At 72.7% G+C, this 56585-nt stretch carries 55 protein-coding genes (1 of these 55 running past the window's edge); 31 read left to right on the forward strand and 24 right to left on the reverse strand.

The genetic code is table 11. The features are described 5' to 3' along the window. From ABZ406_RS21395 to ABZ406_RS21415, 5 genes are all read right to left on the reverse strand, one after another. On the reverse strand, nt 1-1126 hold a 1126-nt coding region (locus tag ABZ406_RS21395; protein WP_357764635.1), incomplete at its 3' end, for a bifunctional diguanylate cyclase/phosphodiesterase. 79 nt (nt 1127-1205) lie between these two features. Next, a complete protein-coding gene (locus tag ABZ406_RS21400) occupies nt 1206-2015 on the reverse strand; it encodes an SAM-dependent methyltransferase (protein ID WP_357764253.1) in 810 nt (269 codons plus the stop codon). A 189-nt stretch (nt 2016-2204) separates the two neighbouring features. Further along, nucleotides 2205-2873 (reverse strand): response regulator transcription factor, encoded by a 669-nt coding sequence (locus ABZ406_RS21405; protein ID WP_030337723.1) that lies wholly within the window; start codon nt 2871-2873, stop codon nt 2205-2207. 7 nt (nt 2874-2880) lie between these two features. Further along, nucleotides 2881-4572 carry a GAF domain-containing sensor histidine kinase gene (locus ABZ406_RS21410; protein WP_357764256.1) on the reverse strand — a complete coding sequence of 564 codons (1692 nt, stop codon included), beginning with the start codon at nt 4570-4572 and terminating at the stop codon, nt 2881-2883. A gap of 14 nt (nt 4573-4586) precedes the next feature. Continuing rightward, the gene (locus tag ABZ406_RS21415) at nt 4587-6401 is read right to left on the reverse strand and encodes an AMP-dependent synthetase/ligase (RefSeq protein WP_357764259.1); all 1815 of its coding nucleotides are present in this window, start codon (nt 6399-6401) and stop codon (nt 4587-4589) included. Nucleotides 6402-6519: 118 nt separating this feature from the next. On the opposite strand from ABZ406_RS21415, the gene ABZ406_RS21420 reads away from it, so the two are divergent. The 6 genes from ABZ406_RS21420 (at nt 6520) to ABZ406_RS21445 (ending at nt 11808) form a co-directional block, all read left to right on the forward strand. Next, on the forward strand, nt 6520-6975 hold the full coding sequence (locus tag ABZ406_RS21420) for an SRPBCC family protein (RefSeq protein WP_357764262.1): 456 nt from the start codon (nt 6520-6522) through the stop codon (nt 6973-6975). 31 nt (nt 6976-7006) lie between these two features. Beyond that, nucleotides 7007-7711 (forward strand): hypothetical protein, encoded by a 705-nt coding sequence (locus tag ABZ406_RS21425; protein ID WP_357764265.1) that lies wholly within the window; start codon nt 7007-7009, stop codon nt 7709-7711. A 77-nt stretch (nt 7712-7788) separates the two neighbouring features. Further along, entirely contained in the window at nt 7789-8736 is a 948-nt protein-coding gene (locus tag ABZ406_RS21430; RefSeq protein ID WP_357764268.1) for an ROK family glucokinase, read from the forward strand. Next, nucleotides 8733-9440, forward strand: coding sequence for an endonuclease/exonuclease/phosphatase family protein (locus ABZ406_RS21435; protein WP_357764638.1), 708 nt, complete (start codon nt 8733-8735; stop codon nt 9438-9440). Before ABZ406_RS21430 ends, ABZ406_RS21435 begins: the two co-directional genes overlap by 4 nt. A gap of 117 nt (nt 9441-9557) precedes the next feature. Further along, the gene (locus ABZ406_RS21440; RefSeq protein WP_357764271.1) at nt 9558-10964 is read left to right on the forward strand and encodes an NAD(P)-binding domain-containing protein; all 1407 of its coding nucleotides are present in this window, start codon (nt 9558-9560) and stop codon (nt 10962-10964) included. 49 nt (nt 10965-11013) lie between these two features. Further along, nucleotides 11014-11808 carry an alpha/beta fold hydrolase gene (locus tag ABZ406_RS21445; RefSeq protein WP_357764641.1) on the forward strand — a complete coding sequence of 265 codons (795 nt, stop codon included), beginning with the start codon at nt 11014-11016 and terminating at the stop codon, nt 11806-11808. Between the two features lie 18 nt (nt 11809-11826). Here the strand turns inward: ABZ406_RS21445 and ABZ406_RS21450 are convergent, their stop codons facing one another. Together ABZ406_RS21450 and ABZ406_RS21455 are read right to left on the reverse strand one after the other, a co-directional pair. After that, the gene (locus ABZ406_RS21450; RefSeq protein ID WP_357764273.1) at nt 11827-13326 is read right to left on the reverse strand and encodes a trehalose-6-phosphate synthase; all 1500 of its coding nucleotides are present in this window, start codon (nt 13324-13326) and stop codon (nt 11827-11829) included. A 157-nt stretch (nt 13327-13483) separates the two neighbouring features. Next, nucleotides 13484-14335 carry a DUF308 domain-containing protein gene (locus ABZ406_RS21455; RefSeq protein ID WP_357764275.1) on the reverse strand — a complete coding sequence of 284 codons (852 nt, stop codon included), beginning with the start codon at nt 14333-14335 and terminating at the stop codon, nt 13484-13486. A gap of 308 nt (nt 14336-14643) precedes the next feature. Between ABZ406_RS21455 and ABZ406_RS21460 the strand changes: the two genes are divergently transcribed. Further along, the gene (locus ABZ406_RS21460) at nt 14644-15336 is read left to right on the forward strand and encodes a lysophospholipid acyltransferase family protein (protein ID WP_357764277.1); all 693 of its coding nucleotides are present in this window, start codon (nt 14644-14646) and stop codon (nt 15334-15336) included. Between the two features lie 27 nt (nt 15337-15363). Here the strand turns inward: ABZ406_RS21460 and ABZ406_RS21465 are convergent, their stop codons facing one another. Beyond that, complete coding sequence (locus ABZ406_RS21465) at nt 15364-18861, reverse strand: adenylate/guanylate cyclase domain-containing protein (protein WP_357764644.1); 3498 nt, start codon at nt 18859-18861, stop codon at nt 15364-15366. A gap of 131 nt (nt 18862-18992) precedes the next feature. Between ABZ406_RS21465 and ABZ406_RS21470 the strand changes: the two genes are divergently transcribed. Then, a complete protein-coding gene (locus ABZ406_RS21470; protein ID WP_357764280.1) occupies nt 18993-19250 on the forward strand; it encodes a hypothetical protein in 258 nt (85 codons plus the stop codon). Between the two features lie 55 nt (nt 19251-19305). On the opposite strand, the gene ABZ406_RS21475 is transcribed toward ABZ406_RS21470, so the two are convergent. Continuing rightward, nucleotides 19306-20217 (reverse strand): MFS transporter, encoded by a 912-nt coding sequence (locus ABZ406_RS21475; RefSeq protein WP_357764283.1) that lies wholly within the window; start codon nt 20215-20217, stop codon nt 19306-19308. Between the two features lie 29 nt (nt 20218-20246). Here ABZ406_RS21475 and ABZ406_RS21480 point away from each other — a divergent pair, with 29 nt between their 5' ends. Then, entirely contained in the window at nt 20247-20411 is a 165-nt protein-coding gene (locus tag ABZ406_RS21480) for a hypothetical protein (protein ID WP_357764287.1), read from the forward strand. A gap of 136 nt (nt 20412-20547) precedes the next feature. Here the strand turns inward: ABZ406_RS21480 and ABZ406_RS21485 are convergent, their stop codons facing one another. After that, entirely contained in the window at nt 20548-21240 is a 693-nt protein-coding gene (locus tag ABZ406_RS21485; RefSeq protein ID WP_091407574.1) for a Crp/Fnr family transcriptional regulator, read from the reverse strand. A gap of 269 nt (nt 21241-21509) precedes the next feature. Between ABZ406_RS21485 and ABZ406_RS21490 the strand changes: the two genes are divergently transcribed. From ABZ406_RS21490 to ABZ406_RS21510, 5 genes are all read left to right on the forward strand, one after another. Next, complete coding sequence (locus ABZ406_RS21490; protein ID WP_357764647.1) at nt 21510-22007, forward strand: polyadenylate-specific 3'-exoribonuclease AS; 498 nt, start codon at nt 21510-21512, stop codon at nt 22005-22007. A gap of 78 nt (nt 22008-22085) precedes the next feature. Continuing rightward, nucleotides 22086-22589, forward strand: a complete 504-nt coding sequence (locus ABZ406_RS21495; protein WP_357764291.1) for a pyridoxamine 5'-phosphate oxidase family protein — start codon at nt 22086-22088, stop codon at nt 22587-22589. 162 nt (nt 22590-22751) lie between these two features. Next, complete coding sequence (locus tag ABZ406_RS21500; protein WP_088949424.1) at nt 22752-23780, forward strand: 6-phosphofructokinase; 1029 nt, start codon at nt 22752-22754, stop codon at nt 23778-23780. A 73-nt stretch (nt 23781-23853) separates the two neighbouring features. After that, nucleotides 23854-24672: a pyrroline-5-carboxylate reductase gene (proC, locus tag ABZ406_RS21505; RefSeq protein WP_357764294.1), complete on the forward strand. Its 819-nt coding sequence runs from the start codon at nt 23854-23856 to the stop codon at nt 24670-24672. 46 nt (nt 24673-24718) lie between these two features. After that, nucleotides 24719-25069, forward strand: coding sequence for a DUF2203 domain-containing protein (locus ABZ406_RS21510; RefSeq protein WP_357764297.1), 351 nt, complete (start codon nt 24719-24721; stop codon nt 25067-25069). Between the two features lie 113 nt (nt 25070-25182). Here the strand turns inward: ABZ406_RS21510 and ABZ406_RS21515 are convergent, their stop codons facing one another. The 5 genes from ABZ406_RS21515 to ABZ406_RS21535 all read right to left on the reverse strand — a co-directional run bounded on the left by ABZ406_RS21515 (nt 25183) and on the right by ABZ406_RS21535 (nt 28872). Next, a complete protein-coding gene (locus tag ABZ406_RS21515; protein WP_357764300.1) occupies nt 25183-25863 on the reverse strand; it encodes a class F sortase in 681 nt (226 codons plus the stop codon). Continuing rightward, nucleotides 25860-26729 carry a DUF4397 domain-containing protein gene (locus ABZ406_RS21520; RefSeq protein ID WP_357764303.1) on the reverse strand — a complete coding sequence of 290 codons (870 nt, stop codon included), beginning with the start codon at nt 26727-26729 and terminating at the stop codon, nt 25860-25862. The genes ABZ406_RS21515 and ABZ406_RS21520 overlap by 4 nt, the downstream gene beginning before the upstream one ends. 106 nt (nt 26730-26835) lie before the next feature. After that, a complete protein-coding gene (locus tag ABZ406_RS21525) occupies nt 26836-27135 on the reverse strand; it encodes a hypothetical protein (RefSeq protein ID WP_357764306.1) in 300 nt (99 codons plus the stop codon). A 103-nt stretch (nt 27136-27238) separates the two neighbouring features. After that, nucleotides 27239-27913, reverse strand: a complete 675-nt coding sequence (locus tag ABZ406_RS21530; RefSeq protein WP_357764309.1) for an NADPH-dependent F420 reductase — start codon at nt 27911-27913, stop codon at nt 27239-27241. A 467-nt stretch (nt 27914-28380) separates the two neighbouring features. Beyond that, entirely contained in the window at nt 28381-28872 is a 492-nt protein-coding gene (locus ABZ406_RS21535; protein WP_357764312.1) for a glutathione peroxidase, read from the reverse strand. 167 nt (nt 28873-29039) lie between these two features. Between ABZ406_RS21535 and ABZ406_RS21540 the strand changes: the two genes are divergently transcribed. The 4 genes from ABZ406_RS21540 (at nt 29040) to ABZ406_RS21555 (ending at nt 33927) form a co-directional block, all read left to right on the forward strand. Further along, nucleotides 29040-30680: a glycosyl hydrolase family 18 protein gene (locus ABZ406_RS21540; RefSeq protein ID WP_357764315.1), complete on the forward strand. Its 1641-nt coding sequence runs from the start codon at nt 29040-29042 to the stop codon at nt 30678-30680. 181 nt (nt 30681-30861) lie between these two features. Continuing rightward, nucleotides 30862-31362, forward strand: a complete 501-nt coding sequence (locus tag ABZ406_RS21545) for a nuclear transport factor 2 family protein (RefSeq protein WP_357764318.1) — start codon at nt 30862-30864, stop codon at nt 31360-31362. Nucleotides 31363-31450: 88 nt separating this feature from the next. Further along, a complete protein-coding gene (locus ABZ406_RS21550) occupies nt 31451-32857 on the forward strand; it encodes a class II 3-deoxy-7-phosphoheptulonate synthase (RefSeq protein ID WP_357764321.1) in 1407 nt (468 codons plus the stop codon). 38 nt (nt 32858-32895) lie between these two features. After that, nucleotides 32896-33927: a GntG family PLP-dependent aldolase gene (locus ABZ406_RS21555; RefSeq protein ID WP_357764324.1), complete on the forward strand. Its 1032-nt coding sequence runs from the start codon at nt 32896-32898 to the stop codon at nt 33925-33927. Nucleotides 33928-34046: 119 nt separating this feature from the next. Here the strand turns inward: ABZ406_RS21555 and ABZ406_RS21560 are convergent, their stop codons facing one another. Further along, nucleotides 34047-34913, reverse strand: coding sequence for a deoxyribonuclease IV (locus tag ABZ406_RS21560; protein ID WP_357764327.1), 867 nt, complete (start codon nt 34911-34913; stop codon nt 34047-34049). Beyond that, the gene (pknB, locus tag ABZ406_RS21565; protein ID WP_357764329.1) at nt 34913-36901 is read right to left on the reverse strand and encodes a Stk1 family PASTA domain-containing Ser/Thr kinase; all 1989 of its coding nucleotides are present in this window, start codon (nt 36899-36901) and stop codon (nt 34913-34915) included. The genes ABZ406_RS21560 and pknB overlap by 1 nt, the downstream gene beginning before the upstream one ends. 33 nt (nt 36902-36934) lie before the next feature. On the opposite strand from pknB, the gene ABZ406_RS21570 reads away from it, so the two are divergent. Beyond that, nucleotides 36935-37093 carry a hypothetical protein gene (locus ABZ406_RS21570; protein WP_357764332.1) on the forward strand — a complete coding sequence of 53 codons (159 nt, stop codon included), beginning with the start codon at nt 36935-36937 and terminating at the stop codon, nt 37091-37093. Next, the gene (locus tag ABZ406_RS21575) at nt 37090-37479 is read left to right on the forward strand and encodes an Rv2175c family DNA-binding protein (RefSeq protein ID WP_357764333.1); all 390 of its coding nucleotides are present in this window, start codon (nt 37090-37092) and stop codon (nt 37477-37479) included. The genes ABZ406_RS21570 and ABZ406_RS21575 overlap by 4 nt, the downstream gene beginning before the upstream one ends. Nucleotides 37480-37607: 128 nt before the next feature. Here the strand turns inward: ABZ406_RS21575 and ABZ406_RS21580 are convergent, their stop codons facing one another. Together ABZ406_RS21580 and ABZ406_RS21585 are read right to left on the reverse strand one after the other, a co-directional pair. Further along, nucleotides 37608-38690, reverse strand: coding sequence for a polyprenyl synthetase family protein (locus ABZ406_RS21580; RefSeq protein WP_357764336.1), 1083 nt, complete (start codon nt 38688-38690; stop codon nt 37608-37610). Nucleotides 38691-38699: 9 nt separating this feature from the next. Next, nucleotides 38700-39089: a helix-turn-helix domain-containing protein gene (locus tag ABZ406_RS21585; protein ID WP_357764339.1), complete on the reverse strand. Its 390-nt coding sequence runs from the start codon at nt 39087-39089 to the stop codon at nt 38700-38702. A gap of 259 nt (nt 39090-39348) precedes the next feature. Between ABZ406_RS21585 and metF the strand changes: the two genes are divergently transcribed. After that, nucleotides 39349-40266, forward strand: a complete 918-nt coding sequence (gene metF, locus ABZ406_RS21590; protein ID WP_357764342.1) for a methylenetetrahydrofolate reductase [NAD(P)H] — start codon at nt 39349-39351, stop codon at nt 40264-40266. 44 nt (nt 40267-40310) lie between these two features. Further along, complete coding sequence (locus ABZ406_RS21595) at nt 40311-41000, forward strand: CDP-alcohol phosphatidyltransferase family protein (protein WP_357764345.1); 690 nt, start codon at nt 40311-40313, stop codon at nt 40998-41000. A gap of 16 nt (nt 41001-41016) precedes the next feature. Here ABZ406_RS21595 and crtI read toward each other — a convergent pair whose 3' ends face one another. Genes crtI through ABZ406_RS21620 form a run of 5 tightly spaced genes read right to left on the reverse strand, consistent with a single transcriptional unit; the run spans nt 41017 to nt 45818 of the window. Continuing rightward, nucleotides 41017-42504 (reverse strand): phytoene desaturase family protein, encoded by a 1488-nt coding sequence (crtI, locus tag ABZ406_RS21600; RefSeq protein WP_357764347.1) that lies wholly within the window; start codon nt 42502-42504, stop codon nt 41017-41019. Between the two features lie 11 nt (nt 42505-42515). Next, a complete protein-coding gene (locus tag ABZ406_RS21605) occupies nt 42516-43643 on the reverse strand; it encodes a glycosyltransferase family A protein (protein WP_357764350.1) in 1128 nt (375 codons plus the stop codon). Then, nucleotides 43640-44512, reverse strand: coding sequence for a carotenoid biosynthesis protein (locus ABZ406_RS21610; RefSeq protein ID WP_357764353.1), 873 nt, complete (start codon nt 44510-44512; stop codon nt 43640-43642). The genes ABZ406_RS21605 and ABZ406_RS21610 overlap by 4 nt, the downstream gene beginning before the upstream one ends. Then, nucleotides 44509-45060, reverse strand: a complete 552-nt coding sequence (locus tag ABZ406_RS21615; protein ID WP_357764355.1) for a GNAT family N-acetyltransferase — start codon at nt 45058-45060, stop codon at nt 44509-44511. Before ABZ406_RS21615 ends, ABZ406_RS21610 begins: the two co-directional genes overlap by 4 nt. Next, the gene (locus tag ABZ406_RS21620) at nt 45057-45818 is read right to left on the reverse strand and encodes a monooxygenase (protein ID WP_357764358.1); all 762 of its coding nucleotides are present in this window, start codon (nt 45816-45818) and stop codon (nt 45057-45059) included. Before ABZ406_RS21620 ends, ABZ406_RS21615 begins: the two co-directional genes overlap by 4 nt. Nucleotides 45819-46327: 509 nt before the next feature. On the opposite strand from ABZ406_RS21620, the gene ABZ406_RS21625 reads away from it, so the two are divergent. The 9 genes from ABZ406_RS21625 to ABZ406_RS21665 form a co-directional block, all read left to right on the forward strand. Next, the gene (locus ABZ406_RS21625; RefSeq protein WP_357764361.1) at nt 46328-46777 is read left to right on the forward strand and encodes an SAV_6107 family HEPN domain-containing protein; all 450 of its coding nucleotides are present in this window, start codon (nt 46328-46330) and stop codon (nt 46775-46777) included. A 100-nt stretch (nt 46778-46877) separates the two neighbouring features. Next, a complete protein-coding gene (locus ABZ406_RS21630) occupies nt 46878-47603 on the forward strand; it encodes a hypothetical protein (RefSeq protein ID WP_357764363.1) in 726 nt (241 codons plus the stop codon). Beyond that, nucleotides 47600-49162, forward strand: a complete 1563-nt coding sequence (locus ABZ406_RS21635; RefSeq protein ID WP_357764366.1) for a DNA polymerase Y family protein — start codon at nt 47600-47602, stop codon at nt 49160-49162. The genes ABZ406_RS21630 and ABZ406_RS21635 overlap by 4 nt, the downstream gene beginning before the upstream one ends. A 240-nt stretch (nt 49163-49402) precedes the next feature. Next, nucleotides 49403-52771, forward strand: coding sequence for an error-prone DNA polymerase (locus tag ABZ406_RS21640; protein WP_357764651.1), 3369 nt, complete (start codon nt 49403-49405; stop codon nt 52769-52771). Between the two features lie 93 nt (nt 52772-52864). Continuing rightward, nucleotides 52865-53041, forward strand: a complete 177-nt coding sequence (locus ABZ406_RS21645) for a hypothetical protein (protein WP_357764369.1) — start codon at nt 52865-52867, stop codon at nt 53039-53041. 74 nt (nt 53042-53115) lie between these two features. After that, nucleotides 53116-53883, forward strand: a complete 768-nt coding sequence (locus ABZ406_RS21650) for a methyltransferase domain-containing protein (RefSeq protein WP_357764372.1) — start codon at nt 53116-53118, stop codon at nt 53881-53883. Then, a complete protein-coding gene (locus tag ABZ406_RS21655) occupies nt 53880-55052 on the forward strand; it encodes a nucleotide pyrophosphatase/phosphodiesterase family protein (protein ID WP_357764375.1) in 1173 nt (390 codons plus the stop codon). The genes ABZ406_RS21650 and ABZ406_RS21655 overlap by 4 nt, the downstream gene beginning before the upstream one ends. An 81-nt stretch (nt 55053-55133) precedes the next feature. Next, nucleotides 55134-56393, forward strand: coding sequence for a DNA polymerase IV (locus ABZ406_RS21660; RefSeq protein ID WP_357764377.1), 1260 nt, complete (start codon nt 55134-55136; stop codon nt 56391-56393). A gap of 116 nt (nt 56394-56509) precedes the next feature. Next, nucleotides 56510-56585, forward strand: the 5' portion of a protein-coding gene (locus ABZ406_RS21665) for a DUF3040 domain-containing protein (RefSeq protein ID WP_030334542.1). It continues 323 nt past the right edge of the window; the window shows 76 of its 399 coding nt (coding positions 1-76); it begins with the start codon at nt 56510-56512; the stop codon falls past the right edge of the window.

The raw sequence follows: 56585 nt of genomic DNA on the forward strand, positions 1-56585 counted from the left end.
CCTCGCGGCACGCCTCGGCCAGCACCCACCCACCCAACTGGACGATGAGGCCGGTCTCCTCGGCCAACCCGATGAAGCTGTCCGGCCGCAGCACCCCCAGCTCCGGGTGCCGCCAGCGGACCAGGGCCTCCACGCCGACCAGACTGCCGTCGCGCAGCGACGTCAGGGGCTGGTAGTCGAGGTAGAACTCACCCCGCTCCAGCGCGGCCGGAATGGCCGCGGAGAGCGCGTAGCGGGCCAGCTCCTGCTGGTTGCGTTCGGCGTCGTAGAGCGTCCAGCGCGCGCCACCGGCGGCCTTCGCCCAGTGCAGGGTGCTGTCGGCGGCCCGCATCAGGTCGGTGGGGTTGGCTCCAGCCACCTGGCGCTCGACGATGCCGAGGCTCGCCGAGATCTGCAACTCGTGCCCGTCGACAAGCGCCGGGGTGCGGATCGCGGCGAGCGCGGTCTCGGCCACCGCGACCATGTCGTCGGTGCCGGCCGTGCGTTCCACCAGGATGACGAACTCGTCGCCGCCGAGCCGGGCCACCAGGTGCTCACCCATGGCCTTACGCAGCCGTTCCGCCACGGTGGCCAGCAGCAGGTCACCGATCTGGTGACCCAGGGTGTCGTTGACCACCTTGAAGCGGTCCAGGTCGAGGAAGCACACCCCGACCCGCTGCGAGCCCCGACCCGGCTCGTTGAGCGCGGCGGCGAGCCGTTCGGTGAACAGCGTCCGGTTGGGCAGGCCGGTGAGCGGGTCGTGGGTGGCCTGGTGCCGGAACCGGGCCTCGCTGGCCCGCAGCGCCCGCTCGGCCTGGGTGCGGGCCCGCATCGCGGCGCGACGGATCGACTCCTGTTCGTCGAGGGTCCGGTCGCGCAGCGCGCGGGCGTAGCCGGTCGCCACGGCCGCCAGCAGGCGGGCCATCCGGTCCTCGACGTCCTCGGCCACCAACCCCAGGTCGCGCACCAGGCGCAACTGGATGACCTCGACGGTACGACCCAGCCCTTCGGCGGAGGCGATGTGCGCGGCGACCAACTCGGCACCGACCCGGTGCCCGGCCCGCAGGTCGAACGGCTCGGTGAGCAACGCGCCGGCCAGTTGCCCGGTGAGCCGGTCCAGCAGGGACTCCAACTGGGCCTGGGTCATCGGCAGGTAGCTGGTGCCGGAAACCGCCTTCGCCCACGCCCGGGCGAACGTCCCCGGGTAGGGGGCCGCCCCGGGCGACTCAGTCACCGAGGCGCCCGACGCCGCCCATGAAGACCGCACGCTCGGCGTCCTCCGCGCTCTCCGGAGTGTCCGGTCGCCACTCGGGCACCCACACCACGCCGGGGTCGAGCAGCTCGAACCCGTCGAACAGGGCGGTCAGTTCGGCGCGGCTGCGCACCGACAGCGGGCTGTCGGTGCGCTGGTAGACCCGCTCGGCCTCGGCGCGTTCGTCCTCGCTGCGCCCGTCGTCGCTGGCCTGTGACAGCACCAGGTAGCTGCCGGGCGCCAACGCGTCCCGCAGCGTCCGCAGCAGCTCCGCCGGGCGGTCGTCGTCGGAGACGAAGTGCAGGACGGCCACGACCATCACTGCCACCGGTTGGCTCAGATCGAGCAGCTTGCGGACGTCCGGATGGGCCAGGATGGCCTCCGGGTTGCGCAGGTCCTCCTGCACCACGGCGGCCTGTTCGTTGCCGGCGAGGATCTCGCGGCTGTGCGCCACCGCCACCGGGTCGACGTCCACATAGACCACTCGCGACTGCGGATCGAGCTGCTGGGCGATCTCGTGCACGTTGCCGACGGTCGGGATGCCCGACCCGATGTCGAGGAACTGCCTGATCCCGGCGTCGGCGAGGTGGTGCACGGCCCGGCGCAGGAACGCCCGGTTGGCCTGGGCCATCAACGGTGCCTCGGGCACCGCGGCGACCATCGCCTGCGCCGCCGCCCGGTCGGCGGCGAAGTTGTGTGAGCCGCCGAGATAGTAGTCGTACATCCGCGCGACGCTCGGGCGCTCGATGTCGATGGTGTCGGGTGCCCAGTCCGGCCGCTGCATGCGTTTCACCCCTCGAATCCGCGACGCGGGCAACATCGCCCGCGCGGGTATTGTGCACCCGCCACGCACGCCAGACCATAGCGCGCCGAAGGTTGCCCGCCGACGTCGGTCGATACGCGACGGCCCGCACCGGCCGAAGCTGGCGCGGACCGTCGGTCGCGACGTCCCGCTCGACGAGCGGGAGGCAGATCAGAACTTCGGCGCGTCCGGTGCCTCGAGCAGGCCGAGCCGGAGTGCGGTCATCAGGGCCTGAGCCCGGTTGGCCGCGCCGAGCTTCTCGTAGAGCTTGGAGATGTGCGTCTTCGCCGTCGACTCGCTGACGAACAACTGCTTGGCGATGCCCGCCACGCTCATGCCGTCGGCGAGCAGCCGCAGCACCTGCCCCTCCCGCGGCGACAACTGCGGGCCGGACGGGGCGAGCCGGCGCTTCATCGCCTCGGCCAGGTCGGCCGCGGTGAACGCGCTGGGGGAGGAGGCGGCGTGCCGTGCTGCGGCAACCACCTCGTCGGCCGGGGCGGTCTTCGGCACGAAGGCGCTCGCGCCGGCCTCCAGGGCACCGAAGAGCTGGTCGTCGCCGGCGTACATGGTCAGCACCACGATGCCCATCGACGCGCTGGACTTGCGCAACGCGCGGGTTGCCTCCAGGCCGCTGCCGTCGGGCAGGCGCAGATCCATGATCACTACGTCCGGCTGCAAGGCGCCGGCCTGGCGTACCCCCTCCGCCGCCGTGGCCGCCTCACCGACGACCTCGAACTGACGGTCGCGCTCGAAGGCGTGCCGCAAACCCTTGCGAATCAGGTCATGATCGTCGACAAGGAGGACCTTGGTACGGGTGGCCGGTATCGGACTTGTGGTCATCCTCGGGTTACTCCCCTTCTGGTGCTGCGCTGCCGCGCACGTTATCGCGCCGGGCCGAGGTGCCGAGAACCACCGCCACGGTCGTGCCGCTGGGTTGCCGCGGCCTGATCTCCAACCGGCCCCGGATACGTTCCGCCCTCTCGGCCATGATCGCAAGACCGTACCGCCCGTCCGGGCGCTGGTCAGCCATCCCCTGACCGTCATCCGACACTTCTATTTGCGCGTACGGCGGGTCGACCTCACACGTGACCCACAGATTCGACGCTCCGGCGTGCTTGCGCGCGTTGGTCACCGCCTCCTGCGCGATGCGCAGCAACTCGGCCTCGGTGGCGGCCGGCAGCCGGGCGGTGGACTCGTCCAGCGAGAGGTGTACGCGCAGCCCGCCGGACGCGCCGACGGTGCGCGCGTACTCGGCGATGGCAGCGGCCAACCCGCCCTGCCGGTCCACCTCGCTGCGCAGCTCGAAGAGGCTGAGTCGCAGCTCCTGGATCACCCGGGTCACCTCGCCGCGCAGCGTACGCAGGGCCTCGGCGGTCTCGTCGGCATCGTCGAAGACGGTGGCCAGGGCGTTGTCGATGCCGTAGCCGACCATCACCAACTCCTGCGCCACCCCGTCGTGAATCTCCCGGGCCAGCCGCTGCCGCTCCTCGTTCGTGGCGAGCGAGCGCACCTCGTCGAAGAGCAGCGCCGCCTCCAGCCGCAGCGCGGCCGGGCGGGTCAGCGCTGTCACCCGGGACACCACCGGTGGCGGGTACGCGTGCGCGGCGTCGGCCTCCAGCACCACCAGCCCCACCGTGCGTACCCCGGCGACCAGCGGAATGATCAGTGCGGACACGTCGCCGCCGCGGTGCGAGCGGGACTGTGACCGGGCGGCAGTGGTGGCCTGCTGGGTGGCCCACGCGTCGGCGATCGCGGAGTCCGCGTCGAGCGTCGTCTCCCAGTCCACCCGGTCGACGCCGGCCTGGGCGAGCACCACGAGCCGACCGCCGCCGCTGGCCGAGAGCACCGCGCCCCGGTCGGCGCGGGCCACGGTGCGCAGTTCCTCCAGCAGGTGCTCGGAGATGCCGCCCGGGTCCAGGGTCGCCCCGGGAAGCTGCCGGGCGACCGTCCGCAGTTGGGTCAGCAGCCGGGTGGCCTCGGCGTACGGCTGGGGTTTGCCCTCACCGCGGACCGCCATCACCCGGTGCAGCGTGCCGGCGGCGTAGAGCCCCAGCGCCGCCAGGATCAGCCACTGCGCGCAGACCGCGAGGTAACCCGGCTGGCCGAGCTGGAGCCCACCGTCGACCTGGGTCAGCGCGCCGCTGAGCAGCAGGGTGGCGGCGGTGACCACGAGCAGCGCGGCGCCCTCCGGGAAGCGGCGGCGCAGCGCGGTGACCGTCACCGGGACCGCCAGGTAGGGCAGCACCGCCGACGCGCCCAGCCCGTCGACGGTGCCGCCGATGGACGCCACCGCGGCGACGTGGCTCGCGGCCAGCCCCAGCACCACCACCTCGGCCACCCGGCTCAGCGGGCCGACCAGCCGGTGTTGCGGTGCCAGCAGCGACGGGAGCCCAGCCACCGCCAGCAACGCGATCCACCACAGTTGGGTGACGTCGCGGGTGGCGAACAGGGTCAGGACGGCGACCAGCGCCAGCATCACCAGGCGGGCGGCCGCGGCGAGGGGATGCGGGTGCGGAGCGGTTGCTGTGGATGCGGGCACGTGACGGATGGTAGTCAGCCTCGGTAGATATCGGCGATCTCCGCCGCGTACGTCTTGTGGACAACCTGGCGCTTGACCTTGAGCGACGGGGTCAGCTCGCCGGTCGCCTCGGTGAAGTCGTGGGGCAGGACCCGGAACACCTTTATCGCTTCGGCCTTCGACACGGCCTGGTTCGCGGTGTCGATCGCGGCCTGGATCTCCTTGCGGAGGCCCTCGTGCTCGCGCAACTGCTCGATGGAGCTGTCGGGGGGCAGTCCGGCGCTCTCCAGCCAGGTGGGCAGCGCCTCCTCGTCGACTGTGACGAGCGCCGCGATGAACGGCTGCCGGTCACCGACCACGACGCACTGGCTGATCAACGGGTGGGCCCGGACCAGGTCCTCCAGCACCGCCGGGGCGACGTTCTTGCCGCCGGCGGTGACGATCAGCTCCTTCTTGCGGCCGGTGATGCTCAGGTAGCCGTCGGAGTCGAGCTGGCCCAGGTCGCCGGTGCGGAACCAGCCGTCGGCGCTGATCGTCTCGGCGGTGGCGGTCTCGTTGCCCCAGTACCCCTGGAAGACCAGCTCACCGGAGATCAGGATTTCGCCGTCGTCCTCGATCCGCACCGTCACGCCGGGCAGCGGGCGGCCGACGCTGCCCATCCGGGTGCCGGTGGGCAGGTTCGCCGCGGCGGCGGGCGAGGTCTCGGTGAGGCCGTAGCCCTCCAGGACCGTCACGCCGATGCCCCGGTAGAAGTGGCCGAGCCGGGCGCCGAGTGGCGCGCCGCCGGAGATCGCGTCCCGGCAGCGTCCGCCGAGCGCGGCGCGCAGCTTGCGGTAGACCAGCCGGTCGAAGACCACATGCTGGGCGCGTAACCCCAGGCCCGGACCGCCCGGGGCCTCCAGCGCCTCGCTGTACGCGATGGCGACCTGCTCGGCGCGGGCGAAGATGCCGCCCTTGCCGTCCGCCTCGGCCTTCTGCTTGGCGGCGTTGTAGACCTTCTCGAACACCCGGGGTACGGAGAGCACGAACGTCGGCCGGAACGCCTGCAACTCGGCGACCAGGTTCTTGGTGTCGGCGCAGTGCGCCATGGTGGCCCGCGCCTGGACGACACCGATCTGGATGAGTCGGGCGAAGGCGTGCGCCAGCGGGAGGAAGAGCAGGGTGCTCGCGCCGGCGTTGAACAGGTTCGGCAGCACCGGCACCGCGTTGGCGATGTCGGCGTACATGTTGCGGTGGGTGAGCACGCAGCCCTTGGGCCGGCCGGTGGTGCCGCTGGTGTAGATGATGGTGGCCAGATCGTCGGCGCGCACGGCCTTGCGCCGGCGCTCGACCTCGGCCAGCTCGACGGTGGCGCCGGCACCGACCAGCTCGTCGACCCCACCCCTGTCGATCTGCCAGACCTGGCCCAGCTCGGGCAACCGGTGCCGGGCGCCGGCGATCAGGGCGGCGTGCGCCTCGGTCTCGACCACCACGGCCACCGCGTTGGAGTCCTCGAGGATCCAGGTGGCCTGCTCGGCGCTCGACGTCTCGTAGATCGGCACTGTCACCGCGCCGACGGTCCAGATGGCGTAGTCGAGCAGCGTCCACTCGTAGCGGGTGCGGCTCATCAACCCGACCCGGGCACCGGGCTCGATACCGGCGGCGATCAGCCCGCGGGCCACGGCGGCCACCTCGTCGCGGAACTGGAGGCAGGTGACGTCGGTCCACTCGGTGACGGCGCCGTCGAGGGTCGGGGTCGGGCGGGCGAACTGGACGGCGTCGGGCGCGACTTCGGCGTTGTCCCAGACCGGATCGGTGAGGTTGGCCGCGTCGCCAACGGTGACGATCGGTGGGACGGAGAACTCGCGCACCTGCACTCCTTCGTGCTCGCACTGGCCGGGCTGGCCGCCGCCGTGGGCGCCGGCTGTGTCGAAACCTACCCGGCGGGCGGTCCGGGTGAGACAACCAGGAGGCGGGTAGCCTCCCCCCATGGCGGACTCCTCCACCCAGTCGATCATCATCGGCGCCGCACCGGATCGGGTGACGGCGGTCATCTGCGACTTCGCGCGCTACCCGGAGTGGACCGACGCGGTGCGTCGCGCCGAGGTCGTCGAGGAGTACGAGGACGGGTACCCCAGTCAGGTGCATTTCACCATCGACGCCGGGGTGATGGCCGACGAGTACGTGCTCGCCTACGAGTACGCCGAGGACCTGTCCCGGATCGAGTGGCACCTGGTCGCCCCCTCGAAGATGCAGAAGGCCCAGCGCGGTTCGTACGACCTGGTGGGTAGCCCGGACGGCAGCACCACGGTGACCTACACGCTGGAGGTCGACCTGTCGGTCGGCATGCTCGGGATGTTTCGGCGCAAGGCCGAGAAGATGATCATGGACACCGCGTTGAAGCAGCTCAAGCGCCGGGTAGAAGCAACCGGTGCGGCGCAGTGACGTGTCCGGTGGCACGGTAGAGGAGCCGACGGTGGGCGGAACGGATCCGGGTTCGGCCCGGGAAGAAGCAGAGCGGCTGGTCGCCACCCTGCTGGCGGGAGCACGACTGGCCTCCGCCGGCTCGGCGGGCGGCGCGTTCGGCTCGTTGGGCGGGATGCTGTCCGGTGTCCTCGGTCACAGCACGGGCCCGGACACGCGCTCCGGCACCGCTGGTGCTTTCGCCACCGGTTCGGCCGAATGCTGCGTCTGCCCGGTCTGTCGGGGCATCGCCGCGTTGCGGGACCCGAGTCCGGAATTCGCCGAACGCCTCGCCACCGGCGCCGGCGACCTCGCCGCCGGGGTCGCCAGCCTGCTCCGGGCGTTCTCCCCGGTCGAACCGTCCGCGTCGGGTCCCGGCGAGCCGACCACCTCAACGACCGGTTCGTCGGCGCCGACGCCCCCGGCGAGCACCGACGACGTGCTGCCCGAACCATCACCGAGCGCCCCACCCACCACGACCGGCGACACCCACGTGTGGCGCGATGCCACCCGTACCGGGCATGATTCTCAGCCGGCGCCGGAGCGGGATGTCTGGTCGGTCGCCACCCGGACGGCGGACCCACTCGCCCCGGCCGCCGTACCACCCGTCGACGAGGCCGGGTCGGCGACCGTACCGGCACCGACCACCCGTCCCGTGGTGCCCGCCTCGCGGGTGCCCGATGACGCCGACGCGGAAGCATCGGGCGACGGCGCCTGAGCGCGGGACCTTCCGACCCGGACCGGCACTGGGCCGGAACCTGGGGCCGGACAGCACAGCAGAGGGGGGCGGTAGCGGTGACGCTGACCATCGGAGTCGACGTCGGTGGCACGAAGGTGGCCGGCGGTGTCGTGGACGACACCGGCGCGGTCCTCGTGCAGACCCGACGGGACACTCCCGCCGATGACGTCGCCAAGACCCGCGACGTCATCATCGAGCTGGTCGGCGAGCTTGCTGCCGGGCGGACCATCGAGGCCGTCGGCATCGGCGCGGCCGGTTGGATCGACGCCAGCCGTTCGAACGTGCTCTTCGCCCCCAACCTGGCCTGGCGGGACGAACCGCTGCGCGAGTACGTCAGCGAGGCCGTCGGTGTGCCGGTGATCGTGGAGAACGACGGGAACGTCGCCGCGTGGGCCGAGTTCCGCTACGGCGCGGCCCGCGACGCCGACGATTCAATGATCATGTTCACCATCGGCACCGGCGTGGGCGGCGGCATCGTCCTCGGTGGTGACCTGATGCGCGGCGCGCACGGCATCGCCGCCGAGCTGGGCCACATGCTGGCCGTGCCGGACGGGCACCAGTGCGGCTGCGGCCGGCTCGGCTGCATCGAGCAGTACGCCAGCGGCAGCGCCCTGGTGCGGTTCGCCCGGGCCGGCGCCCGGCAGGAGCCCAACCGGGCCACCGCCCTGCTGAAGCTCGCCGGCGGTGAGGCCGAGGCGATCACCGGCCCGATGGTGACCGCCGCCGCGCAGGGCGGCGACCCGGTCTCCGCCGAGGCGTTCGCCCAGATCGGCAGGTGGCTGGGCACCAGCCTCGCCGACATGGCGCAGATCCTCGACCCGCAGACCCTCGTGGTCGGCGGCGGGGTGATCGACGCCGGTGACCTGCTGCTCGGGCCGACCCGCCGCTCGTACCTCGACGCGCTCGCCCAGCGTGGTCGCCTGCCGGTGGCCCAGGTGCTCCCGGCGGAGCTGGGCAACAGCGCCGGAGTGATCGGCGCCGCCGACCTGGCCCGCCGGATCTGAGGCGGTCCGGGATGGGTGTGCCGCTGCGCGTGGTGTCGTACAACATCCACAGCCAGCGCGACGACACCGCCGCGCTGGCGGCGGTGGTCCGGGCCGCGACACCTGACGTGGTGATCGTGCAGGAGGGGCCGCGCCGGTTCCGGTGGCGGCAGAAGTCCGCCACGCTGGCCGAGTCGTTCGGCCTGGTCGTGGTAGCGGGTGGGCTGCCCGCCCTGGGCAACCTGCTCCTGACCAGCCTGCGGGTCCAGGTGCTGGCCACCCACTGTCAGCGCTTCCCGCTCACCCCCGGGCGGCACCTGCGCGGCGCCGCGTACGCCGACTGCCGCGTCGGCGGCGCACGGTTCACCCTCGCCGGCTCGCACCTGTCCACCGACCCGGCCGAGCGGCCGTCCCAGGCCGCCGAGTTCAAGCGTGGCCTGGACGCGGCGACGAGCCCGGTGCTGGCCGGGGCGGACCTCAACGAGGGCCCGGACGGGCCCGCCTGGGCCACCGTGTCGCGCGGGTTGACCGACGCCGCGGTGGCGGCCGACCGGGCCGAGCGCCTCACCTACTCCTGCGCCGACCCGCGCCGACGCATCGACGCGCTCTTCGTCGACCCGCGGATCACAGTCGTCGACTACGACGTGGTGGACACTCCGCAGACCCGCCGGGCCAGCGACCACTTCCCGGTCCTGGTCGACCTGCTGCTGCCCACCGACGGCTGACACACCGACGTCGGCCGAGCGTCGACGCGTCCGGCCCAGGACTGGACATCCGGCCCGGTTGTGGAGAGGATTTCGCGGCGACCGGCACGCCTGCCGTACCAAAAGGAGATGTCCCCGGTGTCCACCTCCACCGACCACGGCCGGCCCGACCCGGAGGCGACCTCGCCCGCGGCGAACAGCGAGGGCCGCCCGGTCTCCGACCGGGGTGACACGGTCTGCGTCATCGGGGCCGGGGCCAGCGGGCTGGCAGCCATCAAGAACCTGCGCGAACACGGGTTCGGTGTGGACTGCTACGAGCGGGAGACGGGCGTCGGCGGCGCCTGGAACTGGCGGCACGACCGCAGCCCGGTGTACGCGAGCACCCACCTGATCTCGTCGAAGCCGTTCACCCAGTTCCCCGACTTCCCGATGCCGGACTCCTGGCCGGACTACCCGCACCACGGTCAGGTGCTGTCCTACTTCGAGAAGTACGCCGACCACTTCGACCTGCGCTCGCACATCTGGTTCGGCACCGAGGTGATCCGGGTCGAGCCCGTCGAGGGGGACCGGTGGGACGTGACCACCCGTTCCACCGGCGGGTACGGCCCCGAACGCACCGCCCGGTACGCCGCCGTGGTGATCGCCAACGGCCACAACTGGTCGCCGAAGCTGCCCCGCTACGAGGGCCTCGAACAGTTCCGTGGCGAGATCATGCACGCCTCGTCCTACAAGGACCCGGCGCAGTTGCGCGGCAAGCGGGTGCTCGTGGTCGGTGCCGGCAACACCGGCTGCGACATCGCCGTCGAGGCCGCCCAACAGGCGTCGCGCTGCTGGCACTCCACCCGTCGCGGCTACTGGTACGCGCCGAAGTACGTCCTCGGTCGCCCCGCCGACCAGGTGAACGACACCCTGTTGGCGCTGCGGGTGCCGCTGCGGGTGCGGCAGTGGCTCTACCACTGGACGTTGCGCCTGACCGTCGGCGACCTGACCCGCTTCGGCCTGCCCAAGCCCGACCACCGGGTGTACGAGACGCACCCGATCGCGAACAGCCAGCTCGTCTACTACGTGGGCCACGGCGGCATCGGCCCGGTTCCGGACGTCGCCCGGTTCCACCCGTACGCGGTGGAGTTGGCCGACGGCCGCGAGATCGACCCCGAGGTGGTCGTCTTCGCCACCGGCTACCTGCCGCGCTTCGAGTTTCTCGACGCGTCGGTGTTCTCCGACAGCGCGGGCGCGGGCCGGCCCACGCTGTGGCTCAACGCGTTCACCCCGGGGCACCCGACGTTGGCGGTCGCCGGCCTGCTGCAACCGGACTCCGGGCTGTTCACCCTGTCGCACTGGCAGATGGTCCTCTTCGCCCGACTGCTCCAGGCCCGTCGGGACCGGCCGGAACGGGCCGCCGCGTTCGCGTCCCGGGTGCGCGACCGGGCCGGGGAGCGGTACTCCGGGCCGGTCAAGGAAAGCAGCCGGCACTGGTTCGAGGTCGGGCACGCCGACTATCTGCGCGCCATCCAGCGCGCCCTTGTCGAGCTGGAGGGCAAGTGATCCGCCGGCGTCGCGAACGAGAGGCAGACCAGTGAGTGAGCTGCGGATCATGCGGGGGCGGGAGTGGTCCCGCCCGGTCCGGCCGGCCCGGCGGGAGGTGCTCAGCGCGGTTCCCGAGCTGGAGGAGGGGCGTCCGCCGCTGCTCTTCGTGCCCGGGTTCGGGCACGGCGCGTGGGCGTTCGCCGAGCACTGGCTGGGTCACGCGGCGTCGCGGGGGTTCCCGGCGTACGCGGTGAGCCTGCGCGGGCACGGTGGCAGCGAGCCCGCGCCGGAGGCGACGCTGCGGGCGTACGCCCACGATGTGGTCCAGGTGGCGGCGAGCCTGCCGCGGCAGGCGGTGCTGGTGGGGCACGGTGCCGGGGCCCTGGTGGTGGCGCACGCGTTGGCCCGCTACCCGGCGCGCGGCGCGGTGCTGGTGGCCCCGGTCTTCGGCGGATGGGGAGTGCTGGGCGCGGCGTTGCGCCGTAACCCCGGCGGGACGCTGCCGGCCGTGTTCGGCGGGCCGTTGCGGCTCAACCGGGGGCAGTTGTTCAGCCGCGAGCTGCCCGACGAGGACGCCCGGCGGTACGTCGGACGCCTCGGACGGGCGGGTCGGCGGGCGCAGTGGGCGCTGCTGGGTGAGCCGGAGGCCGAACCGGCAGTGGGTGCGCCCCCGGTGCTGGTGCTGGGCAGCCCGGACGACCGGGTGGTGCCGGCGTCGACGCTGACCCGGGTGGCCCGCCGGTACGGGTCGGCGCCGCTGCTCTTCCCCGGGATGGGCCACGACCTGATGCTCGACGCGCGGTGGGCGGAGCCCATCGACGCGATCCTGGACTGGTTGGAGAAGGAGCCCGCGGCGCACTGAGCGGCCGGGTTACGGCGGTCAGCCCCCGCTCGGCTGGACGGCCGGGCTGCTGCCGGTCGGGGTGGCCGGCCGGGGCACCTGGGCGGTGCCGTCAGGGCCGGCGTCGGTGCTGGTCAGGCGACCGACCAGGGCGCCGCCCTCGTCCAGCGCGCGCAGGTAGGAGCGGGCCCAGGCCCGGATGTCGTGCTGGAGCAGGTGGGCACGCATGGCCCGCATCCGCTCGGTGGTGTCGGCCGGGTCGGCCCGCAACGCCGACCGCAGACCCTGCTTGAGCCCCTCCAGGTCGTGCGGGTTGACCAGGTACGCCTGGGACAGCTCGGCGGCGGTGCCGGCGAACTCGCTGAGCAGCAGAGCACCGGTGTCGTCGACCCGCGCGGCCACGTACTCCTTGGCGACCAGGTTCATTCCGTCGCGCAACGGCGTCACCGCCATCACGTCGGCCACCCGGTAGAGCGCGGCCAGCTCGGCGCGGTCGAAGGGCTGGGTGAGGTAGTGGATCGCCGGCTCGCCGACCCGGCCGAACTCGCCGTTGATCCGGCCGACCTCGCGTTCGATGCGCTCGCGCAGGATCTGGTACTGGCCGACACGTTCCCGGCTCGGCATGGCGACCTGCACCAACACCGTGTCGCGGACCTTGACGTCGCCGCTGGCCAGCAACTCGCTGTATGCCTTGAGGCGCTGCTCGATGCCCTTCGTGTAGTCCATCCGGTCCACGCTGAGGATGACCTGCCGGGGGTCGCCGAGGTCCTGACGGAGCCGGTGGGCCCGAGCGGCCACGTCCGGTCGGTCGGCGAGCGCGGCCATCTCGGCGGTGTCGATGGAGACGGGGAACGCGCCGATGCGGACGACCCGGTCGTCGATGCCGATCCGCCGGTCGGTGGCCGGCAGCTCCAGCACCCGGGTGACGAGTTGGGCGAAGTTGTGCGCGGCCTGCACCCGTTGGAAGCCGACCAGGTCGGCGCCGAGCATGCCGCGCAGCAGTTCGGCGCGGCGGGGCAGCTGCATGAAGAGTTCCGGCGGCGGGAACGGCACGTGCAGGAAGAACCCGATGCGCAGGTCCGGGCGGAGCTCGCGCAGCAGCCCGGGGACCAGTTGCAGGTGGTAATCCTGCACCCAGACCACCCCGCCCGGCTCGGCGACGTCCGCGGTCGCCTCGGCGAAGCGCTGGTTGACCCGCTGGTACGCCTCCCACCAGCGGCGGTGGTGCTGCGGCTGCTCCACGGAGTCGTGGTAGAGCGGCCACAGGGTCGCGTTGGCGAACCCCTCGTAGTGGTCGCGCAGGTCTTCCGCGCTGAGCGCGACGGTGTGCATCCGTACGCCGTCCACGTCCGGCAGTGCGGGGGCCGCCCCGGTGCCACCGGCCCAGCCGACCCAGGTCGCCGGGGTGTGTCGCAGGAGCGGGTGCAGGGCGCTGACCAGCCCACCTGGGCTGCGTCGCCACTCGCAGGCCCCGTCGGGGGCCTGGTTGTCGTCGATGGGGAGGCGGTTGGCCACCACCACGAGAGAACTCTGTCGCATCTCGGGCATTCCGATCAGCAGAGGACTGACCGCCGCGAGCAAGGAAAACCGGTCAGTCAGCGGGGGAAGTGACGTACAGCGGTATTCCTACTGACAGTAAGTTACACCACTGTTACGCGCCCGGCGGGGCACCGTCGTCCCGGGATGCGGGCCGACCTCAGACGACGGCGCCGTTGTCCGGGTCGTCCTCGTCCTCGTCGCCGGGACGCAGCCGCCAGATGAGCGTGACGAAGCCGGCCAGGATGCCGGTGAACCCGAAGAGCGTGACCGCCGAGCGGTCGATCGGGAGCAGCCACGGGAAGAGGAACAGCACGAACCCGACGACCACCCCGAGCACGCCGATCACCGCGTACTTGCTGACCCTGGGCAGCGGTGGCGGCGGCGGTGGGTGGTAGCCCTCGTCGTCCTCGTCGTCGGGCAGGTCGGCACCGAAGGTGTCCAGCCCGTCCAGCAGCGACGGCTCGTCCGGTCGGGTGCCGCGCCCCACGGAGATGCCGGAGATGTCCGTCGCGGACGGCAGCCGACGAACGTCGGTGGCGGTCGGACCCGGCTCGTCGGCGCCGGAGCGGGTCAGCGGCCCGGAGGGCGACTCGTCCCGCGAATCCCGTTCGTCGACGTCCTCCAGGGCGGGCCAGGGACGGTCACCGGGAGTGGCGGCGGTGTGGAAACCGGCCACGATCCGCGCCCACTCGGCGTCGATGTCCGGTTCGTCGCGAGCCGGCGGCTGCTCCGGCGAGGTCTCGTCGGAGAGCTGCGTCAGGTAGTCCCGCGCGGTGGTCAGATGCGAACGGTCGACGTAGAGCCGGTCGACCGGCCGGGCCGGAACGGTGGTGGTGCGGGTGACCGGGTTGAGGTCGGCGGAGGGCTGGAGGTAGGCGGCGATCCCGCCGGCGGCCAGCACGTCGAGCAGGTGCTCACCGACGCGCGGATCGACATCGCCGACGACGGCGTACTCGTTCGCGTCGAGCCCGTTGTCCCGCCGTCCCCGACGGGCCCCACCCGCTGACACCCGGACATCCCCCTTCAACGCGCCTTCCGGCGCGGCCACCGCTGCCCTTCGGCGCCAGTCCGCACGCCGTGCTCTGAATCGTGACACGTCAGGGCACGGTTCCGGGAGTGCGTTGTGTCGCGTCTTCCAAAGTCACTGCTGCTCCCGCAGGTCGCGGCGGGCCTCCTTTGTCCGTTCTTGCGCGACAAGTGCGATCTCGGTGACCGTTGGCAGCGGGGCGAGTCCGTTGTGGTGAGAGCGCCCGCTTCGTAGGCTCGGCGGCAACGACGGCTGGCGCTGTCGCGGGCACACCACGGGAAAGGACGCCGGTGCTCTACTGGCTGCTGAAGTACGTCATCCTCGGTCCGCTGCTCAAGCTGATCTTCCGCCCGCAGGTGGAGGGTCTGGGCAACGTGCCGGCGACCGGCCCGGTGATCCTGGCGAGCAACCACCTCTCCTTCTCCGACTCGATCTTCACACCGTTGATCACCGCTCGGAAGGTCACCTTCGTCGCCAAGGCCGAGTACTTCACCGGCAAGGGCATCAAGGGCTGGCTGACCAAGATGTTCTTCGTCGGCACCGGCACGATCCCGGTGGATCGCTCCGGCGGCCGGGCCGCGCGGGCCGCCCTGGATACCCAGTTGCAGGTGCTCCGGGCCGGGGGAGTGGCAGGCATCTACCCCGAGGGCACCCGCTCCCCGGACGGGCGGCTCTACCGGGGCAAGACCGGCGTGGCCCGGCTCGCCCTGGAGAGCGGCGCGGTGGTGGTGCCGGTCGCGATGCTCAACGCCGACGAGATCCAGCCGCCGGGCAAGATCATCCCCAGGATCGACCGGGTGAAGATCAGGTTCGGGGCACCGCTGGACTTCTCCCGCTACGCCGGCCTGGCAGGCGACCGGTTCGTCGAGCGCGCCGTCACCGACGAGATCATGTACGAGTTGATGGAACTCTCCGGTCGGGAGTACGTCGACGTCTACGCCCAGAAGCTCAAGCAGCCCGCCCCTGCGCCGCTGGCCGCCTGACCGGGGCCGGGCCGGCCCGGTGAGCGGTCAGGGCAGGCGGAGCAGGGCCGGGGCGTGGTGCCGGGTGGCGAAGTCCTGCAGACGCGCGCGGGTCGCCTCGGCGGCCGGTGGGTCGACCTCGGCCAGCGGACCGATCGCCAGCGCCAGGGTGATGACCTCGTCGGTCACGTCTGTCATCCGGGCGTAGCTCGTCGCCGCCGAGCGCAGCAGGCTCGCCGCCGTCGAGGCGTCACCGGCGTGCCGGGCCAGCGTGGCGTCGGCGACCTGACCCGCGGCCCGAGCCCACGGGGTCGTCCGCGGAGCCCGGTCGAGCAACCGCCGGACCAGCCGGGCGGCGTCCGCGCCGAGCACCCCGGCGACGTGCCCGACGGCCGGCACCCACTCCGCGAACGGGATCATCCGGGTCCGTCGCCAGTCCTCGTCCAGTTCGGTGAGCAGCGCCATCGCCTCGTCCCGGCGACCCTGCACGGCCCGACACAGCGCCGCGTGCGCCAGGGTGGAGCGCAGCACCCGGTGGAACCCGCTGCGCCGCGCCGCCAGCAGCGCCTGCTCGACCAGGTTCCCGGTCGCCCCCTCCGCCCCCGCAGCCTCGTCCGCCCCCACTGGCGAGACCAGCTCGGCCCCGGCCAGCCCGCGCATCCAACCCGAGACCGCCACGATGTGCAGATCCCACTCGGCGGTCGGCCGTCGGGTCGACTCCGCCGCCATCGCCAGCGCCGCCGTCCAGTCACCCGCGTAGTACGACCGCGCCCACTGGTCCTCGAAGCTCGTGGCCAGGCTGTGCTCGCCACCCAGGTCGAGGGTGAGCTGCTCGTCGACCAACCGGGCCGAGCCGGCCAGGTCACCCTCCTCCTGCAACGCCCAGGCCAGGTTCTGCACCGCCCGGCGCCGACTCGTCAACCGCTCCACCCGGCAGTGCTCGGTCACCTCCGCCAGCTCCGGAAAGGCCGAGGCGGAGCCGGCCAGGTAACGCGCCACGGCCAGGGTGATCCGCGCGTTGGCCTGGACCTCGCGCAGTTGCAGCCGCTCGGCGAGCAACTCCGCCGCCCGCGCCGCGCTGCACGCCGGCTCGGTCTCCGCGTTCAGCATGTGCACCCGGGCCAGTTCCAGCAGGGCGCCCGCCTTCTCCTGACTGTCCGGCAGGTCGCTGTAGATGCCGATCGCCTGGTCCAGGCAGTGCAGGGTCGTCGAGCGGTCGGCCCGACTCCACGCCGCCGTGGCGAGCAGCGTCCAGGCGCGGGCCGCCCCCGTCCGGTCACCGCTCATGGTGAGCAGCTCGGCCAGCCGGGTCAGGATGTCGGTGCCCCCCGCCACCAGGAACGCGTCCCCGTCCCGATAGAACGCCAACTCGGCGTCGAACAGCTCCAGCGCCGGATCCGGCCCGACGTCCATGGCCAGCGCCCGCCCGACGAGCGCGGCGGCGGTGTCCAGCGCGTGCAACTCGTACGCCCGACGGGCCGCCCGGTGCAGCGCGGCCCGCGCCGGCGGGGCGTACGGGGTGGTGTCCAACCCGACGGTCCGGGCGATCTCGTGTGCCGCCCAGCGATGGTTGGCCAGCACCTCGGCCAGGTCGTACTGCCGGCCGTCGGTGAGCTGGGCCATCCAGTCGGCGGTGCGTTGGTGACGGAGCACCCGCTCCGCCCGGGGCAGCCGCTGGTAGCAGACGTCGCGTACCAGGATGTGCCGGAACCGGTACTCGGACTGGCCGGGCATCGTCGACGTGCTCTGCTCGTACACCAGGTCGCGACGTTGCAGGCGGTCCAGCGCGCGCTCCACCCACTCCGCGGGCCGCCCGAGCGCCATCGCCACCGGCGCGGCCCAGAACACCACGCCGACCACGGCGGCGGCCTGGAGCACCGCCCGGTCGGCCGGGTCCAGCAGGTCGAGCCGGTTGGCGATGACCGCCTGCACGGTGCGGGGCATCTCCGCGCCGCCGTCGAGGTCCGGGCGGGCGGCCGGACCGACGGCGTCGAGCAGGCCGCCGTCCAGCAGCATCCGGGCGTACTCCTGGGCGTAGAGCGGGTTGCCGTCGGCGAACTCGATGAGCGGGGTACGCGAGCTGGAGGGCAGGGTCGACTGCCCGAGCAGCAGCGAGTAGAGCGTGTCGATGTCGGTGTCGTGCATCGGCGGCACCGAGATGGACATCGCGCCACTGATCGTGCCCGTCCAGGCTGGGTGCCGTTCCCGCAGCTCCGGTCGGGCGGTCGCGACGACCAGCAGCGGCACCCCGCGCGCCAGCGCGCCCAACTGTTCGACGAAGGCGAGCATCGCCTGGTCCGCCCAGTGCATGTCCTCGAAGACCAGCACTGTCGGGCCGGCGGTCGACAGGGTGAGCAGGAACCGCCGCCAGGAGGCCTCGGTCTCGCCCGGGGTGAGTCGCTCACCGGGCACGCCGATCAGCGGCCCGAGCGCCTCGGCCAGCCGGGTCGCGTGCGGGTCGGCGAGTTCCCCCAGCCGGGACCGCAACCGCTCGCGCAGCGCGGCCGGGTCGTCGACCTCCGGCACGCCGACCCAGGTCTTCACGATGTCCGACAGGGCGGCCCAGGTGACGTTCTCGCCGAACGGCGGGCACTGCCCGACCAGCCAGGTGATCGGCGTGCCGGGCAGGCTGCCGGCGTGCCGGGCCAGCTCGCGCAGCAGCCGGCTCTTGCCCACACCGGCCGGGCCGAACACCGTCACCAACTGGGAGGTCCGCTCGGTCACCATCCGGTGCAGCGCGTTGACCAGCAGGCCGCGTTCGTGCTCCCGGTCCACCATCGGGGTCAGTTCGGCGCCGCGCGGGTCCCGGAGTGGTCGCACCTGGACGGCCAGCCAGATCCGGCTCACCGCCGACCGGCCGCGCAGGGTGACAGGTGGTTGGTCGGCGTACTCCATCTCGTGTCGGGTGGCCGACCAGGTGCTCTCGTCGACGACGACACCGCCCGGTGGGGCGAACCCCTGCAGGCGGGAGGCCGTGTTGACCACGTCGCCGGTCACGAAGGCCTGCCCACCGTCGCGGGTGGCGGAGAGGTCGACCAGGGCCTCGCCGCTGGCGATGCCGACCCGGAAACCGAGCGGTGGCTGCGGGCCGGCGGGCTGGCGGGCCAGGCTCCGTTGCAGTTCCAGGCCGGCACGGACACACCGCAGCGCGTCGTTGTCGGTGGCCACCGGTGCGCCGAACAGGGCCATCGCCGCGTCGCCGATGTACTTCTCGACCACCCCGCCGTACTGGTGCACGATCCGGCGCACAGTGGCGAAGTAGGCCTGCTGCAGACTGCGGGCCTGCTCCGGGTCGGCCTGCTCCGCGTACCTGGTGAAGTCCACGATGTCGACGAAGAGCACGCTGACCTGACGCCTGTCCTCCTGCACCGTGACGGCGTGGTCGCGCAGCGGTTGGCCGCAGCTCGTGCAGAAGTTGACCTCGGTGCTGTTGGCGTGCCCGCAGTGCGCGCAGTTGACCCCGAGCGGCTGGCCACACCCGCCACAGAAGCGGTCGTCCGGCCCGGCCGCGCGGGCGCAGTGTCCACACTTGAGGTCGATGGTCAGCTCCGTGGGCGAAAGAGGTCAGTATCGCGGCCGGCCTGCCAGTCGGGTACCCGACGTGCGGACGGGCGACGTCGTCGATCGGTCGGGGTTAGTGTTCCGTACCAGGAAGTTTCATGTCAGGGAGAGTGCCCGTGCAGGTACGACTGTCCGCCTCGTGGACCGATCCGGGTGGCACGCAGTGGGCGCCGGGCGACACGGTCGACGTCGATGCGGTCACTCTCGCCGAACTGGAGGAGCAGGGCATGGTGGAAGAGCCTGAGGGTCAGTCGGGCGGGTCGGGGGAGACCACGACCACCTCGTCGAGCACGTCCACGGCGGGCAAGCCGACTGATCCGAAGAAGATCGGTCCGGGGCCGGGTGCGCCGCCGGCCGACGGCAAGGAGAACTGATCGCCCGGGTGCGGTGGGCGGCCGTCGGGCCGTCCACCGCACCCGTCCTGCGGTCTCAACCGTTGGCCGCTGCGAACCTGCCGGACGTTGGCAGGCGTAGCCCCAAGGCCCGGGTGAGCAGGGGAACGACAAGCCCCAGGGTGGCCAACACGCCCAACCCCGAGACGACAAGCACCCAACGCGGCCCGACCATCGCCAACAGCGGTGCGCCGACGGCGTAGGCCAGTGCCTCCGCCGCGTACGGGAACATGTAGACGGTGCCGAACACCACGCCGAGCCGTTCGGCCGGCACATTCTGCTGGATGAGCGTGTCGGCAGCGACGTTGTGCCAGCCCGCGCCGACACCAGCCATCGCCTGACCGGCCACTGCCACCGCGATCACCGGGCTGAGGCCGGTGACAAGCGTTCCGGCGCCGAGCGCGAGCAACGCTCCGTAGAGGACCAGGTCCATCCGGATGCGTACGCCGGTCTTCGCGAGACACATCGGACCGACCACCATGCCGATGCCGTAGGCGGTGCCCAGCAGGCCGACCATGACCTCGGTGGCCCCCAGTTCGGCGCGTCCGAGGGGGACGATGGCGAGGTTGTCCAGCGCGGCGAACATCACCATCACCAGGAACCCGACCGAGACCGCGCGGACGACGCTGTGCCCTCGGGCCACCCGCAACCCTTCGCGCACCACAGTGTGCAGTGGCTCGGACCGGCGGCTGACCGCGGTCGCCGAGAGCGTCCGGACTCCACCGATCAGCAGCGCGGAGAGGACGAAGGTCGCCGCGTCCACGAGGAGCGTGGCGGTCAGCCCGAGGGTCGCCAGCAGGAGGCCACCGACGGCTGGTCCGGCAGCGATCCCGATGTTGACGCCGGTCGCGAGTTGCGCGTTCGCGGCCGGCAGTTGACTACCTTCGACGAGGCGGATGATTTGTCCTATTTCGTGCCACTGGACTTCGTCATAGCGTCCTTCCCACACCGCAACGACACATCGACCAGGGGGACGACATGGCGACCACGACGACCACCACGACCACCAGCGGCTGGGCCGGGCCGGGCATCTGGGCGGGACCTGGTTTCTGGGCGGGACCGGGCTTCTGGGCCGGGCCGGGTTTCTGGGCGGGCCCCGGCTACCAGTTGGCCGCGAGCCGTTGGCCGGGCGCGACCCGCTGAGCCTCACCCGCTGAGCCGCGAAGACGGTGACGCTGGCTGCCTACTGGCAGCCGGCGCAGCCGTGCGTACTGATGAAAGGGGTGGCGGGTGTCCAGATCGGATGCCCGACCGGCGACGAACCGGGCGGGCCGGTCGGTCAGCGGTCGGCCATGCCGGCGCGGCGGCGCAGCGCGGCCACGTCGGTCACCACGATCCGGCGGCCCTCGGTACGCAACCAGCCACGGCTCGCGAACGAACCGATCGCCTGGTTGACGCTCTGCCGGGAGCCACCGGCCATCTCGGCCAGTTGGCTCTGATTGAGCTCGATCGTGATCATCGGTGCCTGGCTCTCGCCGGCCAACCGGACCAGCGTCTTCGCCACCCGACCGGGCAGGTCGAGGAAGACGTGGTCGGCGTTCTGCTCGGTGAGCCGGCGGATCAGCCCGCCCAGTGAGCGCATCACCGCGTCCAGGATGCGGGGGTTGGAGTGCACCAACTCCATGAACGCGCCCCGGGAGAGCGCGAGCGCCGCACAGTCCTCGATGGCCTCCGCCGAGGCGGAGCGGGTGGACGCGTCGAGCAGGGAGACCTCACCCAGCACGTCCGGTGGACGGATAACCGACAGCACGGCCCGCTCGCCGGTGGGCGCGGTGCGAAACACGGCCACCGCCCCTCGGCGCAGCACGATCAGCGACTCGCCGGGATCGTTCTCCACGAAGAGCAGTTGGCCCTTGCGATAGGTACGCGGGACGGCGGCAGCGATGACGCGTTGCCGCACCTCGGGCTCGAGCCCGGCGAACATCTCGACACCCGTGAGCGCGTCACCCGGCTCCGGCAGGCGAACCTCCACGGCCCAACCCCTCCCCCGGTCATGGACCACAATTCGCTCACCGGGCGAACCTGATGGGCCCCGACAAGGTGAACTGACACCGATGCGGCGTCCGGTAGCGGTACACATCAGATCATGACGGTCCGGTCGCTTGCTGTACACCCCTCGAAGCACTTCCGTGACCGTCACGAGTGGCGACGCGCCGTTCACGAGGCGTGGCGGCGGCTCGGCGGGCCGCCGGACGGGCCCCGCCGGTCAGGTCCGTACGGCGGTGGGCGAGGATGCCCGGAATGGTCTACCGCTACTTCTACGACTGCGAGTTCATCGAGGACGGCACGACAGTCGACCTCGTCTCGATCGGTGTCGTCGACGAGTACGGCCGCGAGTTCTACGCGGTCTCCACCGAGTTCGACGACTCCCGAGCCGTGCCCTGGGTCCGGCGTAACGTGCTGGACAAGCTGCCCTCCCCGGCGGACCGGGCCTGGCGTTCGCGGGAACGCATCCGCGACGACCTGTACGACTTCCTGGTCGAGCCGATCCGGGACCGGCCGGGGGAGCAGTTGGAGTTGTGGGCCTGGTTCGCCGCGTACGACCACGTGGTGCTCGCCCAGCTCTGGGGTGCGATGCCGGCGCTGCCCCGGGAGATCCCCCGCTACACCAAGGAGCTGCGCCAGCTCTGGGACGACAGGGGTCGGCCGTCGCTGCCGGACGCGGACGCGGCCCGGCACGACGCGCTTGTCGACGCCCGGCACAACCTGGCCCGCTGGCGGGCGATGACCGCCCGTTGACAGGTGGCTGTGCCGTCTGAGGTTTGACGGGTTGTGTCCCGGGCATCGGTTCGACCATCCGAGCCGAGGGAGAGTGCCATGAGCAACCAGCCGACCAGCGCCGCCGAGGCCCGCGCCCGGGTGACGGAGTTGGCCCGGACCGCGCGGATCTGCATGTTGACCACCACTGCTCTGGACGGGCGGCAGCTGAGCCGGCCGATGGCGCTCCAGGAGGCCGAGTTCGACGGCGACCTGTGGTTCTTCGCCTTCGCCGACTCGGCGAAGGTCCGCCAGCTCCGGGTGAACCCCGAGGTCAACGTCGCCTTCTCCGACCAGAAGCACAACTCGTGGGTGTCGATCTCCGGCACCGCCACCGAGGAGTTCGACCGGGTCCGGGCCGAGCAGCTCTGGAGCCCACTGCTCAAGGCGTGGTTCCCCGACGGGGTGGACACGCCCGGCCTCACGATGATCAAGGTGCACTCCAGCTCCGCCGAGTACTGGGACTCGCCGAACAGCACCGTGGTGAACCTGCTCGACTACGCGAAGGCAGCCGTCACCGGCCGGCCGCCGCAGACCGGTGAGAACCACGAGGTGACCTACTGACCGGGGCCGGGTGACCGGGGCGCGCTGTCGTCGTACCGGCGGGCCGACTACAGTTCGCAGTGACGGCCCGCCCCGGGCCGGCAACGGCGCCGATGGTCTGACCTGACACATACCCTGGGGCAAATCGGGCTTTACCTGATGCTCCAGGAGGATGAGCGGATCATGCGTATCGGCGTGCTCACCGGCGGCGGCGACTGCCCCGGTCTCAACGCGGTCATCCGGGCGGTGGTCCGCAAGGGCGTCGCCACCTACGGTCACGAGTTCGTGGGCTTCCGGGACGGCTGGAAGGGCCCGCTCGAGGGTCTGTCCCGGCCCCTGGACATCGCCGACGTTCGTGGCATCCTGCCCCGCGGCGGCACCATCCTCGGTTCGTCCCGGACCAACCCGTTCAAGATCGAGAACGGCGTCGAGCGGATCAAGGACAACCTCGCCGCCCAGGGCGTGGACGCGCTGATCGCGATCGGCGGCGAGGACACCCTCGGCGTCGCCACCAAACTCTACGAGCTGGGCGTACACGTCGTCGGCGTGCCGAAGACGATCGACAACGACCTCGGCGCCACCGACTACACCTTCGGCTTCGACACCGCTGTCAACATCGCGATGGAGGCCATCGACCGCCTGCACACCACGGCGGAGAGCCACCACCGCACCCTCGTCGTCGAGGTCATGGGCCGGCACGCCGGCTGGATCGCCCTGCACGCCGGCCTGGCCGGCGGCGCCAACGTGATCCTGCTGCCCGAGCGCCAGTTCGACGTCGAACAGGTGGCCGGCTACGTCGAGAAGCGCTTCCAGCACCAGTACGCCCCGATCGTCGTGGTCGCCGAGGGCGCCCAGCCGCTGGACGGCCAGATGGTCCTCGCCAACCAGGAGCTCGACTCGTTCGGCCACGTCCGCCTCGGCGGCATCGGCCAGTGGCTCGCCGAGCAGTTGGAGGCCAAGACCGGCAAGGAGGCCCGCACCGTGGTGCTGGGCCACATCCAGCGCGGTGGCACCCCGACCGCCTTCGACCGGGTGCTCGCCACCCGCCTGGGCCTGCAGGCCATCGACGCCGTCAACGACGGCGACTGGGGCAAGATGGTCGCGATGCAGAGCACCGACATCGTCCGGGTGCCCCTCGCCGAGGCCACCCGCGAGCTGAAGACCGTTCCGCTGGAGCGGTACGCCGAGGCCGAGGTCTTCTTCGGCAGCTGATCGACGGTCGGCGGCGCGGCGGGCCCTCACGGTCCGCCGCGCCGCGACCCAAGGCGAGGGGGTACGGGCCGACATGTCAGCCGGAGTGCACACGGTAGCGGTGATCGGCGCGGGCAAGATCGGTGAGCTGATGCTCTCCGGGCTGCTGCGCTCGGGATGGCCGGTGGACCGGCTGCTGGCCACCGCCCGCCGGCCCGCTCGCGCGGAGGAGCTGACCGCCCGCTACGGCGTACGGGTGGTCGACAACCTGACCGCCGTGGACGAGGCGGCGGTGCTCGCGGTCTCGGTGAAGCCGCAGGACGCCGCCGCGCTGCTCGACGAGATCGGCCCGAAGGTGCCTGCCGACAAGCTGGTGATCTCGCTCTGCGCCGGTCTGCCCTCCAGCTTCTTCAACCGCCGGTTGCCCGACGGCACCCCGGTGGTGCGGGTGATGACCAACACGCCGGCGCTCGTCGACCAGGCGATGACAGCGATCTCCGCGGGCGCGCACGCCACCGGGGCGCACCTGACGTTGGCCGAGGAGATGTTCAAGCCGCTCGGTCAGACGATCCGGGTGCCCGAGTCGCAGCAGGACGCTGTCACCGCGCTCTCCGGCTCCGGCCCGGCCTACTTCTACCTGCTGGTCGAGGCCATGATCGACGCGGGCATCCTGCTCGGGCTGCCCCGCCAGGTGGCACACGAGCTGATCGTGCAGACCGCGATCGGGTCGGCGGTGATGCTGCGCGACTCCGGCGAGCACCCGGTCAAGCTGCGCGAGGCGGTCACCTCGCCGGCCGGCACCACCATCTCCGCGATTCGCGAGCTGGAGAAGCACGGCGTCCGCGCGGCGCTGCTCGCGGCCCTGGAGGCCGCCCGGGATCGCGCCCGCGAGCTGGCGGCGCAGGCCGACTGACCGTTCCGGGGGCGTCGCGAGGCCGTACGTGCCGCATACTGGCCCGGTGTTCACACTTGCCCAGGCCCGGCACCTGGTGGCCACTCTGCAGCCGCGCGTCGCCGAGTTGATCCGGGTCCGGGCCGACCTCGCCGAGTTGCGCGCCGACCTGGCCGACCACGGCGTCAGCGCGTTCGGCGGGCTGGCAGAGGTGAAGGCGCTGGAGGCCCGGCTGCACGGCGTCGTCGACGAGCTGCACCAGCACGACATCCAGGTCAAGGGCATCGCCCCGGTGCTGCTCGACTTTCCGGGTGAGAGGGAAGGTCGCGCCGTGCTCTGGTGCTGGCTGGAGGGCGACTCGGACGTGCGCTGGTACCACCGGGCCGAGTGCGGCTTCGCGGGCCGCCGACCCCTCTGATCCCGGCCCGCCCGCTTTATTGATCCACCCGGGTTCCGCGAAACCGTGGCCTACCGACGCGGCGGACGCCCCGATATTCAGGACGTCGAGTGGATCACGACGCCGCGCGCGGCTCAGCCCGCCGCCGACGTCGGCAGGATCGGGTCGGGGGCGTCGGTGACCGCGAACACCACCACGTTGTCGACGTAGTGCCCCCGCCGCCTGTCGAAGTCGCCGCCGCAGGTGACCAGGCGCAGCTCCGCCCCGGGCGTCGGCCCGTAGACCACCGCCGTCGGAAACTGGTCCTTGCGGGTCCGCAACGACCCGGTCACCCGGAACGACAACCGCTGCCCGTCGCGCCACACCTCCACCACGTCGTCGGGCCGCAGCTCGCCGAGCCGGGCGAAGACCGCCGGACCCCGTCGTGAGTCCAGGTGCCCGGCGAGTACGGCCGGGCCGGTGTCGCCGGGGGCCGGGCCGCCGCCGTACCAGCCGGCGGTGTGGAAGTCGGTCGGCGGGATCAGCGCGCCGGCGCGGTCCAGGCCCAGCACGGTGAGCGGTGAGTCGACGCCGATGCGCGGTACGCGTACCCGCGTGGGTGGACCGTGGGGCGCGGGCGCGGCGGCCACCGAAGGGCAGTTGTCGCCGCAGCCGGGGTGCCAGGTCGCCGCCGGCGGTGGCGGGCCCGTGGTGGTGGCCAGCACGACCCCGGTGCCGGCGGCCAGGCAGACCGCCGCGCCGGCCGCGACGAGCGCGGCCAGCGGTACCCGACGGTCACGGTGCCGCCGGATCGACGGGTCCGGCTGGGCGCTCACCAGGTGGTACGCCTCCGCCGACGCCAGAGCAGCAGGGCCACCGCGCCGGCCGCCGCGGCCAGACCGCCGACCACCACCGGGTACGCGTCGAGCCCCGTCCCGGCGATGCCACCGGCGCCGGTGTCCACCCCTCCGGCCGGGACGACGGTGCCACCCTCGGCGTCGCGACGCAGCTCAGCGGTGAGCCCGCCCTGCTTCGCGTCGAGCACCAGCAGGGAGTAGACGGCGCCACCGGTGAGCCGCACCTCGGCGTCGGTGCTGGGGCCGCCGGCACCGGTCAGCTTCAGCCGCCAACTGCCCGGCTCGACCTGCTGGTAGTCGGTCGTGGTGGCGAACTGCACCCCGTCGGCGATCGTCGGACCGTCAGCGGCGGTTACGTCGAGGATCGGGGTCCGCACCGACGCCTGGACGACCCGCACCTTGGCGCGGCCGTCGCTGGGAGCGCTGAGATCGTCATTGAGCACTCGCAGGCCGAGATCCGCATGCCGGCCGACACCTGCCACGGTGAAGGCGTCGCCGCTGGTCACAGCGACCTCGGTGGTCAGCACCGGGGGGTCGCTGGCGGGTGCGCCGGCCTCGCGCATGGCGACCGCGTAGCGACCCGGAGCGAGTTCGAGGTAGTCGGAGACCACGCCGTAACCGACCCCGGGGAAGACCTGTGGCTTCGCCGCGCCCGGCGCGGCGAGGTAGACGTCCACCGCCGGGGTGTCCGGGGAGAGGTGCGCGAGCCGGACGTATCCGACGGTGTCCGCGCCCCTCGCGGCGTCCGCGGGAATCGGGATCGCGGCGGTGGCGAGCGCGGTGCCGAGCAGGAGCGCGCCGGAGCCGGCCAGCAGCCGGCGGGGCGCGGTACGGAGCGTGTGCATGTCGCCTCCGGAGGCACGTTCGGTGAGCGGGCGGCAACCCAGAGAACAGGGTCCCGTGAACAGGACTGTGACGCAAGTTGCCGGGCCGATTTTCTGCCGACTGCCGCTACCGATCTCGCAGGGCGACGAGGCCGAACAGGTCGGGAACTCCGCCCGGGCCCGCCTCGACGACCCGGACCAGCCGGAATCCGGCCGTGAGCGTCGCGTTGACCAGATCAGCGAGGGGAAGATGCCAGGCACCCACCCGTACCCGCACCCCGCTGGTGTTCCAACTGTCGAAGCTGCGGGACCGGTCGGCGTACCGCGCGTCGACGACGACACGTGGATGCCGTCCCCAGTCGGCGAACGCGCCCACGAAACACGGGTGCACACCGACGTGCACGAAACGCCCGCCGGGGCGCGTCACATAGCCCGACGGGCAGCCGATCGCCAGCTACGACGGGCTCGCCGCCGCCCTCCGTACGGCCACCCGGAGGGCGACCGTGCCGCGGGCGGCGGCTGGTCTCTGCTCAGCGGGTGGCGGCGGCGACGGCGGCGCGCACCTTCGCGGCGTCGCCCGGGGCCGGGTTCTGCCAGTCGGTCGGGCTCGCGGAGTAGAGCGTGCCGTACGCCGGGGTGTCCGGCTGGTAGCGCCATCCCTCGGCCAGCGGGCCGACGTCCACCGAGTCGTAGCCGATCCGGTCCAGGAAGGCGGTCACCTCAGCCTTCGCCGCGGCGTCGTCACCGGCGATGGCGAGGGCGCTCCGGTCGGCGGCGCCGGACGGCCGGGGAAGGGCGGCCAGGCCCTTGAAGTAGATGTTGTTGAAGACCTTGACCACTCGCGACTCCGGCAGGTGACGCTGGAGCAGTTCGCTGCTCGTGGTCTCGCCCGAGTCCAACTCCGGGAAGGCGCCGTCGCGCTCCGGGTAGTAGTTGTTGGTGTCGATGACGACCTTGCCGGCCAGCGGTTCGGCCGGCACCGCGCGGTACGCCTTCAGCGGCACGGTGACCACCACGAGGTCACCGACCTGCGCCGCGTCCTGCACGGTGCCGGCGCTGGCGTGCTCGCCCAGGGTCTCCACCAGGTCGGTGAGGGTCTCCGGGCCCCGCGAGTTACTCAGCACCACGTCGTAGCCGGCGTCGACGGCCAGGCGGGCCAGGGTGCCGCCGATGTTGCCGCTGCCGATCAGTCCCACAGTTGTCATGCTCGTCCCCAACTCCGTCCACCCACGACGAATTCCCGACCAGACTGGTGGGTTACCTTGATCACCCGCCGTCGGGCCGTGTGGACCGTTCGCCGTCCCGGCGGGTGCCCGACTGGCGGCGCGCGCCCGTCCCGCGCAAACGTACTGCTCATCCTGGTCGCCGACCGGCTCTCCGAGGAGCTGCCACCCTCCGGTGGCCGAGCGGCAGACTCGGCGCGGCCTGGCCGTGATCGCGCTCGATCCGAATGTGGTGGCATCTGCACGCCGGGAGGCCCCTACATCCCTGTCAACGTCGTTGCGTCAGGACTCTGCCTGGCGGGTCGACCCGTGCAGCAAGATCGCGCCGATCTTGCAGTTTCGGTCGTCGACATGAGTGTAAATGCCTGTTGTGTCGGGACAGAAAGTGCAAGATCGGCGAGTAGGGGGAGTTCGGGGCGAACAGCCGTTCCGCCAAGGCCCGGGGCGACTCAGGCTGCGGGGAGGGTCTTCTCGATGGCGACCCGCAGGTCGTCGGCGTCGGGCTCGACCGTCGGGGCGAACCGGGCGGCGACCGAGCCGTCGGGAGCCACCAGGAACTTCTCGAAGTTCCAGCGCACGTCACCGGTGTGCCCGTCGGCGTCCGGGGTGTCGACGAGCGCGGCGTAGAGCGGGTGACGGTCCGGGCCGTTGACGTCGACCTTCTCGGTCAGCGGGAAGGTGACCCCGTAGTTCACCTGGCAGAAGTCGCTGATCTCGGCGGCGCTGCCCGGCTCCTGCCCGGCGAACTGGTTGCACGGCACGCCGAGCACCACCAGGCCCCGGTCGGCGTAGGAGTCGGCGAGCGTCTGGAGGCCGGCGTACTGCGGGGTGAGGCCGCAGCGGGAGGCCACGTTGACGACGAGCAACGCCTTGCCGCGGTAGCGGGCAAGGTCGGCAGGGCCGCCGTTGAGGGCGTCGATCGGGGTGTCGAAGACGGTCATGGGCCGAGGCTACGCGCCGGCCGGGCGTCGACCCGGGGTGGGCGCAGCGTATGCACTCCGTGCACCAGGAGAAATCGAAACATGGACATCTTGACGAACAGATGACGGTGTGAGTACCGTCTCACCATCTCTTTTGGAAAGTTTCCTAACAGTTCGGGAGACGCCGCATGAAAAGATCGCTCCGCCGGGCCCTCTGGGCCGGTGCCGTGGTCGCCGTGACCGTCGCAGCGGTCCCGGTGACCACCGCGTTCGGCGCCGGCACTGTCACCACCACCTTCACCAAGGCGCAGGACTGGGGGACCGGTCACGAGGCGAGGGTGACCGTCACCAACGGCTCCAGCGCCACTGTCACCACCTGGCGCATCGAGTTCGACCTGCCGTCGGGCACCGCCATCAGCAGCGCGTGGGACGCCGACGTCACGAGCAGCGGCAACCACTACGTCGCGGTCAAGAAGAGCTGGGCCGGAGGCATCGCCCCCGGCGCCTCGTTCAGCTGGGGTTACAACGGCAGCGGCGCCTACAAGGCCCCGCTGAACTGCACCATCAACGGTGCTGCGTGCGGCGGTGGAACGACGCCGCCGACCACGACGCCGCCGACCACCACCCCACCCACGACGACGCCGCCGACCACCACCCCACCGACGACGACGCCGCCCACCACGACGCCGCCGACCACCACCCCGCCGAACACCGGCGGTAAGAAGGTCGTCGGCTACTTCGCCGAGTGGGGCGTCTACGGGCGCAACTACCACGTCAAGAACATCCAGACCAGCGGCTCGGCCGCCAAGCTGACCCACATCCTGTACGCCTTCGGCAACACCACCGGTGGGCGTTGCGCCATCGGTGACAGCTACGCCGACTACGACAAGGCGTACACCGCGGCGGAGAGCGTGGACGGCGTCGCCGACACCTGGGACCAGCCGCTGCGCGGCAGCTTCAACCAGCTGCGCAAGCTCAAGCAGCTGAACCCGCACCTCAAGGTGATCTGGTCGTTCGGCGGTTGGACCTGGTCCTCCGGCTTCACCCAGGCCGCGCAGAACCCGGCCGCGTTCGCCGAGAGCTGCTACAACCTGGTCGAGGACCCGCGCTGGGCGGACGTGTTCGACGGCATCGACGTCGACTGGGAGTACCCGAACGCCTGCGGCCTGAGCTGTGACACCAGCGGCCCGAACGCGTTCAAGAACGTGATCGGCGCGCTGCGGTCGAGGTTCGGCTCCAACGCCCTGGTCACCGCGGCGATCACCGCGGACGGCACCAACGGCGGCAAGATCGACGCCGCCGACTACGCCGGCGCCATCGGCAACCTCAACTGGCTGATGCCGATGACGTACGACTACTTCGGCGCGTTCGCCGCCCAGGGCCCCACCGCCCCGCACTCGCCGCTCACCTCGTACACCGGAATCCCGCAGCAGGGCTTCTACTCGGACGCGGCGATCCAGAAGCTCAAGAGCAAGGGCGTACCGGCCAACAAGCTGCTGCTCGGCATCGGCTTCTACGGCCGGGGCTGGACCGGGGTCACCCAGGCCGCCCCGGGCGGCAGCGCCACCGGTGCGGCAGCGGGCACCTACGAGGCGGGCAACGAGGACTACAAGGTCCTCAAGAACACCTGCCCGGCCACCGGCACGATCGCCGGCACCGCGTACGCCAAGTGCGGCAACAACTGGTGGAGCTACGACACCCCGTCGACCATCAACGGCAAGATGACGTACGCGAACAACCAGGGCCTCGGTGGCGCGTTCTTCTGGGAACTCTCCGGTGACACGAGCAACGGCGAGCTCATTGGCGCCATCAAGGGCGGTCTCGGCTGAGCCGAAGGCCGACGCACCACCCACACGGCGGGAAGGGGCCCGCACCGTCCCTTCCCGCCCGTGACACAGCGGTCCGGTCGACGCCGAGCGTCGGCCGGACCGCCGCCGTTGGGCTCGCTCAGCCGAATGTGGCAGACTCGCGGCTCGGCACGTCTCGATCTCACCGCCATCGGAGGTGATCATGCGCGCGACCTACCGCAGGCTGGCGGCGACCGCCGCCGGGTTCCTGCTGCTGCCGGTCGCCCTGGTCGGCTGCGGGGACGACGACGAGGACAAGTCCGCGGCGAAGCCGGCCCGGGCTCCCGCCGAGGAGGCCGCCACCCGCTCTCGAGAGCGCGTGCAGGCGTACCTCGACGCGATGGCGGCCAAGGACGTCGCCGCCGGCCGCAGCCAGCTCTGCGCGCTGCTGCACGACGGCTTCGATGTGGGCGCCACCGGCCCCAACGGTGACTTCGCCGACCACTTCCAGGTGCCGGAGGCGGCCATCACCGACGTCCGGTCCGGCCCGCGCGGGCAGGAAGTCCGCGTCTCGGTCTCGGTGGCGGTCGGCAAGCGCACAGTCACCCGGCCGCTCGTCTTCACCGTCACCCGGGACGGCGGCGACTGGTGCATCGCCGGTGAGGCGCCGGGTGCACCGGTCTCGCCGACGCCTACCGGCGTCGCCCCCACCCCCGCGTCCTGACCGACGACCGGCAGATTGATCTCCCATCTGCCGGAAACCGTCCCCCTCGCCGCCCGGCCACCCCGACCGTCGCCGTACGCTTTCTGTCATGCGCCATGAGTGGCATCAGCTGAGCCATCCCGCGGTGGGCAGCCCGGGCCTGCAGACCAGCCGACCGACAGTCGACTCCGCCGAGGACGCCGCGCTCGGCCTGGACCGATGGCGGGAGCTGCCCCGCGAGCAGGTCCCGCCGTGGTCCGACCCGGCTGCCGTGGCAGCGGTCTGCAAGGTCCTCGACACCGTGCCGTCGGTCGTCGCGCCCTACGAGGTGGACCAGCTCCGGCAGAAGCTCGCCCTGGTCTGCGAGGGCAAGGCGTTCCTCCTGCAGGGCGGTGACTGCGCCGAGACGTTCGTGGACAACACCGAGAGCCACCTGCTGGCCAATGCCCGCACCCTGCTCCAGATGGCGATAGTGCTCACCTACGGCGCGTCGCTGCCGGTGGTCAAGGTCGCCCGGGTCGCCGGGCAGTACACCAAGCCCCGCTCACTGCCGACCGACGCCCGCGGCCTGCCCGCGTACCGCGGGGACATGATCAACTCACTGGAGGCCGACCCGGCCGCCCGGATCGCCGACCCGCAGCGCATGATCCGCGCGTACGCCAACTCGGCGGCGGCGATGAACATGCTCCGGGCGTACCTCGCCGGCGGGCTGGCCGACCTGCACGCCGTGCACGACTGGAACAAGGGCTTCGTGAAGAACTCCCCGGCGGGGGAGCGGTACGAGGCGATCGCCCGGGAGATCGACCGGGCGCTGGCCTTCATCAGGGCCTGCGGCATGACCGACGACGAGGCGCTTCGCACCGTCACGCTCTACTGCTCCCACGAGGCCCTCGCCCTGGAGTACGACAGGGCGCTCACCCGGGTCTCCGACCGCCGGGCGTACGGGCTGTCCGGGCACTTTCTCTGGATCGGCGAGCGCACCCGGCAGATCAACGGCGCCCACATCGACTTCATCTCCCGGATCGCCAACCCGATCGGGGTCAAGCTCGGCCCGACCACGTCCCCGGACGAGGCGATCGAGTTGTGCGAGAAGCTCAACCCGGACAACATCCCCGGCCGGCTCACCCTGATCAGCCGGATGGGCAACCACCGGGTACGCGACGCGCTGCCGCCCATCGTCGCCAAGGTCACCGCCGCCGGTGCGAAGGTGGTCTGGCAGTGCGACCCGATGCACGGCAACACGCACGAGTCGTCCAACGGTTACAAGACCCGGCACTTCGACCGCATCGTCGACGAGGTGCTCGGCTACTTCGAGGTGCACCGAGGGCTGGACACCCACCCCGGTGGCCTGCACGTCGAGTTGACCGGTGAGGACGTCACCGAGTGCCTCGGCGGTGCCCAGGGGATCGAGGATCTCGACCTGCCCGACCGATACGAAACCGCCTGTGACCCGCGCCTCAACACCCAGCAGTCGTTGGAGTTGGCGTTCCTCGTAGCCGAGATGCTCCGTGGCTGAGTGTGCGTGCCCCGCAGTCGGCAGCCGGAGGGATGACAGTGACTGACCTGTTCGTGGACCTGCGGTCCGACACGGTGACCCGGCCCACCCCCGGGATGCGGGAGGCGATGGCCGCCGCCGAGGTCGGTGACGACGTGTACGGGGAGGACCCCAGCGTCAACGCGCTGGAGGCCGAGGTCGCCGCGTTGTTCGGGCACGACGCGGCGTTGTTCGCCCCGAGCGGGTCGATGGCGAACCAGATCGCCCTGCAACTGTTGGTGTCGCCCGGTGACGAGTTGCTCTGCGACGCCGACGCGCACGTGGTCACGTACGAGATCGGCGCTGCGGCCGCGTACGGCGGGATCTCCTCGCGGACCTGGCCTGCGGTGGGCGCGGACATCGACCCGGAGGTGGTGGCCGGGATGATCCGGCCGGACGGTTACTTCGCCGTCCCCACCCGGGCGATAGCAGTGGAGCAGACCCACAACCGCGGTGGTGGCGGGGTGATTCCGCTGGCCACCCTGCGGGACCTGCGCGGGGTCGCCGACGAGGCGGGCATCGCGCTGCACTGTGACGGTGCCCGGATCTGGCACGCGCACGTCGCCGACCGGGTGCCGCTGATCGAGTACGGCCAGCTCTTCGACACGCTGTCGGTGTGCCTCTCCAAGGGGCTCGGCGCGCCGGTCGGTTCGCTCGTGGTGGGCAGCGCGGAGAAGATCGAACGGGCCCGGCTGATCCGCAAGCGGATGGGCGGTGGCATGCGCCAGGCCGGTGTCCTCGCCGCCGCGGGTCGGTACGCGTTGGCGCACCACATCGACCGGCTGGCCGACGACCACGCGAAGGCGGCCCGGCTCGCCGAGGCGGTCGCGCCGTTCGGGGTGTTGGCGACCACGGTCCGAAGCAACCTGGTCGCGTTGGACCTCACCAAGCACACCCTGGACGCGCGGGCTCTGGCCGCTGCGGCGCGGGCCGAGGGCGTGCTGATCTCGGTGCTCGGCCCCCGTACCGCCCGCCTGGTGACCCACCTGGGCGTCAGCGACGCGGACGTCGACCGCGCCCTGGCCGTCCTGCCCCGAATCCTGTCCGCCTGACCCCGGCCCCTACCCTCCGGCCCTCCGGCCCCCCATCCTTCGCGGTTGATCAAGGGGTTTGCGTCATTCAGGCAGCGAAACCTGACGCAAACCTCTTGATCAACAAGGGTTGGGGGGGGTTACGGGCGGAGACGGGCGAGGGTTTGGATGTCGGCAGTGTGGCCCAGGTGCTTTTCGCTCGGGGTCTCCACCACTGTCGGCACACCGGCGGTCGCCGGGTGGGCCATCAGTTCGGCGAAGGCGGGCTCACCGATGCTGCCCTTGCCGATGTTCTCGTGCCGATCCCGGGTGGAACCGCACAGATCCTTCGAGTCGTTGGCGTGGACCAGCCGCAGCCGGTCCGCGCCCACCGTGGCCACCAGGGTGTCCAGGGTCGCCGTCATGCCGCCCTCGACCGCCAGGTCGTGCCCTGCCGCCCAGGCGTGGCAGGTGTCGAAGCAGACCCCGAGCATGGGGTGCCGGTCCACCGCGTCCAGGTAGGGCCCGAGCTGCTCCACCCGGGAGGCCAGTGACCGGCCTCCGCCCGCGCTCGGTTCGACCAGCAACATCGGCCCGCCGGCGTCGGCAGCCCAGTCGAGCAGCGGCAGCAACACCTCGCGGACCTGCCGCATCGCCGCCTCGGCGTACCCCTCGTCCACCGAACTGCCCGCGTGGAACACCACCCCCCGCGCGCCGATCGCCACGCCCCGACGCAGCGCGTGCGCCAGCGTCTGGGCCGACCTGTCGACAGTCGCCGGGGTGGGCGAGCCCAGGTTGACAAGCAGCGAGGCGTGGATGAACGCGGGAATGCCCCGCTCGGCGCAACCGTCGCGGAACAGGGCGTCCTGCCCGGGGTCGCCGTCGGGCAGTGCCCAGCCGCGTGAGTTGGAGACGTAGACCTGCACGACCCGCGCACCTGTCGCGTCGAGGTACGGCAGGGCAGCCTTCGCCAGCCCACCCGCGGTCGGGGTGTGCGTGCCCACCGGCCGGGTGGAGATCGTCGGCATCAGAAGCACGTCAGGGTGACCGGGGTGCCGGGTGCCACCGGTGAGTTCTCGCCCGGGAGTTGGAGCCGGACCACCGCGTTCGGGTTGACCGCCATGGTCACCGGGAAGCCCTGGCCCTCCAACGCCTGCTTGGCCTGCTGGCACGGCAGGTCGATCACCCGTGGCATGGCGACGAGCGGTGGCCCCTTGCTGATGTCCAGCTTGACCTGGGTGCCCTTCTCCACGCCGGCGCCGTCCGCCGGGCTCTGGCCGAGGATCTCGTCCTTCGGCTTGTCGGAGTCCTTGAAGTTCTCCACGATCACCAGGTTGAGCTGGGCCAGGGCCGTGCGGGCGTCGGTGAGGCTCTTACCGACCAGGTTCGGCACCGTCACCGGTGCCCTGCCCCGGCTCAGAATGAGGGTGATTTTCGCGCCCGGTTTGACCTCGGCGCCCACCTTGGGGGAGCTGTCCACCACGACCCCGGCCGGCAGGCTGTCGTCGTAGCGGGCGGTGCCCTTGGCCACCACCAGCTTGGCGTTGACCAGGTCCGCCTCGGCCAGCTCGAACTCCTTGCCGATTACGTCCGGTACGGGGAAACGCTCCGGGCCGAGGGAGAGGGTCAGTGTGACAGTGCCGCCCTTGACGATCTTGGCGGCGGACGTGGGGCTCTGTTCCAGCACGCTGTCCTTCGGGGCCTTCTCGTCGAAGCGCGGCTCGGCGTACGTGAGGACGAGCCCGGCCCGGTCGGCCTGCGCCTGCGCCTGCGCCTTGTTCAGACTCACCAGCTGTGGGGCGTCCGTGTAACGGCCGACGCCGAACCACCAACCCCCGATTGCCGCCACCAGGCCCAGCGTCACCACCACGGCCGCGACGGCCATTCGGCCACGGGGGTGGCTCAGCACCGTGCTGCGCAGCGCGGCGAACCGCGCGGCCAGGCCCTCCGCCGGCTCCGGGGCGGCCCGACGCCGGCCCGGCCCCTGACTGCTGGCCCCCTCCGGCAGCCGTGCCCACGACGGGCGGTTGGGGGGCTGGACGGTAGCGACCATCATCGTCGGCTGGGAGAGCGACGGCTCGTCGCTGACCGGGCGGAGCACGGCGGTGTGGCTGTTGGCGTCACCCAGACGATCCCGGGCGACCTGCACCTCGGCCAGCAGCGCGCCGGCGTCCGCGGGGCGCGCGCCGGGATCGCGCCGGGTGGCCCGCTGCACCAGGTCGTCGAGGACCGACGGCAGGCCCGGCACCAGCGTCGACGGCGCCGGTACGTCCCGGTCGACGTGCTGCCAGGCGACGTCCACCGGGCGGTCCCCGTCGTACGGCACGCGGCCGGTCAGCATCTCGAACAGCACGATGCCGGCCGAGTAGACGTCGGTGCGCGGGTCGGCGCGGCCCTCGGTGACCAGCTCCGGGGCGACGTACGCCACCGTCGCCATCAGCTGGTTGCCCTGCTCCTCGTCGGCGCTCGCCTCGACCGCCCGGGCCAGCCCGAAGTCGGCCACCTTCACGACGCTGTCGACGAGGTTGGCGACGCCACCGGTGGGCGCTTCCGCGACCAGCACGTTCTCCGGTTTGACGTCGCGGTGCACCAGACCGGCCCGGTGCGCGGCGGCGATGGCGGCGAGCATCTGCTCGGCGATGGCGAGTGCCTCGTCCGGGTTGAGTCGGCGTCGCTCGGCCAGCACGTCGCGCAGCGTGCGGCCCCGGACGTACTCCATCACCAGGTACGGCAGGCCGGCGTGTGTGCCCTGGTCGTAGACCGCCACCACGTTCGGGTGGGTCAACCGGGCGATGGTCTTCGCCTCGTCGGTGAACCGGGCCACGAAGTTGGCGATCCGGGCTCGTGCCTCGCTCGCCTGGGTCGGGTGAATGATCTTGACAGCGACGGTCCGCTCGAGGCGTTCGTCGGTGGCGGTGTACACGGTCGCCATGCCACCACGGGCCACGCGACCGCGAATGCGGTAGCGCCCGTCGATAAGCGAGCCCAGCAACGTGTCGGCGACCTGAGTGTCCATCGGCAGGCAGTCTATGTGTCCAGGGGGTGAAGGATGAACAGGATGCTACAGCGGTACGCCGAACCGGTCCGTCCCGCCGCGCTCGCCGCCGCTCGTCCACTGGTCAGCGGCGATCGACACGGTGGGCGTCGACGGGTCGCCCGGGGTGCCGGTGGCTCGTCGCGGCGGCGGCGTGGCAGGGTGGTCGGGTGACCGAACCCGTACCCGACCAGGCCGCGCCCGGCCTGGAGCTCGCCGGACCCACCGACCCGGCCGGCTGGTTGACCCTGCCCGACGTCGCCGAACGCCTCGACGTGTCGATCAGCAAGGTGCACCAGATGATCCGTGACCGTGAGCTGTTGGCGGTCCGCCGCGACGGCATCCGCCGGATCCCGGTGGACCTGGTTGCCAACCAGACGGTGCTCAAGCACCTGCCCGGTGTGCTCAACCTGCTCGCCGACAACGGCTACGACGACGAGGCTGCCCTGCGTTGGCTCTACGAGCCGGACGACACCCTCCCCGGCGCCACCCCGGCCGCCGCCCTCTCCGGCGACCAGGCCCGCGAGGTAAAACGCCGAGCCCAAGCCCAAGGCTTCTAACCCTCTAACCCTTCTAACCCCCCCACCCCCCGCCGTGATCATGAGGTTGGCGACGCGACACGCCGAGGCGGAGGTCGTCAACCTCATGATCAACCTTGGAAGGGCGGGCGGGGCGGGGGGTCGGGTCGTTAGTCGGCTCGGCGGGTTGCGGCGATGGCCAGGTCTACCAGGGCTTGGCGGGCCTCGGTGTCGAGGTCGACGGTGGTCAGGGCGGCCAGGGCGGTGTCGGTGAGTGTGACGATCCGCTGCTCGGTACGGGCCAACGCCCCGCTGCCCGAGATCACCTCGCGGAGCCGGGTCACCCCGTGCTCGTCCAGCTCCGGGTCGCCGAGCCGGCCGAGCAGCAGCTCGCGGCCCGCGTCGTCGGTGGTTTCCATGGCCGCCGCCACCAGGTAGGTGCGCTTGCCCTCGCGCAGATCGTCCCCGGCCGGCTTGCCGGTCAGCGCCGGGTCACCGAAGACCCCCAGCACGTCGTCGCGGAGCTGGAACGCCTCGCCCAACGGCAGCCCGTACGCCGAGTAGGTCGTCCGCACGTCCTCCGGCGCGTCGGCCAGCGCGGCGCCGAGCAGCATCGGACGCTCGACGGTGTACTTCGCGGACTTGTACCGGGCGACCTTGCTGGCCCGTTCCAGCGAAGTGTCCCCGGTGACCTGCGTCAACACGTCGAGGTACTGCCCGACGGTGACCTCGGTGCGCATCTCGTCGAAGACCGGACGGGCCCGGGCCAACGACCACAGGTCCAGGCCGGCGGAGTGCAGCAGCTCGTCGGACCAGACCAGGCAGAGGTCGCCGAGCAGGATGGCGGCGGCGTCACCGAAACCGTCCGGGTCGCCGGCCCAACCGGCCTCCCGGTGCCGGGTGGCGAAGCGTCGGTGCACCGCTGGCTCGCCACGACGGGTGTCGGAACGGTCCATCAGGTCGTCGTGGATCAGGGCGCTGGCCTGGACGAACTCCAGTGCGGCAAGAGCGGTGAGCACCTGGTCGCCGTCCACCCCGCCGGCCCCCCGGAACCCCCAGTACGCGAATGCCGGACGCAGCCGCTTGCCGCCACCGAGCACGAACGCCTCGATCGCCTCGGCCACCGGACCGAGCGCGTCGTCCACGGCGGCGAGCCGGGCCCGCTGGCCGGACAGGAACTCGGTGAGTGCCTTGTCGACCCGCTCCCGCAGGCCGGCGCGGTCGACGGGGGACACGGGAGCAGCGTGGGTCACGCCCCGACGCTAGCGGGTCGTCTTGATTCGTGCTCCACCGCCACGCGTAGTCCCGCCGGTGCGGCCGGGACCCGTGCGCCCGGTCGGTCGCTCGCCGGCCACCGCGCCCCGGCCCGGCCCGGTGGCCCGCGTCGAGCCGGCCCGACGGGTGGCCGCGGCGGCCTCGGCGAGCGCCACCAGCGGCACGTCCAGGACGACGGCGAGCCAGCCGAGCCAGAACCCGCCCGGCACGCGGCACTGTCGCTCCCACCGGGAGATCTCGTGCCGACTCAGTGTCGGCACCCCGGCGGCGGCGCACAGCTCGGCGGCGGCTCGCTGCTGGCTCCAGCCGCGGGCCAGCCGGCACCGGGCCAGCAGCGGCCCGAGGTGCGCGGGGCGCGGCGATGCGGGCGGGATCATGGGTCCTCCTGGCGGGCGTCGGCGCGGTGACGACCCACCCGCCCGACCGGGCGGGACCGGCGTCACCGCTCGGTTGCAGACCCCCGCACAGGACCAGGGCCACCCCCGCCGCCCCTCCCGCACCGCCTCTTTCTACCCCGGAGGTACGACGCCTTCGCGCCCGGTCGACCCCGCCGATCGCGTCGATTGGACCGGGCGGGATCGGCCGCTGGGTGGGAAGGGCCTGGGTCCTGGTGCGATTGACCGCTAGAGTCGGGTCGTGGCGCTTGGTCTTCCCTCGACACTCCCCAATCCGCAGCCGGCGATCGGGGAGCTCATCCGTGAGCGCCAGCCGACCTTCTCGTTCGAGTTCTTCCCGCCCAAGACCGAGGCGGGGGAGCAGCTGCTCTGGCAGGCCATCCGCGAGCTGGAGTCCCTGCGCCCGTCGTTCGTGTCGATCACGTACGGCGCCGGCGGCTCGACGCGGGACACCACAGTGGCGGTGACCGAGCGGATCGCCACCGAGACCACCCTGCTGCCGATGGCCCACCTGACCGCTGTCAACCACTCCGTCGCCGAGCTGCGGCACGTGGTCGGTCGGCTCGCCGGGGTGGGCGTGCGCAACGTGCTTGCCGTTCGTGGTGACCCCCCGGGCAATCCGGGTGGTGAGTGGGTCCGCCACCCCGAGGGCGTCGACTACGCCGAGGACCTGGTCCGGCTGGTGCGTGACGCGGGCGACTTCAGCGTCGGTGTGGCCGCCTTCCCGTACAAGCACCCCCGCTCGCCCGACGTGGCGAGCGACACCGCCCAGTTCGTCCGCAAGTGTCGGGCCGGCGCGGAGTTCGCTGTCACGCAGATGTTCTTCGACGCCGACGAATACCTGCGGCTCCGTGACCGGGTGGCCGCTGCCGGCTGTGACACCCCGATCCTGGCGGGCGTGATGCCGGTGACCCAGTTCAGCACCATCGAGCGGTCCGTGCAGCTGTCCGGTGCGCCCTTCCCACCGGCGTTGGCGGCCCGCTTCGAACGCGTCGCCGACGACCCGGACGCCGTCCGCCGGCTCGGCATCGAGCAGGCCAGCGAGATGTGCCGCCGACTGCTGGACGAGGGCGTGCCCGGAATCCACTTCATCACCCTCAACCGGTCCACCGCGACCCGTGAGGTCTGGCAGAACCTGAAGGTCGGCGCTCGCGTGTGAACGTTGCACCTGCGACACCTGTTGCCCGGCACGACGGTTGAGCCGTGGTGGGCACACAGCTGAACTGGGATCAGTACGCGACGGCGTGGGCGCGGTTGCACGGCGGGTTCGACCCTCGGGTCGCAGCGCCTGTGGTGCGCGCCTGGCTGCGATTCGCGTACCACGTCGGATACGTGCTGGGCCGGCTGCGGGTCAGCCCCACAGCGGTGACAGTGGCCGGGGTGCTGCTCTGCTTCTGCGTACCGCTGCTCGTGGGCCGGCCGGGGGACGGCCCGTTCCTCGGCGCACTGTTCGTGCTGCTCGCCGCCGTGGCGGACAGCGTGGACGGTGCGGTGGCGGTCGCCACCGGCCGCACCACCCGGCTCGGCTACGTCTACGACTCGGTCGCCGACCGGCTCGGTGAGGTGGCGTGGCTGCTGGCGTTCTGGCTGGTGGGCGCGCCGGGTGGGCTGGTCGTCGCGGGCGGCGCGCTGTCCTGGTTGCACGAGTACGTCAGGGCGCGGGCGGTCGCCGCGGGCATGCGGGAGATCGGCGCGGTGACAGTGGGGGAACGCCCCACCCGGGTGTCGGTGGCGCTGGCCGGCCTGCTTGTCGCCGGGCTGGCCGGGTTGATCGAGCCGGACCTGGCCGCCGGCACCATCACCATGGCGACAGCGGTCTGGGTGCTGCTGGCCGGGTTCGGCCTGGGGCAACTGCTCGCCAGCATCCGCCGCGCCCTGGTCGACGCCGACTGAGACAGGCGCACCGCGCCTACCAGGCGGGGCCGATCTCGTCGGCGACGATCTGCGCGGAGAGGGTCACCATCGGCAACCCGCCGCCCGGGTGGGTGGAGCCACCCACCAGCCACAGCCCTTCTGCGGGGCCCCGGTTGGCCGGGCGGAGCAGCCCACCGGCGGTGCCGTAGATCGAGCCGCCTGGTGAGCCGGTCGCCACGCCCAGGTCGGCGGGGGTGCGGATCTCGCGGAACAACAGCCGGTCGCGCACGTCGACGCCGCGCCGCGCCAGCACGTCCAGGATGCGATCGGCGTACGCGTCGGCCAGCCCCGGGCGTCGCCAGTCGACAGCGCCCGCCGCGGTGCCCTGCCGGGGGGCGTTCACCAGCACGAACCACGCCTCGTGTCCGGCCGGGCGGACCATCGGGTCGTCGGCCACCGTGACGAACACCGTCGGGTCGGCCGCCGGTCGGGCCCGTACGCCGCGCCCGGGGTCACCGAAGACCGCGTCGAACTCGGCGTCGTAGTCGTCCGGGAAGAAGACGTTGTGGTGGGCCAGCCCGGTGCTGCCGGAGACGCCGAGCAGCAGCACGAAGCCGGCGAGGCTGCGGTCGGTCAGCCCGGCCAGCCGACGCGGGTGCGGCAGCAGGTCACGGTAGACGGTGAGCGCGTCCACGTTGGCCACCACCACGTCGGCGGGCACCGGAGCGGTGACGCCGGCGAGGCGTACCCCGTGCACCCGGCCGCCGGTGGCGTCGATGCGGGTGACGGTGGTGTCGGTCTGCACGACCACGCCGAGGTCCAGGCAGCGGGTCAGCAGCGCGTCGGCGAGCGTGCCCAGCCCGCCGCGCAGGTACCAGCCGCCGAAGGCCAGCTCGGCGTAGGGGACGGCGACCAGCGCCGCCGGTGCCCGACGTGGGTCGGCACCGGTGTAGGTGGCGTACCGGTCCAGCATCATCCGCAGCCGCGGGTCGGACAGGTGCCGGCGGCCCAGCCCGCGCAGGCTGCGGCCCGGGGCGATGGCGGTCAGGTCGCCGACCCGCCAGGCCAGCGACGCGAGGTCGCGGGGAGAGTCGACGGTGCGGCGCAGGATGTCCCGCGACGAGGCCTGCCACACCCGCGTCGCCCGACGCCACAGCCGCTGCCAGTCGGCTGCCGCCCGGTCACCGAAGGCGGCCCCGATCCGGGCGGTGAACTCCACCGGGTCGGCGCACGAGTCCACTGTCGGGCCACCGCCCGGAAAGACGTGCCTGACGATCGGGTCCAGCGGGACGAGGTCCAGGTACTCGTCGAGCTTCGCCCCGGTCGCCTCGAACAGGTCGTGGAACACCTCGGGCAGGGTGAGCAGGCTCGGCCCGGTGTCGAAGTGGAACGACCCGGCCGGGGTGTCGTGGGCGTACCGGCCGAGCTTGCCGCCGACCGTGTCGGCGGCCTCGAAGACGGTCACCTGGTGCCCGGTTGCGGCCAGCCGGGCGGCGGTGGCGAGGCCACCCACCCCGGCGCCGACGACCACGATCCGCGCCATGCCGCGCCTCCCTAGCTGACCGGGCGGCCCCGCCAGGTCAGGCGGCGCCGCTTCCGCAGATGGTACGACCGCAGTGTCAACCAACCGAGGACCACGACCGACACGGGGTGTGCGAGCGCGTCGGGCCACCAGCGTCCTCCGGTCGCGCGGGCGGTGAGCACCCGTCCGGCCACCCCGAGCAGGTAGCCGCCCAGGCCCACGGCCGTCATCCCCGGTGCGCCGGCCGCCGCACCCGCCAGCGCGATGAGCGGTGGGGCGGTGTAGAGCAGCAGCAGCGCCACCACCACGGCCGCCGCCGAGCCGGGGTGCCCGAACGACGCCCAGAGCGACTTCGAGTACCCGTCGCGCAGTTGCGGCCAGTCGTCGTACATCCGGCAGGTGGCCAGTCGGGAGCCGTCGGCCAGGGCGATCCGTCGACCGGCCCGCTTGATCGCCCGGGCCAGCTCGACGTCCTCCAGGATCTTGTCGGCGACCGCTGCGTGCCCGCCGGCGGCGGTGTAGCCGGCCCGGTCCACCACCAGGAACTGTCCGCCCGCCGCGGCCAGCGACGGCCGCGCCGAGTGCTCCATCGCGCGCAGCGGCAGGAAGGTCAACCAGAGCCACTGCAACAGCGGCTGCACCAACCGGTCGGCCGCCGTCGCCACCACGATCCGGGGGTACGGCGACAGCAACGTCACCCGGGCGGCGCGCAACTCGGCGACGGCAGCGGCCACGGCGTGCGGGGCGAGCACCACGTCGGCGTCGACGAACACCAGCGCGGTGGCGTCGGGGTCGGCCCGGGTGGCCAGCTGCCAGCAGGCGTGCGGCTTGCCCAGCCAGCCTGCCGGCGGGGCGACCCCGGTGAGCAGCGTGACCCGGGGGTCGTCGCCGGCCACCGCGCGGACCACGTCGGCGGTGCCGTCGGTGGACCCGTCGTCGAGGACCACGACGCGAAGCCCTGGCACGCCACGCTGGGCGAGCAGGGCGCGTAGGCACGGGGTGACCCGGGTTGCCTCGTCGCGCAACGGCAGCAGCACGGCCACCGGCTCGTCGACGTCCTCGGGCCGGTCGGTGGGCCGACGTAGCCAGCGGGTGGCGTTGAGCCAGGTGTGCCCGGTCAACGCGGCGACGGCGACCAGCAGGGCGAGCAGGACGGTCATCGGGTCGCGTCGACGCCGGGGCGGTGTGGCTGCCGGGCCTCCGGCCGGAGGTGGCCGCGCCGGGCGCGGAGCACTGTCACCGCCAGGGGTACGGCGGTCAGCGACATGCCGGCGGCGCCCCAGAGCGCCGAGGCGGGCAGGTCGAGGAAGACGGCGTGGGCCAGAATGCTGGAGAAGTACGTCCACAGGTAGAGCGCGACCATGGGGTGGTCCCGCCGGTCGGTGTGCCCGGCGGCCGGGCCGGCCAGCGGGCGCAGCGCGCTCATCATCAGCACCGCGAAGAGCAGCCAGCCCAGGTAGTTGCTGACCGGGATGCCGGCCAGGCCGGGCAGGGCCGGGGTGGCGTCGCGCCAGACCCAGTAGCCCTCGGCCACCATCTGCGGGTCGAGGAAGAGATCCCAGGAGGCCAGCCCCACGGTGGCCAGCGCGATCCGCCCCACCCATCGACCCACCGTCGGCCCGCCGCCGGCTGTCGATCCGCCACCGTCGGCGGCCGTGTGGTTGCCACCGGTCAGTCGCACCGCCGCCAGCCAGGCCGGCCAGGCCATCCAGGTCCAGGCCAGTGGAATGATCAGTGGCACGCCGGCCAGCTTGGGGCCCAGCTCACCGGAGTAGTCGTAGCTGCCGAACGGCACGCCGGTGGCCACCCCGATCGCCTCGATCGCGAACCCGCCGCCGGTGGCCACCGCGACCAGCGCCGCCGCCACCCGCAGGCCCCGGCTGAGCAGCGCGTGGCCGACCGAGAGCAACCAACCGAGGACGACAGTGGCCACGGTGAGCCCGGCCCGGGTGGCGCCGGTGGTGAGCGGGTAGCAGATCTGGGCGAGCACCAGGACGGCGAGCAGCGTCCAGGAGATCCGCCGGGTCATGACGCCGGTGGCTCGAGCGGCAGATCCCGACCGAGTACGCCGAACGGTCGCTCGTCGCCGGGGAAGTGGAAGTCGCGCAGCACGTCGACGAAGCCGAAGCGTCGGTACAGTCGCCAGGCCCGTGAGGTCTGCTCGTCGGCCTCCGGGGTGGACAGCAGCGTGGTGTCGCCCTCCGCCATGCCGAGCAGCGCGCGTAGCTGACCGGCGCCAAGACCGTGACCCTGCGCCGGTGGCCGGACGTGCAGCTCGACCACCTCGAAGCAGTGGGTGAGCCAACGCGTGCGGGTCGGGGTGTCCAACGCGCGCTGCACCTGGTCGTGCCACCACTGACCCGAGGCGCCCAGGTAGCCGTAGCCGAAGCCGGCGAGGTGACCCTCGCTGGTCAGGCTGGCGACCGCCCGGAAACCCGGTCGGCGGACGTGGGTGGCGATGTAACCGCGCCGGGCCTCCAGCAGGTCGGTGCGGTATCCCATCGCCTCGCCGTAGACGGCCACCACGTCGTCCAGCCGCCGGACGAGGTCGTCCGGCGTCCAGCGCACCAACCTCATGCCCGTCCACCCTTCACCGTTTCCGGGCCGCCGTCGGCGACCCACCCGAGCACTGACCGGTCGCCGACCACGTCGCGCACCTCGAACCGGGCGAACAGCTCCTCGGCGTACCAACCCTCGGTGGGGGTTCGCATGATCGCCGCCCGATGCTCCGGGTGACGGTACGCGAACGCCACCAGGTCCGTCGGGTCGCGCCACACGCTCACCGTGCCCTGCCAGCCCAACGGGGCCTCGCCGACCCCGAACCGGGCCAGCAACCCGGGCGCGTCGCGCAGGGCGGCGGCCACCGGCGGGATCGCCCGCCAGAACGTGGCAGCCCGACGGGCCCGCAGCCGGGCCCGGGTCAGTGCCAGCACCGGGCCGGTGACCCGGCCGCCCGGCGGGTCACCGAACGGCAGCCGGCCGGACCACTCACCCCGGCTGGTAAGGGGGCGCAGGTCGATCCGGGCCTGGGCGTGGGCGATGCGCGCCCAGGCCCGCCCGACCGACGAGTCGTCGAAGCCGGCCGCCGCGGCGGGGGAGTCCCAGACGGTGAGCGCCGCCCACCGGGTCAGGTCGGCGTCTTTCGGCCCGAAGTCGGTGCCGGTCCCGGTGCCCAGCAGCTTGCCGAACCGCACGCCCGGGAGGGCCCGCAACCGCCGGGGGTCCAGCGCCATCCGGGTCAGCGCCCGGGGCAGCGCGCCGCGGGAGGTACGCCACACGTGCAGCGTGACCAGCTCCGGCGCGTCGCCGCTGTGCCTTCTGGTTCGCTCGCTCACGTCACCGCTCCGCGGTGGCGGCTGAGCGCGTCCTGCACCGCCCGTACGGTCGGGTGTGGCTGCATCACGCCATTCTTCCCGGTCCGCTGGTGGCCGGTTCAGTCGGCCGGCACGCTCGGCGCGTCACACGTTGCATTTTCGTCGGAGGGGAGGTGTACTGTCAGCAGCAGTTAGAACGAGTGTTCGATTGCCTCGAACGCCCGTTCCAACCAGCCGGAGCGCGGCGTTTCGCGGCGCCACCTCCGGGCGGTGCGGCTCCGCGGGCCGCACCTGGGTTTCCGGGCAGTCGCGAGCCTGGTCCCAACAGGCAGGAGCGTTGCCCGCCGCCCACGACCCCCGGGCGGCGGGCGACGCACCCGCCGGTCCGCCGGCCGGGTGTGGTGTGGGGAAGCATCCACACCCGGCCGGCCACACCCGGTGCGTCTTCCTCCGCACCACCCGACCTCGACGGCGCGTCGGTGGCATCAGCCGCCGGAGTGACGTCTCGGCCACGTGGAGGAGAGACACCCATGCCGACCAACCCGGCTCAGGCACCGACGGTGCCGGCGCACGTGCTGCCGCACCGCACCCCCGCCCAGCTCCTCACGTTGGCCCGCCGTGGGCTGGTCGAGGCCGGCCAGACCCGACCCGACGGCCTGCGTTACGCGGCTGCCCACCTGGCGGCCCTGCGCGCGGCGGCGGCCCTGCTCGCCGCCCGGGCCCGTCCCGCGCCGACCCGACGCAACCGGATCACCAGCGTCTGGGTCCTCCTCTGCGCCGTCGCTCCGGAGCTCGACGAGTGGTCCCGGTTCTTCGCCGCGGGGGCCGGTAAGCGCGCCGCCGCCGAGGCGGGCATCCCCCGGGTGGTGAGCGCCCGGGAGGCCGACGATCTGCTCCGCGCCGCCGAGCAGTTCGTCACGGTTGTGGAGACCGCGCTCGGCGTGGCCCACCAACCGGCCCTGGACGGCCTCGCCGCCTGATCCGCCGCGCCACCGGCCCCCCGGAGGGGGAGCCGGGCGGCCGGCGGCACGGCGTGCCGGTCCTGATCTGATCCACAGCAACGACGGGGGAGTTGGTCCAATGGCGGGCCGCATGGTGGTCGGTTCCGCCGCGCTTGCCGATCTGGTACGTCCGGCGAGCGCACCCGACCCGGTCGGTGGGCACCGGGTGCTGCCGGTGGTGCCCGAGCTGACCGGTCTGCTGCCCAACCGGGGCCTGCGCCGGGGCAGCACCATCGCGGTGGCCGCCGGCCAGCCCCGCCGCAGCGGTGGCACCTCGCTGATGCTGGCCCTGCTCGCCGAGGCGTCCCGGGCCGGCTCGTGGTGCGCCGTGGTCGGGGTGCCGACGTTCGGCGCGGGCGCGGCGGCCGAGTTGGGCATCGCCCTGGACCGGTTGGCCCTGGTGCCGAACCCCGGCCCCGAGTGGGCCACAGTGGTCGCCGCGCTCATCGACGGGGTGGACGTCGTGGTCACCACAGTGCCGGCCTCGGTCTCCGCCTCGGTCGCCACCCGGTTGGCCGCCCGGGCCCGCCAGCGCGGCAGCGTGCTCGTTCCGTACGGCCGGTGGGACGGCGCGGACGTGACGTTGCAGGTGGTCCGGGGAGTGTGGGAGGGGCTCGGGCTGGGCCGGGGGCGGTTGCGCCGCCGGGAGATCACCGTCTCGGCGCGCGGGCGCGGGGCGGCCGCCCGACCCAAGGAGATCAAGGTCTGGCTCCCGGGTGACGAGCTGACCCGGGTGATCCCTCGTACGCTGCCGTCGCCGGTGGGCCGATCGACCGCCCCACTCGCCCTGGTCGGCCGGGGGTGACCGGCGCGCCGGCGCGCACCCTGCTGCTGTGGTGCCCGGACTGGCCGGTGCTCGCCGCCGAGATCGTCGACGGGGTGCCGGCGACCGGCCCGGTCGCCGTGCTGCACGCCAACCGGGTGGTCGCCTGCTCCGAGCGGGCCCGCGCCGAGGGGGTGCGTCGGGGGCTGCGCAAGCGGGAGGCGCAGGGTCGTTGCCCCCAGCTCACAGTGGTGGAGTACGACCCGGGCCGGGACGCCCGGGCGTTCGAGCCGGTGGTCGCCGCGGTGGAGGAGTTGGTCGCCGGGGTCGAGGTGGTCCGTCCAGGTGCCTGCGCGGTGGCCGCCCGAGGGCCGGGCCGTTACCTCGGCGGCGAGGAGGCGGCCGCCGAACGGATTATCGAGCATGTGGCCCAGTCGTGCCTGGTGGAGAGCCAGGTGGGCATCGCCGACGGGGTGTTCGCGGCCGGGTTGGCCGCTCGCGCCGGCCGGGTGGTGGCACCGGGCGGGACACCGGAGTTCCTGGCCGGGTTGCCGGTCGAGGCGCTCGGCCGGTCGGCGCTGGCCGACCTGCTGCGCCGGCTGGGGGTACGCACCCTCGGCGACTTCGCCGCCCTGCCGGCCGGTGACGTGCTGGCCCGGTTCGGGTTCGACGGTGCGCTCGCCCATCGGCTGGCCGCCGGGCGGGACCACCGCCCGCTGGCCGTCCGGCAACCGCCGGCCGACCTGACGGTGACCGCGGAGCACGACGACCCGATCGACCGGGTCGACGCGGCGGCGTTCGTGGCCCGGGCGTTGGCCGAGCAACTGCACGAGCGGCTGGCCGGGCACGGGCTGGCCTGCACCCGGCTCGGCATCGAGGCGGTCACCGAGCACGGGCAGGAGCTGCACCGGGTGTGGCGGCACGACGGCCTGCTCACCGCCGCGGCCATCGCCGACCGGGTGCGTTGGCAGCTCGACGGGTGGCTCTCCGGCAGCAACGGCCGCGCCGGCGCCCGACCGGCCCGACCGACGGCCGGCATCATCCGGCTGCGACTGATCCCGGACGGGGTGATCGCCCAGGCCGGTCTGCAGGCCGGCCTCTGGGGGGAGACCGGCGAGGAGCGTGAGCGCGCGCACCGGGCGTTGAGCCGGGTGCAGGGCATCCTCGGCCCGGAAGCGGTGGTCACCGCGGTACTCGGTGGTGGCCGCTCCCCGGCCGACCAGGTGCGGCTGGTGCCGTGGGGCGACGAACGCCTCCCGGCCCGGCCCGAAGCTCCGCCGTGGCCGGGCCGGCTGCCGCCGCCCGCGCCCGCCGTGGTGCTGCCCAGTCCGCTCGCCGCGACCGTGCACGACGCCGCTGGCGAGCCGGTGGTGATCAGCGCGCGGTTGGCGGTGAGCGCCGCGCCCGCCCGACTGGTGGTCGGCACCGGTCAGCCAGCGGAGATCGTGGGTTGGGCCGGGCCGTGGCCGGTGGACGAGCGCTGGTGGGCGCCGGCCGAGGCTCGCCGCCGGGCCCGGTTCCAGGTCAGCCTGGCCGACGGTGCTGCCCTGCTGCTGGCCGTGGAGTCGGGGCAGTGGTTGGTGGAGGCGATCTATGACTAAGTCAGGTCGATCCCTGTCCGGCCTCGGCTGGCTCCGCGCTGGCCGGGGAGCAGATGTCGCGATGAGCGTGATGACTCACAGACATCTTGATGTCTGTGAGTCATCACGCTCATCGCACCTTTCGCCGCCGGCGGGGCGACCGCCGTCGTGTTCGTCGTCGACCCGGTCGCCCAGCGTCCCTCGGCCGCGCAGGACCAGGCCGAGCAGGACCGGGCCGAGCAGCGTGGCCGGAGCGGCCGGATGAGCTTTCACAACCCGAAGATGCCCTGGTCGGAGCTGGAGCGGGTGCTCTCCGGGCGGGCCGGAGACAAGCGGGGGAGCCGGGGCGAACGGCACCTGCACGTGGTGGACCCGCTCGCCGTGGACGCCGACGGTGGCGACTCCCCGGCCTGGAGCCGCCACCGGGAGCAGTACCAGCCGCCGGAGCTGACCCGTCCCGACGGTGTGGTGCCCTACGCGGAGCTGCACGCGCACACCAACTTCAGCTTCCTCGACGGTGCCAGTCACCCGGAGGAGCTGGCCGAGGAGGCGGCCCGGCTGGGGCTCACCGCGCTCGCCGTCACCGACCACGACGGCTTCTACGGGGTGGTCCGCTTCGCCGAGGCGGCCCGCACGCTGGGCCTGCCGACCATCTTCGGCGCGGAGCTGTCCCTCGGGCTGCCCGGCCCGCAGAACGGTGAGCCCGACCCGCACGGTGCGCACCTGCTGGTGCTCGCGCACGGCCACGAGGGGTACGCCCGGCTGGCCACCACCATCGCCCGAGCCCAGCTGCGCGGCGGGGAGAAGGGCCGCCCGGATTACGGGGCCCTGGAGGAGGTCGCCGCCGAGCTGAAGGATCACGTGCTGGTGCTGACCGGCTGCCGCAAGGGGCACGTGCCGGGGGCGCTGCTCACCGAGGGGGTGGACGCGGCGGCCCGCGAGTTGGACCGGCTGACAGCGCTCTTCGGCGCGGAGACGGTGGCCGTGGAGCTGACCGACCACGGTCACCCGGTCGACGCCGACCGCAACGACGCGCTCGCCGAGCTGGCCGCCGCGGCCGGGTTGCCGACGGTGGCCAGCAACAACGTGCACTACGCCAGCCCGGGCCGGCGTCGGCTGGCCACCACCGTCGCCGCGGTCCGGGCCCGCCGCAGCCTGGACGAGATCGACGGCTGGTTGCCCGCGGCGGCCACCGCCCACCTGCGCAGCGGCGCGGAGATGGCGGCCCGGTTCGCCGCGTACCCGGGTGCGGTGGCGCGGGCCGCCGAGTTCGGCGCCGAGTTGGCCTTCGACCTTCAGCTCGTCGCGCCGCAGCTGCCGGCGTACCCGGTGCCGCCGGGGCACACCGAGATGAGCTGGCTGCGGAAGCTGACCGCCGACGGGGCGCACGAGCGTTACGGGCCGCCGCAGGCGCACCCGGCGGCGTACGCGCAACTCGACCACGAACTGAACATGATCGAGGAGCTGGGTTTCCCCGGCTACTTCCTGGTGGTCTACGACATCGTCACGTTCTGCCGTGACCAGGACATCTACTGCCAGGGTCGGGGTTCGGCGGCCAACTCGGCGGTCTGCTACGCGTTGCGGATCACCAATGTGGACGCGGTCCGGCACCGACTGCTCTTCGAGCGGTTCCTCGCCCCGGAACGGGACGGCCCACCGGACATCGACGTGGACATCGAGTCGGACCGTCGGGAGGAGGTGATCCAGCACGTCTACCGCCGCTACGGCCGGGAGCACGCCGCCCAGGTCGCCAACGTCATCTCCTACCGGCCGAGGTCGGCAGTGCGGGACGTGGCAAAGGCGTTCGGCTACTCGCCGGGGCAGCAGGACGCCTGGAGCAAGCAGATCGACAGGTGGGGGTCGGTCGCCACCGTCGATGTCGAGAACATCCCCGAGCAGGTGGTGGAGTACGCGAACGAGTTGCAGACGTTCCCCCGGCACCTGGGCATCCACTCCGGGGGCATGGTGATCTGCGACCGGCCGGTGATCGAGGTCTGCCCGGTGGAGTGGGGGCGGATGCCCGGGCGCAGCGTCCTGCAGTGGGACAAGGACGACTGCGCGGCGGTCGGTCTGGTCAAGTTCGACCTGCTCGGCCTGGGCATGCTCTCCGCCCTGCACTACGGCTACGACATGATCGGCGAGAGCCTCGACCTGGGCGACATGACCCTGGACGATCCGGAGGTCTACGACATGCTCTGCCGGGCCGACTCCGTCGGGGTGTTCCAGGTGGAGAGTCGGGCCCAGATGGCCACCCTGCCCCGGCTCAAGCCCCGCGAGTTCTACGACCTGGTGGTCGAGGTGGCGCTGATCCGTCCCGGCCCGATCCAGGGTGGTTCGGTGCACCCGTTCATCAGGCGCAAGAACGGCCAGGAGGCGGTGACGTTCGCGCATCCGCTGATGCGCAACGCCCTGGAGAAGACCCTTGGTGTGCCGTTGTTCCAGGAGCAACTGATGCAGCTTGCCATCGACCTGGCCGGCTTCGACGCGGCCGAGGCCGACCAGTTGCGCCGGGCGATGGGCGCCAAACGGTCGGTCGAGCGGATGACCCGGATCGCCGACCGGCTCTACGCCGGGATGGCCGAGCGGGGGATCACCGGTGAGCTGGCCGACGACGTCTACCGCAAGCTCACCGCGTTCGCCAGCTACGGCTTCCCGGAGAGCCACGCGATGAGCTTCGCCTACCTGGTCTACGCCAGCTCCTGGCTCAAGCGTTACCACCCGGCGCCGTTCCTGGCGGCGCTGCTCAACGCTCAGCCGATGGGTTTCTACTCGCCGCAGACTCTCGTCGACGACGCCCGCCGGCACGGGGTGGAGGTCCGTCGCCCGGACATCAACGCCAGCGGGGCTCTGGCGGTGTTGGAGTCCACCCCGGAGACCCGGTGGGGCAGCGGGCCGGGGGAGCCGCCGCACGCCTGGGGGCTGGGTGGCCCGGCCGTCCGGCTCGGCCTGTCCAGCGTGCGGACCCTCGGCGCCGAGGTGGCCGAGCGGATCGAGGCCGAACGGGCCACCGGTGGGCCGTACCGGGACATGCCTGATCTGGCCCGGCGGCTCGGTCTCACCGCCGCGCAGCTGGAGGCCTTGGCCACCGCGGACGCCTTCGCCTGTTTCGGGCTGACCCGGCGGCAGGCGCTGTGGGCCGCCGGCGCGGCGGCCCAGGACCGGCCGGGTCGGCTGCCCGGGACGGTGACCGGTGCGGCGGCGCCCACGTTGCCGGGAATGGAGGCGGTGGATCGGCTGGTCGCCGACGTGTGGGCCACCGGGTTGTCGCCGGAGAGCCATCCGGCCCGGTTCATCAGGGGTCAGCTCGACGTGCTCGGCGCGGTGCCGATCGCCCGGCTGGGTCGGGTGGAGCCGGGGCAACGGATCCGGGTGGGTGGCATCGTCACCCACCGGCAACGCCCGGCGACAGCGGGCGGGGTCACCTTCCTCAACCTGGAGGACGAGACGGGGATGCTCAACGTCACCTGTTCGCCGGGGTTGTGGCAGCGCTACCGGCGGGTGGCCCGGACCAGCGCCGCGCTGGTGGTGCGAGGGCTGTTGCAGCGGCACGAGGGGGTGACCAATCTGGTCGCCGACCGGCTGGACGCCATCGAGCCACCGGTGAGTCCCGCCTCCCGGGACTTCCGCTGATCCAGTGATCCACATTACGGTTTCTGACAGCGTCGAGCGGGAGACTCGTCCCGAGCGGGCAGAGCGGCCCGTGATCCGTGAGGGGGAACGACAGTGACGGGAAATCACGCGTACACCAGTGGAATCGCCAACGCCCGGCGGACCCGCCTGGGCACCGGCTGGGTGCCGTCGCACCTCGCCGACCCCCGCGAGTACGAGGTGACGAACGGTCCGGTGGCCAACGAGCGGCGGTCCCGGGCGGAGGACGAGGCCGAGGGCGCCGAGGCCTGACCTGCCGCCGCAGCACGTGCCGACCGTGTGTGTGGTGGCGCGCCCGCCACACGCCCGCACCACTACCGGGCCGGGTGACTAGGCTCGGCCGGGTGGAGCAGACCCGAGGCCGGTTCGCCGAGCCGCCGCTGACACCCCGTACCGCCGTGATCTGGTCGGTGCTCCGCGCCGAGCTGGACCGGCGCGGCGACGCCGAACTCACAGTGCTGGACGTGGGCGGCGGCACCGGCGGTTTCGCCGTTCCGCTGGCCCGCGCCGGGCACCGGGTGACGGTCGTCGACGCCAGCCCCGACGCGCTCGCCGCGCTCACCCGCCGTGCCGCCGAGGCCGGGGTGGCCGACCGGATCGCCGCCGTGCAGGGCGACGGCGACGCCCTCGCCGGGCTGGTCGAGCCGGCCGGCGTCGACCTGGTGCTCTGCCACGCCGTCCTGGAGGTGGTGGACGACCCGACGCCGGTGGTCGCCGCGCTTGCCACCGCGCTGCGCCCCGGGGGTGCGGCAAGTGTGCTGGTGGCCGGTCGGGCCGCCGCCGTGCTGGGCCGCGCGATGAACGGGCACCTGGACGTCGCGGCCACACTGGCCGCCGACCCGGGCGGCACCGCCGGCCCGAGGGACACTCTGCGCCGACGCTACGACGCCCCGGCCGCCGCCGCGCTGCTCGGCGCCGCCGGGCTGGTGGTCGAGGAAATCCACGGGGTACGCGTGCTGGCTGATCTGCTGCCGGCAGCGGTCGCCGACGGGCAGCCCGCCGCCGTGGTCGAGTTGGAACGGGTGCTGGCCGCCCACCCGCCGTACCGGGACCTGGCCGCCCAACTGCACCTCTTCGCCCGCCGGCCGGCATGATCGCCGCGGTCGGTGGCCGGCCGGCGCCGCTGGAGATCCTCGGGCCGGACCACGGCGGCGGCCGTCTCGCCGACGTGCTACCCAGCGCGCTGGCCGTGCTGGGCGTGCCCGGCTCGGCCGACCCGCTCGGCCTCGGAACGGCGCTGGCCGGGGTACGCCGGATCGCCGTGCTGCTCGTCGACGGGCTCGGTTGGTACCAGCTGCCGACCGCGGCGCCGTACGCGCCGACAGTCGCCGGGCTCGCCGCCACGGTGGCCCGGCCGCTGGTCGCCGGTTTCCCGTCCACCACCCCGACCAGCCTGGTGTCGCTGGGCACCGGTGTCGCGCCGGGCGCACACGGGGTGCTCGGCTTCACCGTGCGGGTGCCCGGCACCGATCGGGTGCTCACCCACACCGACTGGGCAGCCGATCCGCCGCCGCTGCGCTGGCAACCGGTGCCCACCCAGTTGGAGCGGGCCCGCGCCGCGGGCGTGACGACGACAGTGGTGAGTCGGCCGGAGTTCGGCGGCAGCGGGTTGACTCTGGCCGCCAACCGGGGTGGCGACTTCCGGGGCGCCGCCGGCGGCGACGCGGTGGCCACCGCCATGCTCGCCGCGCTGGCCGCCGGCACCGGGCCCACACTGGTCTCCGGCTACCACGCCGACCTGGACCGGCACGGCCATCTCAGCGGCGTCGACTCGGCACCCTGGCGGGCCGCGGCCGCCGAGGTGGACGCCCTCGTCGCCCGGCTTGTCGACGGGCTGCCGCCGGACGCGGCGCTGCTGGTGACCGCCGACCACGGGCAGCTCGACATCCCCGGCGCGCACCGCTTCGACCTGGACACCGATCCGCGACTGCGGGCGGGTGTGCGGCTGGTGGCCGGCGAGGCCCGGGTCCGCTACCTGCACGTCGAGCCGGGCGCTGTCGAGGACGTACGGGCCGCCTGGTCGGAGGTGCTGGGCCCGACGGCCCGGGTCCGTACCCGCGACGAGGTGGTGGCCACCGGCTGGTTCGGGCCGGTGCCCGAGGAGCACCTGGGGCGGATCGGGGACGTGGTGGTGATCTGCAACGACACGTACGCGGTCATGGCCAGCCGCACCGAGCGGCCGATGGCGTCGAAGTTGGTGGCGTACCACGGGTCGGACACCGCGGCCGAGCTGACCGTGCCGCTGCTCGTCGTCCGAGGCTGACCGTTTGTCGTTGGGGCTGACCGGGGGCGGTTCGGCCGACTGGTCGGTGGTGGTGTCGTACCCCCGGGTTAACCTGCCGGGATGGGCCGCAGCCAGTCGTTGCCCCGGGGCGACGATCCGCGCTTCGGGCCGGACGCCGACGACTCCGCCAGCCCGATCCTGCACGTCGACATGGACGCCTTCTTCGCCGCCGTCGAGGTGCGCCGCCGTCCCGAGCTGCGCGGCCGGCCGGTGGTCGTCGGTGGCGTCGGCCCGCGCGGGGTGGTCAGCTCGGCCAGCTACGAGGCCCGCCGGTACGGCGTCCGCAGCGCGATGCCGACCAGCCAGGCCCGGGCCCGCTGCCCCCGGGCGGTCTACCTGCCACCGGATTTCTCCGCCTACACGGCTGCCTCCCGGGCCGTCATGCAGATCTTCCGGGACGTCACCCCGCTCGTCGAGCCGCTCTCCCTCGACGAGGCGTTCCTCGACGTGACCGGCGCCCGTCGGCTCTTCGGCTCCCCGGCCACCATCGCCCGGCTGATCCGTCGCCGGGTCGCCGAGGAGCAGGCGCTGACCTGCTCGGTCGGGGTGGCCCCCACCAAGTTCGTGGCCAAGCTGGGCTCCACCCGGGCCAAGCCGGACGGCCTGCTCGTCGTCCCCCCGGGCCAGGTGCTCGACTTCCTGCACCCCCTGCCGGTGGATGCCCTGTGGGGGGTGGGGGAGCGCGCGGCCGAGGCGCTGCGCCGGCTTGGCCTGGCCACCGTCGGCGACCTCGCCGAGGCGCCGGTGGGCATGCTCCGCCGAGCCGTCGGTGCCGCCTCGGCGGCCCACCTGCACGAGTTGGCCTGGGGGCGTGACCCGCGCGGGGTCAGCCCCGAGCACGTCGACAAGTCGATAGGCGCCGAGATGACCTTCGACGTCGACGTGGCCGACCCGCTGGAGATCCGCCGCGCGTTGCTCGCGCTCAGCGCGAAGGTGGGAGTCCGGTTGCGAGGTTCCGGGCACGTGGGGCGCACCGTCGCACTCAAGGTCCGGCTGGCTGACTTCCGCACCGTGACCCGATCTCGCACTCTCGACGTTCCCACCGACACCGCACGCGAGATGTTCGACACGGTCTGGGCGCTTTACACCGCCTTGGACCCGGGTGAGCGGGTCCGACTCGTCGGTGTTCGCGTGGAAGGGCTCGCCCCGGCGCAGGGCGCTGCCCGGCAACTCACCCTCGGCGCGCCCGAGCACGGCTGGCGCGAGGCGGAAGCTGTCGCGGACGCCGCCGCTGCCCGTTTCGGGCGGTCCGTCATAGGTCCGGCCAGTCTGATGGGCGACCGTGATCGCCGTCGAAACGAAAATCCACCCCGCCCATAGGTCGTCCCGCTTTCCGACGCGCGACCCCCCTCGTAGACTTGCGGGTAAGCAGCCGGATGGCTGCCACGGTCTGTCGGCCCGAGTGGGCCCGACCAACGTGACCGGGGAGGAGTGCCGTGCCGCTCTCGGAGCACGAGCAGCGGCTGTTCGAGCAGATCGAGCGGTCGCTTGCCGAGGACCCCAAATTCGCCT

This window comes from Micromonospora sp. NPDC005710 (assembly GCF_040630995.1).
Classification (GTDB): Bacteria; Actinomycetota; Actinomycetes; order Mycobacteriales; family Micromonosporaceae; genus Micromonospora.

Coding starts and splice junctions, on each gene's coding strand:
- ABZ406_RS21420 (WP_357764262.1), top strand. CDS start 6,520: ATGGCGGACTCCTCCACCCAGTCGATCATCATCGGCGCCGCACCGGAT.
- ABZ406_RS21490 (WP_357764647.1), top strand. CDS start 21,510: ATGGTCTACCGCTACTTCTACGACTGCGAGTTCATCGAGGACGGCACG.
- ABZ406_RS21480 (WP_357764287.1), top strand. CDS start 20,247: ATGGCGACCACGACGACCACCACGACCACCAGCGGCTGGGCCGGGCCG.
- ABZ406_RS21500 (WP_088949424.1), top strand. CDS start 22,752: ATGCGTATCGGCGTGCTCACCGGCGGCGGCGACTGCCCCGGTCTCAAC.
- ABZ406_RS21400 (WP_357764253.1), bottom strand. CDS start 2,015: ATGCAGCGGCCGGACTGGGCACCCGACACCATCGACATCGAGCGCCCG.
- ABZ406_RS21550 (WP_357764321.1), top strand. CDS start 31,451: ATGCGCCATGAGTGGCATCAGCTGAGCCATCCCGCGGTGGGCAGCCCG.
- ABZ406_RS21405 (WP_030337723.1), bottom strand. CDS start 2,873: ATGACCACAAGTCCGATACCGGCCACCCGTACCAAGGTCCTCCTTGTC.
- ABZ406_RS21640 (WP_357764651.1), top strand. CDS start 49,403: ATGAGCTTTCACAACCCGAAGATGCCCTGGTCGGAGCTGGAGCGGGTG.
- ABZ406_RS21495 (WP_357764291.1), top strand. CDS start 22,086: ATGAGCAACCAGCCGACCAGCGCCGCCGAGGCCCGCGCCCGGGTGACG.
- proC (WP_357764294.1), top strand. CDS start 23,854: ATGTCAGCCGGAGTGCACACGGTAGCGGTGATCGGCGCGGGCAAGATC.
- ABZ406_RS21585 (WP_357764339.1), bottom strand. CDS start 39,089: ATGATCCCGCCCGCATCGCCGCGCCCCGCGCACCTCGGGCCGCTGCTG.
- ABZ406_RS21570 (WP_357764332.1), top strand. CDS start 36,935: ATGAACAGGATGCTACAGCGGTACGCCGAACCGGTCCGTCCCGCCGCG.
- crtI (WP_357764347.1), bottom strand. CDS start 42,504: ATGGCGCGGATCGTGGTCGTCGGCGCCGGGGTGGGTGGCCTCGCCACC.
- ABZ406_RS21535 (WP_357764312.1), bottom strand. CDS start 28,872: ATGACCGTCTTCGACACCCCGATCGACGCCCTCAACGGCGGCCCTGCC.
- ABZ406_RS21450 (WP_357764273.1), bottom strand. CDS start 13,326: ATGCGACAGAGTTCTCTCGTGGTGGTGGCCAACCGCCTCCCCATCGAC.
- ABZ406_RS21560 (WP_357764327.1), bottom strand. CDS start 34,913: ATGCCGACGATCTCCACCCGGCCGGTGGGCACGCACACCCCGACCGCG.
- pknB (WP_357764329.1), bottom strand. CDS start 36,901: ATGGACACTCAGGTCGCCGACACGTTGCTGGGCTCGCTTATCGACGGG.
- ABZ406_RS21625 (WP_357764361.1), top strand. CDS start 46,328: ATGCCGACCAACCCGGCTCAGGCACCGACGGTGCCGGCGCACGTGCTG.
- ABZ406_RS21660 (WP_357764377.1), top strand. CDS start 55,134: ATGGGCCGCAGCCAGTCGTTGCCCCGGGGCGACGATCCGCGCTTCGGG.
- ABZ406_RS21605 (WP_357764350.1), bottom strand. CDS start 43,643: ATGACCGTCCTGCTCGCCCTGCTGGTCGCCGTCGCCGCGTTGACCGGG.
- ABZ406_RS21520 (WP_357764303.1), bottom strand. CDS start 26,729: ATGCACACGCTCCGTACCGCGCCCCGCCGGCTGCTGGCCGGCTCCGGC.
- ABZ406_RS21615 (WP_357764355.1), bottom strand. CDS start 45,060: ATGAGGTTGGTGCGCTGGACGCCGGACGACCTCGTCCGGCGGCTGGAC.
- ABZ406_RS21540 (WP_357764315.1), top strand. CDS start 29,040: ATGAAAAGATCGCTCCGCCGGGCCCTCTGGGCCGGTGCCGTGGTCGCC.
- ABZ406_RS21545 (WP_357764318.1), top strand. CDS start 30,862: ATGCGCGCGACCTACCGCAGGCTGGCGGCGACCGCCGCCGGGTTCCTG.
- ABZ406_RS21655 (WP_357764375.1), top strand. CDS start 53,880: ATGATCGCCGCGGTCGGTGGCCGGCCGGCGCCGCTGGAGATCCTCGGG.
- ABZ406_RS21445 (WP_357764641.1), top strand. CDS start 11,014: ATGCGGGGGCGGGAGTGGTCCCGCCCGGTCCGGCCGGCCCGGCGGGAG.
- ABZ406_RS21610 (WP_357764353.1), bottom strand. CDS start 44,512: ATGACCCGGCGGATCTCCTGGACGCTGCTCGCCGTCCTGGTGCTCGCC.
- ABZ406_RS21530 (WP_357764309.1), bottom strand. CDS start 27,913: ATGACAACTGTGGGACTGATCGGCAGCGGCAACATCGGCGGCACCCTG.
- ABZ406_RS21630 (WP_357764363.1), top strand. CDS start 46,878: ATGGCGGGCCGCATGGTGGTCGGTTCCGCCGCGCTTGCCGATCTGGTA.